At 58.3% G+C, this 56402-nt stretch carries 59 protein-coding genes and 1 tRNA gene (1 of these 60 running past the window's edge); 12 read left to right on the top strand and 48 right to left on the bottom strand.

Annotation, left to right across the window (positions count from 1 at the left end; genetic code table 11):
• The 6 genes from WCT10_00660 to WCT10_00685 form a co-directional block, all read right to left on the bottom strand.
• Positions 1 to 1128 (bottom strand): hypothetical protein (locus WCT10_00660; GenBank protein MFA6603333.1); only part of this gene is annotated, 1128 nt, incomplete at its 3' end.
• Positions 1129 to 1237: 109 nt separating this feature from the next.
• Positions 1238 to 1621, bottom strand: a complete 384-nt coding sequence (locus WCT10_00665; protein ID MFA6603334.1) for a response regulator — start codon at positions 1619 to 1621, stop codon at positions 1238 to 1240.
• A 98-nt stretch (positions 1622 to 1719) separates the two neighbouring features.
• Positions 1720 to 2277, bottom strand: coding sequence for a 3'-5' exonuclease (locus WCT10_00670; GenBank protein ID MFA6603335.1), 558 nt, complete (start codon positions 2275 to 2277; stop codon positions 1720 to 1722).
• 121 nt (positions 2278 to 2398) lie between these two features.
• Positions 2399 to 2626, bottom strand: coding sequence for a hypothetical protein (locus WCT10_00675; GenBank protein ID MFA6603336.1), 228 nt, complete (start codon positions 2624 to 2626; stop codon positions 2399 to 2401).
• Positions 2627 to 2726: 100 nt separating this feature from the next.
• Positions 2727 to 3065 carry a hypothetical protein gene (locus WCT10_00680; protein ID MFA6603337.1) on the bottom strand — a complete coding sequence of 113 codons (339 nt, stop codon included), beginning with the start codon at positions 3063 to 3065 and terminating at the stop codon, positions 2727 to 2729.
• Positions 3066 to 3077: 12 nt separating this feature from the next.
• Positions 3078 to 4277: a class I SAM-dependent rRNA methyltransferase gene (locus WCT10_00685; GenBank protein MFA6603338.1), complete on the bottom strand. Its 1200-nt coding sequence runs from the start codon at positions 4275 to 4277 to the stop codon at positions 3078 to 3080.
• Positions 4278 to 4453: 176 nt separating this feature from the next.
• Here WCT10_00685 and WCT10_00690 point away from each other — a divergent pair, with 176 nt between their 5' ends.
• On the top strand, positions 4454 to 5104 hold the full coding sequence (locus tag WCT10_00690) for a hypothetical protein (protein ID MFA6603339.1): 651 nt from the start codon (positions 4454 to 4456) through the stop codon (positions 5102 to 5104).
• Positions 5105 to 5172: 68 nt separating this feature from the next.
• Here WCT10_00690 and WCT10_00695 read toward each other — a convergent pair whose 3' ends face one another.
• Complete coding sequence (locus tag WCT10_00695; protein MFA6603340.1) at positions 5173 to 5391, bottom strand: hypothetical protein; 219 nt, start codon at positions 5389 to 5391, stop codon at positions 5173 to 5175.
• Positions 5392 to 5563: 172 nt separating this feature from the next.
• Here WCT10_00695 and WCT10_00700 point away from each other — a divergent pair, with 172 nt between their 5' ends.
• Positions 5564 to 7471: a M3 family oligoendopeptidase gene (locus tag WCT10_00700; GenBank protein MFA6603341.1), complete on the top strand. Its 1908-nt coding sequence runs from the start codon at positions 5564 to 5566 to the stop codon at positions 7469 to 7471.
• 147 nt (positions 7472 to 7618) lie between these two features.
• Positions 7619 to 9433 (top strand): M3 family metallopeptidase, encoded by a 1815-nt coding sequence (locus WCT10_00705; protein ID MFA6603342.1) that lies wholly within the window; start codon positions 7619 to 7621, stop codon positions 9431 to 9433.
• A gap of 53 nt (positions 9434 to 9486) precedes the next feature.
• Here WCT10_00705 and WCT10_00710 read toward each other — a convergent pair whose 3' ends face one another.
• The 10 genes from WCT10_00710 to WCT10_00755 form a co-directional block, all read right to left on the bottom strand.
• Positions 9487 to 10278 (bottom strand): ABC transporter permease, encoded by a 792-nt coding sequence (locus WCT10_00710; protein MFA6603343.1) that lies wholly within the window; start codon positions 10276 to 10278, stop codon positions 9487 to 9489.
• 8 nt (positions 10279 to 10286) lie between these two features.
• On the bottom strand, positions 10287 to 11264 hold the full coding sequence (locus WCT10_00715) for an ATP-binding cassette domain-containing protein (protein ID MFA6603344.1): 978 nt from the start codon (positions 11262 to 11264) through the stop codon (positions 10287 to 10289).
• A gap of 74 nt (positions 11265 to 11338) precedes the next feature.
• Positions 11339 to 12196 carry a hypothetical protein gene (locus WCT10_00720; GenBank protein ID MFA6603345.1) on the bottom strand — a complete coding sequence of 286 codons (858 nt, stop codon included), beginning with the start codon at positions 12194 to 12196 and terminating at the stop codon, positions 11339 to 11341.
• 411 nt (positions 12197 to 12607) lie between these two features.
• A complete protein-coding gene (locus WCT10_00725) occupies positions 12608 to 13240 on the bottom strand; it encodes a hypothetical protein (GenBank protein ID MFA6603346.1) in 633 nt (210 codons plus the stop codon).
• A gap of 158 nt (positions 13241 to 13398) precedes the next feature.
• Positions 13399 to 14205: a L,D-transpeptidase family protein gene (locus tag WCT10_00730; protein MFA6603347.1), complete on the bottom strand. Its 807-nt coding sequence runs from the start codon at positions 14203 to 14205 to the stop codon at positions 13399 to 13401.
• A 110-nt stretch (positions 14206 to 14315) separates the two neighbouring features.
• Entirely contained in the window at positions 14316 to 15275 is a 960-nt protein-coding gene (locus tag WCT10_00735; GenBank protein MFA6603348.1) for an NAD-dependent epimerase/dehydratase family protein, read from the bottom strand.
• Positions 15276 to 15408: 133 nt separating this feature from the next.
• Positions 15409 to 17103, bottom strand: coding sequence for an alpha-glucan family phosphorylase (glgP, locus tag WCT10_00740; GenBank protein MFA6603349.1), 1695 nt, complete (start codon positions 17101 to 17103; stop codon positions 15409 to 15411).
• 78 nt (positions 17104 to 17181) lie between these two features.
• Positions 17182 to 18513, bottom strand: coding sequence for a magnesium transporter (gene mgtE / locus WCT10_00745; protein MFA6603350.1), 1332 nt, complete (start codon positions 18511 to 18513; stop codon positions 17182 to 17184).
• A 16-nt stretch (positions 18514 to 18529) separates the two neighbouring features.
• Positions 18530 to 19090, bottom strand: coding sequence for an epoxyqueuosine reductase QueH (locus WCT10_00750; protein MFA6603351.1), 561 nt, complete (start codon positions 19088 to 19090; stop codon positions 18530 to 18532).
• Between the two features lie 24 nt (positions 19091 to 19114).
• Entirely contained in the window at positions 19115 to 19630 is a 516-nt protein-coding gene (locus tag WCT10_00755) for a prepilin-type N-terminal cleavage/methylation domain-containing protein (GenBank protein ID MFA6603352.1), read from the bottom strand.
• A 161-nt stretch (positions 19631 to 19791) separates the two neighbouring features.
• On the opposite strand from WCT10_00755, the gene WCT10_00760 reads away from it, so the two are divergent.
• Entirely contained in the window at positions 19792 to 20292 is a 501-nt protein-coding gene (locus tag WCT10_00760; GenBank protein ID MFA6603353.1) for a GreA/GreB family elongation factor, read from the top strand.
• Between the two features lie 7 nt (positions 20293 to 20299).
• Here WCT10_00760 and WCT10_00765 read toward each other — a convergent pair whose 3' ends face one another.
• A complete protein-coding gene (locus WCT10_00765) occupies positions 20300 to 21700 on the bottom strand; it encodes a 4-alpha-glucanotransferase (protein MFA6603354.1) in 1401 nt (466 codons plus the stop codon).
• 54 nt (positions 21701 to 21754) lie between these two features.
• On the opposite strand from WCT10_00765, the gene WCT10_00770 reads away from it, so the two are divergent.
• Positions 21755 to 23341: a glycogen/starch synthase gene (locus WCT10_00770; GenBank protein ID MFA6603355.1), complete on the top strand. Its 1587-nt coding sequence runs from the start codon at positions 21755 to 21757 to the stop codon at positions 23339 to 23341.
• An 85-nt stretch (positions 23342 to 23426) separates the two neighbouring features.
• Here the strand turns inward: WCT10_00770 and WCT10_00775 are convergent, their stop codons facing one another.
• The 11 genes from WCT10_00775 to WCT10_00825 form a co-directional block, all read right to left on the bottom strand.
• Entirely contained in the window at positions 23427 to 23960 is a 534-nt protein-coding gene (locus WCT10_00775; GenBank protein ID MFA6603356.1) for a hypothetical protein, read from the bottom strand.
• 38 nt (positions 23961 to 23998) lie between these two features.
• A complete protein-coding gene (locus WCT10_00780; protein ID MFA6603357.1) occupies positions 23999 to 25222 on the bottom strand; it encodes an ABC transporter permease in 1224 nt (407 codons plus the stop codon).
• Positions 25219 to 25941: an ABC transporter ATP-binding protein gene (locus WCT10_00785; GenBank protein MFA6603358.1), complete on the bottom strand. Its 723-nt coding sequence runs from the start codon at positions 25939 to 25941 to the stop codon at positions 25219 to 25221. Before WCT10_00785 ends, WCT10_00780 begins: the two co-directional genes overlap by 4 nt.
• A 3-nt stretch (positions 25942 to 25944) precedes the next feature.
• Positions 25945 to 27753 carry an HlyD family efflux transporter periplasmic adaptor subunit gene (locus WCT10_00790; protein MFA6603359.1) on the bottom strand — a complete coding sequence of 603 codons (1809 nt, stop codon included), beginning with the start codon at positions 27751 to 27753 and terminating at the stop codon, positions 25945 to 25947.
• A gap of 17 nt (positions 27754 to 27770) precedes the next feature.
• Complete coding sequence (locus WCT10_00795) at positions 27771 to 28268, bottom strand: hypothetical protein (GenBank protein MFA6603360.1); 498 nt, start codon at positions 28266 to 28268, stop codon at positions 27771 to 27773.
• Positions 28265 to 28699 (bottom strand): hypothetical protein, encoded by a 435-nt coding sequence (locus WCT10_00800; protein MFA6603361.1) that lies wholly within the window; start codon positions 28697 to 28699, stop codon positions 28265 to 28267. Before WCT10_00800 ends, WCT10_00795 begins: the two co-directional genes overlap by 4 nt.
• A gap of 59 nt (positions 28700 to 28758) precedes the next feature.
• A complete protein-coding gene (locus tag WCT10_00805; GenBank protein MFA6603362.1) occupies positions 28759 to 29322 on the bottom strand; it encodes a sigma-70 family RNA polymerase sigma factor in 564 nt (187 codons plus the stop codon).
• A gap of 106 nt (positions 29323 to 29428) precedes the next feature.
• Complete coding sequence (locus WCT10_00810) at positions 29429 to 31615, bottom strand: PAS domain-containing sensor histidine kinase (protein ID MFA6603363.1); 2187 nt, start codon at positions 31613 to 31615, stop codon at positions 29429 to 29431.
• A gap of 89 nt (positions 31616 to 31704) precedes the next feature.
• Positions 31705 to 31956 carry a hypothetical protein gene (locus WCT10_00815; GenBank protein ID MFA6603364.1) on the bottom strand — a complete coding sequence of 84 codons (252 nt, stop codon included), beginning with the start codon at positions 31954 to 31956 and terminating at the stop codon, positions 31705 to 31707.
• Positions 31957 to 32120: 164 nt separating this feature from the next.
• Positions 32121 to 33026, bottom strand: a complete 906-nt coding sequence (locus WCT10_00820; protein MFA6603365.1) for a DMT family transporter — start codon at positions 33024 to 33026, stop codon at positions 32121 to 32123.
• 90 nt (positions 33027 to 33116) lie between these two features.
• On the bottom strand, positions 33117 to 33797 hold the full coding sequence (locus WCT10_00825; protein MFA6603366.1) for a DUF6629 family protein: 681 nt from the start codon (positions 33795 to 33797) through the stop codon (positions 33117 to 33119).
• Between the two features lie 243 nt (positions 33798 to 34040).
• Here WCT10_00825 and WCT10_00830 point away from each other — a divergent pair, with 243 nt between their 5' ends.
• The 3 genes from WCT10_00830 (at position 34041) to WCT10_00840 (ending at position 36085) form a co-directional block, all read left to right on the top strand.
• Positions 34041 to 35207 carry a saccharopine dehydrogenase C-terminal domain-containing protein gene (locus WCT10_00830; GenBank protein MFA6603367.1) on the top strand — a complete coding sequence of 389 codons (1167 nt, stop codon included), beginning with the start codon at positions 34041 to 34043 and terminating at the stop codon, positions 35205 to 35207.
• A gap of 165 nt (positions 35208 to 35372) precedes the next feature.
• Positions 35373 to 35732, top strand: coding sequence for a YggT family protein (locus tag WCT10_00835; GenBank protein ID MFA6603368.1), 360 nt, complete (start codon positions 35373 to 35375; stop codon positions 35730 to 35732).
• 11 nt (positions 35733 to 35743) lie between these two features.
• Positions 35744 to 36085, top strand: coding sequence for a phage holin family protein (locus WCT10_00840; protein MFA6603369.1), 342 nt, complete (start codon positions 35744 to 35746; stop codon positions 36083 to 36085).
• Positions 36086 to 36186: 101 nt separating this feature from the next.
• Here WCT10_00840 and WCT10_00845 read toward each other — a convergent pair whose 3' ends face one another.
• The 5 genes from WCT10_00845 to WCT10_00865 all read right to left on the bottom strand — a co-directional run bounded on the left by WCT10_00845 (position 36187) and on the right by WCT10_00865 (position 41790).
• Positions 36187 to 37326: a hypothetical protein gene (locus tag WCT10_00845; protein MFA6603370.1), complete on the bottom strand. Its 1140-nt coding sequence runs from the start codon at positions 37324 to 37326 to the stop codon at positions 36187 to 36189.
• Positions 37327 to 37415: 89 nt separating this feature from the next.
• A complete protein-coding gene (locus tag WCT10_00850) occupies positions 37416 to 37811 on the bottom strand; it encodes a putative immunity protein (protein ID MFA6603371.1) in 396 nt (131 codons plus the stop codon).
• A gap of 11 nt (positions 37812 to 37822) precedes the next feature.
• Positions 37823 to 39376 carry a PIF1 family DEAD/DEAH box helicase gene (locus tag WCT10_00855; GenBank protein MFA6603372.1) on the bottom strand — a complete coding sequence of 518 codons (1554 nt, stop codon included), beginning with the start codon at positions 39374 to 39376 and terminating at the stop codon, positions 37823 to 37825.
• A 189-nt stretch (positions 39377 to 39565) separates the two neighbouring features.
• Entirely contained in the window at positions 39566 to 40771 is a 1206-nt protein-coding gene (locus WCT10_00860) for an MFS transporter (protein ID MFA6603373.1), read from the bottom strand.
• Positions 40772 to 40953: 182 nt separating this feature from the next.
• Positions 40954 to 41790 carry a hypothetical protein gene (locus WCT10_00865; GenBank protein ID MFA6603374.1) on the bottom strand — a complete coding sequence of 279 codons (837 nt, stop codon included), beginning with the start codon at positions 41788 to 41790 and terminating at the stop codon, positions 40954 to 40956.
• Positions 41791 to 42030: 240 nt separating this feature from the next.
• Between WCT10_00865 and rlmN the strand changes: the two genes are divergently transcribed.
• On the top strand, positions 42031 to 43104 hold the full coding sequence (gene rlmN, locus WCT10_00870) for a 23S rRNA (adenine(2503)-C(2))-methyltransferase RlmN (GenBank protein ID MFA6603375.1): 1074 nt from the start codon (positions 42031 to 42033) through the stop codon (positions 43102 to 43104).
• 17 nt (positions 43105 to 43121) lie between these two features.
• Positions 43122 to 43565: a hypothetical protein gene (locus tag WCT10_00875; protein ID MFA6603376.1), complete on the top strand. Its 444-nt coding sequence runs from the start codon at positions 43122 to 43124 to the stop codon at positions 43563 to 43565.
• Positions 43566 to 43639: 74 nt separating this feature from the next.
• Here the strand turns inward: WCT10_00875 and WCT10_00880 are convergent, their stop codons facing one another.
• Positions 43640 to 43981 (bottom strand): hypothetical protein, encoded by a 342-nt coding sequence (locus WCT10_00880; GenBank protein ID MFA6603377.1) that lies wholly within the window; start codon positions 43979 to 43981, stop codon positions 43640 to 43642.
• A gap of 209 nt (positions 43982 to 44190) precedes the next feature.
• Between WCT10_00880 and WCT10_00885 the strand changes: the two genes are divergently transcribed.
• Complete coding sequence (locus WCT10_00885; GenBank protein ID MFA6603378.1) at positions 44191 to 45246, top strand: Fic family protein; 1056 nt, start codon at positions 44191 to 44193, stop codon at positions 45244 to 45246.
• A gap of 122 nt (positions 45247 to 45368) precedes the next feature.
• Here the strand turns inward: WCT10_00885 and WCT10_00890 are convergent, their stop codons facing one another.
• The 4 genes from WCT10_00890 to WCT10_00905 form a co-directional block, all read right to left on the bottom strand.
• Positions 45369 to 45764: a hypothetical protein gene (locus WCT10_00890; protein MFA6603379.1), complete on the bottom strand. Its 396-nt coding sequence runs from the start codon at positions 45762 to 45764 to the stop codon at positions 45369 to 45371.
• A gap of 27 nt (positions 45765 to 45791) precedes the next feature.
• Positions 45792 to 46238, bottom strand: coding sequence for an SRPBCC family protein (locus WCT10_00895; GenBank protein MFA6603380.1), 447 nt, complete (start codon positions 46236 to 46238; stop codon positions 45792 to 45794).
• Positions 46239 to 46353: 115 nt separating this feature from the next.
• Positions 46354 to 46929: a HEPN domain-containing protein gene (locus tag WCT10_00900; protein ID MFA6603381.1), complete on the bottom strand. Its 576-nt coding sequence runs from the start codon at positions 46927 to 46929 to the stop codon at positions 46354 to 46356.
• A 104-nt stretch (positions 46930 to 47033) separates the two neighbouring features.
• Positions 47034 to 48401, bottom strand: a complete 1368-nt coding sequence (locus WCT10_00905; GenBank protein MFA6603382.1) for a Sau3AI family type II restriction endonuclease — start codon at positions 48399 to 48401, stop codon at positions 47034 to 47036.
• Positions 48402 to 48512: 111 nt separating this feature from the next.
• Here WCT10_00905 and dcm point away from each other — a divergent pair, with 111 nt between their 5' ends.
• Positions 48513 to 49928: a DNA (cytosine-5-)-methyltransferase gene (dcm, locus tag WCT10_00910; protein ID MFA6603383.1), complete on the top strand. Its 1416-nt coding sequence runs from the start codon at positions 48513 to 48515 to the stop codon at positions 49926 to 49928.
• On the opposite strand, the gene WCT10_00915 is transcribed toward dcm, so the two are convergent.
• The 9 genes from WCT10_00915 to WCT10_00955 all read right to left on the bottom strand — a co-directional run.
• On the bottom strand, positions 49911 to 50336 hold the full coding sequence (locus WCT10_00915; protein ID MFA6603384.1) for a very short patch repair endonuclease: 426 nt from the start codon (positions 50334 to 50336) through the stop codon (positions 49911 to 49913). The genes dcm and WCT10_00915 overlap by 18 nt on opposite strands.
• 187 nt (positions 50337 to 50523) lie before the next feature.
• Positions 50524 to 51255, bottom strand: coding sequence for an NYN domain-containing protein (locus WCT10_00920; GenBank protein ID MFA6603385.1), 732 nt, complete (start codon positions 51253 to 51255; stop codon positions 50524 to 50526).
• The gene (locus WCT10_00925) at positions 51252 to 51770 is read right to left on the bottom strand and encodes a hypothetical protein (GenBank protein MFA6603386.1); all 519 of its coding nucleotides are present in this window, start codon (positions 51768 to 51770) and stop codon (positions 51252 to 51254) included. The genes WCT10_00920 and WCT10_00925 overlap by 4 nt, the downstream gene beginning before the upstream one ends.
• Before the next feature lie 18 nt (positions 51771 to 51788).
• Positions 51789 to 52742: a hypothetical protein gene (locus WCT10_00930; GenBank protein MFA6603387.1), complete on the bottom strand. Its 954-nt coding sequence runs from the start codon at positions 52740 to 52742 to the stop codon at positions 51789 to 51791.
• Positions 52743 to 53060: 318 nt separating this feature from the next.
• On the bottom strand, positions 53061 to 53807 hold the full coding sequence (gene arsM / locus WCT10_00935; GenBank protein MFA6603388.1) for an arsenite methyltransferase: 747 nt from the start codon (positions 53805 to 53807) through the stop codon (positions 53061 to 53063).
• A gap of 476 nt (positions 53808 to 54283) precedes the next feature.
• A tRNA-Asn gene (locus WCT10_00940) sits at positions 54284 to 54358 on the bottom strand.
• Positions 54338 to 54607, bottom strand: a complete 270-nt coding sequence (locus WCT10_00945; GenBank protein ID MFA6603389.1) for a GIY-YIG nuclease family protein — start codon at positions 54605 to 54607, stop codon at positions 54338 to 54340. The genes WCT10_00940 and WCT10_00945 overlap by 21 nt, the downstream gene beginning before the upstream one ends.
• Before the next feature lie 426 nt (positions 54608 to 55033).
• Positions 55034 to 55558 (bottom strand): CPBP family glutamic-type intramembrane protease, encoded by a 525-nt coding sequence (locus tag WCT10_00950; GenBank protein MFA6603390.1) that lies wholly within the window; start codon positions 55556 to 55558, stop codon positions 55034 to 55036.
• A 363-nt stretch (positions 55559 to 55921) separates the two neighbouring features.
• On the bottom strand, positions 55922 to 56402 hold the 3' portion of the coding sequence (locus tag WCT10_00955; GenBank protein ID MFA6603391.1) for a CPBP family intramembrane glutamic endopeptidase. 32 nt of this gene lie beyond the right edge of the window; the window shows 481 of its 513 coding nt (coding positions 33–513); its start codon lies beyond the right edge, outside the window — the gene reads right to left on this strand; the stop codon is at positions 55922 to 55924.

The raw sequence follows: 56402 nt of genomic DNA on the forward strand, positions 1-56402 counted from the left end.
CAAAGCCTGGCGATCGGCGGCGACGAGCGTCTTGATCTCATCGACATCCTGGATGTTCGGGTCGGCTTTTTTCGCGGCGGCGAGATCGGCGCGGGAACCCTCGAGCTTGGTCATGACCTCGGCCAGATTCTTGTCGAGGTAGCCGAGGATGATCTTTTTGCGCAGAGCGACCGCTTCATCGCGATACTTGAAATAATCCGCTTTAGACGCCTGGATCTCCGCGGCCATTTTGGCGTTGATGTCTTTGGCCACCGCGCTGATGGCCTCGAACCGCGCTTTTTCCGGCGCCACGGCTTCCTGCGCCTGGGCGGAGATCTCCGTTTCCGCGGCAGTGATCAGCGGCGCGATGTAGGACTGCACGCCGCGATCGATCTCGGCGACCGCGGCCGCCAGTTCAGCTTCGCTCGGGGCCGTCGTCCGGCCTTCGAACCGGGATTGCATGGCCGCGACCAGCTGATCAGCCTTGGCTTCGGCGCTGGCGCGGATCTCCTTTTCTTTCTGCTCGATGGTCGGCTTGATCGCTTCCTCGGCCTTGACGCGGATGCTTTCAGAAGCCTTGTTCAGCTTGTCGGCCATCTGTTTTTTCGAGGCCTGCATCTCAGCGAAAACAGTCGTCTGGCCCCAGCTGATGAAATCCTTGGTCAGACGATCAGCCTCGTCAACGCTCGTCGCGCCGCAGATGGCCTCGACTTTTTTCTGGCCGGCTGCGATGAATCCGTCAACGTCCGGACGCTCGATGCTCGGTTCGATCTCGCGGCCTTTGTCGTAGATCGGCCAGACGTGTTTTTTCACCGCCTCCATGGAAGCGAAGAAATCCCCGCTCTTCCAGCGCGTCATGGCGCAATAGATCTGGATCAGCTCGGCGTCGGTGGCGTACTGCCGCGCTTCCGCCGGAATCTCGCCCGGCTGTTCGAATGCGGGCTGGAACGGCTCGGCTTCGGATTCCGGCGCTGTCGGCGCCTGGTTGTACCGGGCTTCGTATTGCGACCGATAGCTCTCGAGCTCTTCAGCGCTCGGACCGTGCGCCGGCGGCGCGGATTGGGCCAAAATTCCCCACGCGGGGATGAGCAGACCGGCGCCGATGGCGGCCAGCCAATACTGCGTTGTAACACGGCGTTCTTTAGGCATAATTTGGCGTGACGAACGATTGGTTAATGTTTTAATTATAGCACGACCGACCGCTGACGATAACCGGCCAAATCAAAGACCCGCCGGAAGGCGGGCCGTGTTTTGATCTTTATTCACCCAATATTTTTTTGACCTTGGCCAGCAGGATGTCCGGGGTCATGTCCTGTTTGGGCAGAAAATCGGTCGCTCCGGAACTGATGCCATGCTTGATATCTTCGGGATCGCCCAAAGCCGAGATCATGATGACCGGAGCCGTCTTGAAATCGCTCTCCGTACGGAGCTTTTTCAGGAAACCAAAGCCGTCGAAGAAACCCTCTTTTTCCGGCATCATGATATCGAGTGTGATGAGATCCGGTTTCGAGGTCGCTAATTTCGACCAGCCTTCCGCCGGATCCAGGGCGGAAACGACATTGTAGCCATGCGGCTCCAGCATCGCCTTGAAAAGATCCTTATAAAAGGGGTCGTCGTCGATGCAGAGAATGGTCTTGGGCATAAGATATATGTCTTCTTTTTAATTATAGCTCATCCGACCACCGGCGGCAATCGGCTGGCGGCGCATAAAAAGACGGGCTTGATGCCCGTCTGGAAGATCTACATGCCGTTCAGGATCCGGAAGACCTGGTAGGCCAGCATGGCGCCATTCAGGGCACGATGGACTTCGGGTTCCGGTTCTAGGCCGAGGAATTCGGCCACCTGATTCTGCTTGAAATTCGCGAGTCCCTTGTTGTGCAAAAGGAACCGGGCGCCGGACATGTTGCAGAGACGATGATAGCTCATCTCGTCCCTGACTCCGGTCTTCCGGAACGCCTTGGCTACGAAGGGCCAATCGAAACTGACGTTATGGGCGAGGAAGATCGCGTCGCGCGTGCGCCGGGCGTACTCTGCCATCGCTGCGGCGAGCGGCACGGCATTCTGCCAGTCGGCGGGATCGTAGCCATTGACCTTCAAAGCCTCGGGCTGCGCCGTTTCCAGATGCTCCGGACGCACCTTCACTTCGTAGGTGTCGAGGATCTCGAGCGTCTTCTGGTCCACGAGCACGAGACCGATCTCGATGATCTCGTGCGTGTCCGGATCGAGACCAGTCGTCTCGATATCGGTGATCGCGATCGGACGATCCGACATCGGCATCCTGTTCGTCTTCTGGCCCATGTTTTTCTCCTTGGCTAAAGAACCGGCGGCGACTCTGCGCGCCTGCCGTCAATTTAGATCAGCCGGCTTGGTTTGGCAAGAAAAAAACCGGACCTGCATGGTCCGGCGGCGCGATCGGGTTTCAGTTCGAAAGTTTGGCGAGCACTGACTCCAGATGCCGGCGCAGATCTTCGAGACCCTGGCGGTCAAGCTGGCTCACGTTAGTGAGACCGCGGGCGTTCAGAAAAACCTGGGTCTCGGCGAAGCCGGAGTTGGCGTTCTCCAGATCACGCTTGATCACCTGGAGTTTGCCGTGAAGACGATCGAGTTCTTCGGCCAAGGCTTTCTTCTTTTCGTCTGACAGGGACATGAGAACCTCCTGAGATTACGGTCAAAGAGCGGATCCGCGAAAAACCGCGGGCCTTGCGGCGCCGCGGCTTCAGATTCCCAAATACGGCCGATTCAGTCAATCATTTGGCCTGGTCGACATCAGCGGCCAGCAGAGCCTCGTATTCGTCGACATCGCCATTCTTCTTGATCTGCTTGTCCTCGTAGGGCGCCGCCAGCCGGCGGTAGAATTCGTCGGCGACATTGCGGAAAGTACCGCTGAGCAGCGCGATCAGCCAGTAACGGATCCGGTGGAACCGCAGGCGCACCACCTTCAATGCCAGCCGCGTGCAGGCGTAATTGAGATAGCCGGCGAAAGCCGCTTCGTGTTCGTCGGACCCCGCGGTCGCGGCGATCTCTTCGGCCAGGCGGTCGATCAGCGGATCGAAGCGTTCGCGCTTGGCGGCGTCGATATACGGCATAAGCGGCAGTCGTCAACCGGTCCGGCGGACCAGGCAGATGAACGATTTCAGATAATCATTCTCCGGGAAATAGACCGAGCGCGGATGATCGGCGCTCTGCCGGATCGAAGCCAAAACTGAAAGTTCGACGCCGGCCTGGATCGAAGCCCGGCGCAGGACGAACAACAGATCCTCCTCGGACAGGAAGTGCGAGCAGCTGGAAGTCGCGAGGATCCCGCCGTCGCGGACCAGGCGCAGGGCGGCGCGATTCAGGAAATGGTAAGCCTTCTTCCCCTCTTCGGCATCCTTGCGGCTCTTGATCAGGGCCGGCGGATCGAGCAGCACCATATCGAATTCGGGCTCGGTCTTGGTCGCGAGATACTGGAAGACATCGGCGGTCTCGGAAGAGATGTCAGCGGTCTTGAGGCCGTTCAGTTCCGCCTGGCGCGGACAAAGCTCGAGCGCCGCGGCCGAACCGTCGACGTTCAGGACCGAAGCCGCCCCGCCTTTCAGAGCGGCGATGCTGCCGGCACCGGTATAAGAAAAAAGATTCAGGGTCTTGCGGCCGGCCGCGAAACTGCTGACAGCCAGACGCAGGTCTTTCTGATCCAGGAAGTAGCCGGTCTTTTGTCCGTGAGCGACGTCGGCCAGGAAACGCCAGCCGTTCTCCTGGAATTCGACTAGCCCCGGATCCTCGCCCTGGAGCGGACCGGCGACATCGGGCAATTGCTCTTCCTTGCGGACCGCGAGGTCGCTGCGTTCGAAGATGCAGCGCGGCTGGAATTCCGCGGCCAGTGCATTCACGATCAGCGGTTTCAGGAGATCCATGCCCGCGGTCGAGATCTGCAGGACAAGGACGTCCTCGTAACGGTCGACCACGAGTCCGGGCAAACCGTCGGCTTCGCCGAAGACCAGACGGTAACCGCTGGTCGCGCCGCCGGGGGCGTAACCGTGGAGCGCGCGCACTTCCGCGGCGCGCCGGAGCCGGCCGCGCAGCCAGGCTTCATCGATCACCGCTTCGCCGAAAGACAGCAAGCGCACAGCGATCGACGAGTGCTTCGAATAAGTGCCGACGCCGAGCGGCTGGCCGGAAGCGGCAGCGACGGTGACGAGCGCGCCGTTCGCGAGGTCAGCCGGTTTTTCGGCCAAAGCCCCGGAGAAGATCCAGGGGTGGCGATGGCGGGCCGAAACCTCTTTGCCGGAGGCTAATTTGACGATAGGTAGTGTAGTCATAGTTCGCCCGGCATCATACCTTTTCCGGTTAAAAAATGACAGCGGCGCGGACTTTACGGCTCCGACCAGACGCCACGGACGTCCGGAGTTGACTTTCCGCCGGATTGCGGTTAAATGGCTTTGCCGAAGCTTTTTGCCGCCGGCTTTCCTGGCTCTTTACCAACGGGAGGTGCCCAATGCCCCAGAACGAATTACGAGCTATTTGGCAGCTATTGCACCCGGTCGCCAAAGACCCGAATCTGCTCCATCACGCGATCGACCGACTTGAGCGTTTCCGACAAGTGATACGTTCCAAGCGGCTTAATCTCGAGAGCGACTACTCCTGCAACAGGGACCTGGTCACAAAAATATTGGCCTCGTCGCTCAACCGCCAAGTGATCGGCTGCACCACTATTTCGACCAGTACCAAGACCAAGGACATCCGCCTGACCAGCGACGAAAAATTTCGCCTCGTGTCGGGACTGCTCATTGGCGAAGGTTTCTGGCAGGTGCTCTGGACCCGCTATCGCTATTGGTGGACCTCTGGTCTTGATCGGACGTTCGGCGATGATTTCAAGACCAAACTGCGCCAGGCCGTGATCCGATCCGCCGGCGACAGTCTGGAGATCGCAGTCGCTCAGGCTGTCAAAGGTACGATCTGGGAGCGCCATCGCGCCAGCCTGCAGAATGGCATGTGGGACGTGATCATCTACTACCTGGGCTTTGCCGTCCTGGGCGACCAGAAGCTTGTGTCCCAGCTCGAACCGCTCGTCAGGTACGTCCTGCTCACGCCGCCGCTGTGCGACCGCCGCGAGGCCCCGGGAAACTGGATCATCCTCGTCAGCTGAGACTCAACGCAAAACCCGATCGTCTGAACGACCGGGTTTTTCTTTGGTCTGAAGTTGCGAAAGCCGGATCACCACATGATCGCCAGGTTGATCAGCAGATGCGACAAAGCGATCAGGAGTCCCGTACCGGCCAGCCACAGATGAAGTTTGAAGTAGTTCCTGATCCCCAGCCTGGCACCGTACCGTCCGACCACCGCGGCGGCGCCGAAGAACAAGAAAGCCAGCAGACCATCAAGCATGATGAGCGGCATCCCCAAAACCCGATAGAATGCGATTTCCCTGAGCATAGATCCGGCTGTTGATTATTCGTCTAAACGCAGGCTATTTTAGCACGACTGGGTTCAGTTGGCCACGCGGCGGTTTGACCTCAACCGCCGCTTTTGATTAGGTATGGCCAGCGGGCCAGTTTCCCGCAACCGGTCTTTGACAATAGAGGCGAACAATGGAAGGAGTACCTCCATGCTTCGACAGCTCCGTTTTTGGCTAGCCGTCTGTTTGTTGGTTTGCAGCTGCACTCATGCCGAGTCGTCGGTCAAATCCTGCGCAATCAGCGACCGCAGCGGCAATGAGATGTGCTGGGATCTGAAGGTCTTCTATAAAGGGATCGACGATCCACAGATCGCCGCCGACCTTACTCGTATCGAAAAGTCGCTCCACAAATTCCGGACTGACTACCAGGGCCGGCTGAACACAAGCCTCGGCTCGGCCATCGCGGCCTATGACGAGATCGACCAGCTCATGAACAAAGTCCTGGCTTTCCTGATGCTCAAGACCAGCCAGAATCTGACCGATGAAAAAGTGCGGTCAAAGTATGTTGACGCCGAACAGCGTCTCAGTTTGGCGGTTTCGGAAAACCTCAACTTCTTCGAACACGAGGTGATCCAACTCAACCAGGAAACGCTTGATCGGCAGATCGCGGCTGATCCGAACCTGAAACGGCTCACGCCGTTCATCCGGTCCATCCGCGCCAAGAAGCAGCATCTGCTTTCGGAAAATATCGAAGCAGCTCTGGCCGCGCGCGCGCCTTACGGCGCCGAATCCTGGGTCAAATTCTACGAGGAGATCGAAGCCGAACTACGCTTCACCTTCAACGACAAGAACGTGACGCTGAAGGAACTCCTGAACATCATGTCCGCGGCGCCTGATCCCGAAGAGCGCGCGGCGGCCCAGAAGGCGCTGAACGACGGTTTCAGCGGTTTCTTCGCCCGCTACGCCGCCCAGACGCTGAACATGATCGCTGGAGCCAAAGCGGTCGAGGATCGGGAGCGCCGGTTCGCGCATCCGATGGACGAGCGCAACCGCAGCAATGCCGTTCCGGACCAAGTGGTCAACGCGCTCCATGACGCGGTCAAAGAGACCGCTGCGCCGCTCGCCCGGCGCTATTACCGCCTCAAAGGGGCGATCCTAGGATTGGAACGGATGCGCTGGAGCGACCGCAACGCCCGGTTGCCGTTCGATAACGCCGGCTCCGACATCCCGTTCGATCAAGCGATGCGGACGGTGGCCTCGGCCTACCAAAGCTTCAGTCCGACCATGGCCGCGTATGTCCGACAGATGTACGCCGAGCGGCGTATCGACGCGCCCGCTTCCGCGGGCAAAGCGAACGGGGCTTTCTGCCTCACGATCATGATCCCGAAAGACCGCGCCGTCTCGTTCGTGCTCCTTAATTATCAAGGTTCCGAACGGGACGTTATGACGCTCGCCCACGAACTCGGCCATGCCGTCCACGGGCAGCTGGCCGCCGAGGCTCAGGGATCGCTGATGAACGGAGCGCCGATGGCTTACGCCGAAACCGCTTCGGTCTTCGGCGAAATGATCGTCTTCGACTATCTGCGCGCTGAAGCGGCCAAAAAGGGCGACAAAGAAGCCCAGCTGGCCCTGCTCATGGAAAAGATCGACGACGTGATCAACACCAGTGTCCGGCAGATCAGCTTCTCGAACTTCGAGCGGCGGGTCCATGCCGCCGGACGCCGGCTCACGGTCGACGAACTCAACGCCATCTGGCTCGAGGTCACCAAGGAAATGTATGGCGCCGAGGGCGACGTATTCACTTACGAGAACATGGAGTACCTCTGGGTCTACGTCCCCCACTTCCATCGGCCGTTCTACGTCTACAGCTACGCCTTCGGCGAACTGCTGACGCACAGCCTCTACGGCCAGCGCGCCCGGCTCGGCGACAGATTCGAACCGCTCTACCTGGATCTGCTCCGGTCCGGCGGCACCAAGAATGCCGTCGATCTGGTGCGCCCCTTCGGCCTCGACCCGAACGATCCCAAATTCTGGTCCCAGGGCATCGAGCTCAGCTTGGGCGCGATGGTCCAGGAAGCCGAACGCCTGAGCCGCGAGCTCGGCTACGACGTTCCGTAAGAAGCTTTTTTCGACACCAGCCGCTCTCATCTGAGAGCGGCTTTTTTGCAGGCCGCGATCTTGCGGGATCTGCCGCGGCGATTGACCATAGCGCGGCATTTTGTTTAGCTGCTGGCAGTTCTTTGACAACCAACCCGGAGGATCAGAATGGTTGCATCCGCCATCAATCTGGGCGCTGAAAACTGGCGCTGGGACCTGTCTTGTTTCTATTCCGGACTCGACGACCCGCAGCTCGAAGCCGACATTCAAGCACTCGAACTTGCCGCTCCGACTTTCCACCAGAACTTCCAGGGCCGGCTCAAGGACAAACTGGGCGCCGCGCTCGCGGACCTGATCGGGATCGAACAGTTGTCCAGCAAAGTACTCACCTACCTGACGTTCAGGCATCATCTGGACCTCGGCGACGCCGTCATCCAGGCGAAACTCGCCGACGCCTCCAATCGTCTGAGCCTCGCCTGCGGCAAGTTTCTCAAGTTCATGGATCACGAGATCGTCGCGCTTGACCAGGCGGACATCGACCGCCAGGCGGCCGCTGACCCGCTCGTCGAAAAGCATCGGCCCTATCTGCAGGGCATCCGCGAAGAACAGCCCTACCTGCTCTCCGAACCGGTCGAACAGGCGCTCGCTATCCGCGAACCTTTCGGTCCGGACTCCTGGGCATCATTCCATGAGGAGCTCCAGGCCGACCTGCGTTTCGATCACGCGGGCCAGGAATTGACGCTCGAGGAGATGCTCGATCTGGCCTACGAAAATTCGAATCCGGAGATCCGCGCCGCCACCCTGAAGACCCTGAACGAAGGTCTGAAAGGCGTCTTCGCGAACTACGCGGCACAGACGCTCTATCAGCTCGCCGCCGCCAAGCGGCTGGAGGATAAAGAACGCGGCTACAAGCATCCGCTGGAGGCCCGCAACCGCGAGAATGCCGTATCGGACGCGATGGTCGAAGCGCTGCATCGGGCCGTGGCCGACGAAGGTCCGGCGCTTGTGAAGCGTTTCTACCGCCTCAAGGCCGCTCATCTCGGATTGCCGCGTCTCCGCTGGAGCGACCGCAACGTCAAGATCGGCCAGGCTGACGGAACCAAGATCCCCTTCGACGAGGCCGTGCGGATCGTCGTGGACGCCTACCAGGCTTTCTCGCCGACCCTCGCCGCGCTCGTGCGGCAGATACTCGTCGAGAGACACGTCGACGCGCCGGCAACGCCCGGCAAGATGGGCGGCGCTTACGAACAATCCGCGACCCTGCCCGGCGGCCGGACCGTCGCGTTCACGCTCTTGAACTACCTGGGCTCGACCCGCGACGTCATGACGCTCGCCCATGAGCTCGGCCACGGCGTGCACGACCTGCTCGTGAGCGCCAGCCAAGGCACGCTCATGGCGGAAGCGCCGACAGCCTACTGCGAGACCGCCTCGGTCTTCGGCGAAATGCTCGTCTTCGACGATCTCCGTCGCCAGTATGCCGGCGATCCGCGCCGCCTGCTGGCCCTGATCATGGGCAAGATCGACGATATCATGACCACCGTGGTCCGACAGATCGGCTTCTCGAACTTCGAACAGCGGCTTCACGGCACGGACCGGAAACTGTCGGTCGAGGAACTATGCGCGATCTGGATCGAAGAGACCAAGAAACTCTACGGCGAGGCTTTCACCTACGAGAACACGGATCACCTCTGGGCCTACCTGCCCCATTTCCACCAGCCGTTCTACGTCTACAGCTACGCCTTCGGCGAACTGCTGACGCACTCGCTGTTCGCAGTGCGCGGCAACTTCCCTCCCGGCGAATTCGAATCCAAATACTGCGACTTGCTCCGCAACAGCAGCGTCGAAGATGCGATCGGACTATTGAAGCCGTTCGGCCTCGACCCCGCGGACGCGAAATTCTGGTCCCAAGGACTGGAGCTCTCGCTCGGCAGCCTCATCGCCGAAGCCGAGAAGCTGTCTTACCTGCTCGGCGTCAGCTTCTAGACAGACCTGAAAACCACCCCGCTCCTCGGGGTGGTATTTTTTATCACTGTCGCTCAATTTCTCTTGTCGAAAGCCAGGACCGCGGCGAACAAGAAGACCGCTGTGAAGGCCACCAGAATCACCGCGTCCGCGGAGGCCGTGCGCAGGATCAGCGTATCCAGAACGCGCGCGGAGACCTGCGGCGCCAGCAGGATCTGCCGCATGGCGTCGACGCCGTAGGACAGCGGATTGATGAGTGCCACCGCCTTCATCCAGGCCGGTACGGCCGTGAGCGGAAAGAAAGCGCCAGACAGGAAGAACATCGGGAAGACGAAAAAATTCATGATCACGCCGAAATTCTCGACGGTCTTGACCAAGGAGGCGATGAACAAGCCGAGTCCGGCGATGACAAACGCCAACAGGATCATGAGCGGTAAAAGTTTGGGCATGACCGACCAATGCAGCCTGACGCCGATGAAAGGCGCCAGCGCCAGCAGGATCACGCCCTGGAGCGAAGCGATGGCGGCCGCGCCGGCCATCTTGCCGAGCGCGATGCTGACGCGGGAAACCGGAGCCACAAGGATCTCCTTGAGGAACCCGAACTCCCGATCCCAGACCGTGGAGATCGTCGAGAAGAACGCCAGGCTCATGATGCTCATGGCGATGATGCCGGGATACATGAACTGCAGGAAATCCACCCCAAAATTCCCCCGGGACAAGGTCTGCTGCAGGCCACTGCCGAAGACGAACAGGAACATCAGCGGCTGGAACAGCGTGGAGACGATACGGGGTTTGTCGCGCCAGTAACGGATGAGTTCGCGCTCGGCCACGACCATGATGGCGGCGGTGTTCTGTCGGACATTCATAGGCTTCTTCAATGATGCGCGGGGCGGCCGTGCAGATGGTTTCGGAGTTTGTCGGCGGCTCCGGCTTCCTGGTCGCGGATGACCCGGCCGGTCAGTTTCAGGAAAACGTCGTCGAGGGTCGGTTTACGCAAAGCGACGGAAGAGATCTTCAGCCCCGGTTCGGCCAAAAATTTCGGCAGGAATTTCTCCCCTTCAACCACGCCGAATTCGACCGCTCCGCCGAGCTCGCGCGATTCCAGACCGTAACGATCGCGCAGCGTCAGCTTGAGCGCGTCATGATCGGCCGCGATCACGGTCACAGTGTCGACGCCGACCTGTTTCTTCAGTTCCGCCGGAGTATCCAGAGCCACGATGCGGCCATGATCAATGACAGCGATGCGATCACAATATTCAGCCTCCTGCATATAATGCGTGGTCATGAAGATGGTCATCTTCTGGTCGCGCTTGAGTTTGAGGACATATTCCCACAGATGACTCCGAGTCTGCGGATCGAGTCCGAGAGTGGGTTCGTCAAGGAACAGCAGTTTCGGGTAGTGGATCAGGCCGCGGGCGATCTCCAGCCGACGTTTCATGCCGCCGGAAAAAGTCCTGACGATATGGTCTTTGCGGTCCCAGAGTTCGACGAGGCGCAGGACCTCCTCGAGCCGTCGGCGATATTCAGCCCCGCTCACGCCGTAAAGCCGGGCATGGAAGCGAAGATTCTCTTCGGCGGTCAGACGATCATCCAGGGAAGGGTCCTGAAAGACGATGCCGATGCTGCGGCGGACCTCGTCGCGGTCCCGGATCACGCTGAAACCGTTCACGCGGGCTTCGCCAGCGGTCGGTTGGAGCAGCGTCGTCAGCATGGCGATGGTCGTAGATTTGCCGGCGCCGTTCGGTCCGAGAAAACCGAAGATCTCGCCTTCGTTCACGTTGAAACTGACCGCCTCCACGGCCGTGAAATCGCCGAATTTCTTGGTCAGACCGTTCACTTCAACAATGCTCATAACAGCATGCATCATAACATCTTCGAAGACGTTTGTCTGATGAAAAAAGCCCCGTCCGAGGACGGGGCTTGAAGTCAGAATTCCCACCTGGCGCCGATGATCAAGTACGGCGATCGGAAAGCGCGTTTATATGCCTCGGTCACGATGTCCCAAGCATCACTAGGGGCATGGCGAGCCGCGGCGCGGCTGTCCGAGTCATAGATGTCAAATTCTTCGGCGGCTTGTTCGATGCGTTCCTTGGCCTTGTTATAGACAGGCTTGGGCGACGGTATGAACCAAGCAGCCTGCGCTCGGAGCTCCAACCCCTCCCAAACCCGCCAATCAAGACCGGAAGTCAGCATCAGATCGAACTTGCGTTCGAATTCCGGCACGGACAAGGCCCGATCGATACCGTAATTGCCGTAGTACATCAGACCGATGCCGAACCAACGGAGCCGGACGTTCCACAGGTGTAAATTTGTGGAAACCCCGCCGCAAACGCCATTCTGGGCGTAAAGACAGGCGTAGAAATACCGCAAATTAGCTTCGAGAACGAGCCGGTGTTCGCCCTGGGCATTCTTTAACCCGGAAGCGATGCCGATTCCGACGCCGACGGTTTCGTGGCTGGTTTTACTCTCCAGCCGCGTGATCTTTTCGTCGAGTTTTTCGATGCGCTCGATCAACTCCGCGTTCTGCGATTGCAGATCGTCCAGTTGTAGCTGGAGTCGGTTTTTTTCGGGCGCTGACGAAAACTCGGCTGAAGATTCCGACTCGGCGTCCGTCGATTCCGGACGCTGATCAGCCGCGACCGGCTCGGGTAGTTCAGCGCCGGTAATAGCATCCGGCTCGAAGGCGATCAGCGGCATCTCGATAGCCGTGATCTCGACCGTGATCGGGTCGATCCGCGGTTCGATGCTCGCGCCAGCGGCGGCAAGTTCGTCCACTGAGCGCAACCTAATCGTCGGCGGCCTGTGGCTGTCGCCAGCGCGTCGCTGAGCGCCATGCGCGCGGACAGTCCCCGGAAAAGGAGCGTTGACCCGTCGGTCAGGACTTTCCGGGTTCAAAGCCGCGTCAGTCGCGTCGTCAGGAACGTTGATTCGGCTGTTCTCGCGCTCCTCGGCGGGAGAACAAGCGGAAATTGGAAAGAACAGTCCAGCCACCATCACCAGAACTTCACAAAGGCCACGGTTCATGGGTTCACCCCCTATAACCAGCCGAAATAGGCTTAGCGGCAAGGCCATCTTACCGCTAACGGAACTGGTGTCAAAGGTGTGCGTCTTTTAAGCTTCTTTAGCCGCTCGCTAAATTTAAAAACAGGCCTTATCCGGCCCGTTCAAAACCACGGAGATGTGGCGCGATTGAAATTATAAATGCTCCTGGCTGATGATCTTGCCGGTGTCAGCCTCAAGTTCGACGACCCAGCGATCAGACGCCGAACACCCGCCGCCGTCTGGCGAATCCGCATCGCAATCTTTTCGGACGCGCCACAGCGGTTTGGCATCCGCGCGGCGGATATCGAGTTCGTAAACGTAGCGGCCAGAGTCGGCATCGGAGCTGCCCATCGCCGCATCAGCCAGACGCTGAGCCTCGGCAGCGGCCACTTTGATCAATTCCGGTTTCACCGCGCTGCCAATAAAAGAATCTTCCTTGCCCAAATTAAAACCGATCTCATAACCGTCGATATCCAGATTGGACATCACTGCTTGTCGCAACTTGCCAGAACATAGCTTAATCTTCGGAATCTTCTGATCGGCACCGACAATCTCTTCCTCGCGATCGCAGCGCACGATGTCGGCGATCCAGATCGGCGCGGCGCCACGCGATCGGCCGACAGTTCCGGCCGAACCGACGCTGATCCGTCCGATCCGCAATTTATCGCCGGCCCAGCTTCGCCCCTCCTCCAGCAACTGGCCATAAAAATCGTCGAACTCGATCCGCGGAGCGTCATTCAAACCGATGATCCCGCGAACCAGATCTTCCGGGGATCGGCCGTTCAAACCAATAGTCATCCCACAACCGGAAAACAGCGGCAACGCGAGTACCACTGTCAGTAACGCGATCACGCGGGATATCCTGAAATTTTTCGAGACGTCACGATTCATATCGAAAGTTTACCACAAATGCCGACGGTCTAGAAATAACGGCCGGCGCCGACTCAATTGATGACGACCTTAGTTCCGACCTGCGCCCACCAATAAAGCGCTTCCATGTCGTTATAGGAGACGTTCACACAGCCGTGGCTTTTCGGTCGGCCGAAATCATTGTGCCAATACGCGCCGTGGATGTAGTAACGCCAGCGTTGCGTGGTGAAATGCAGGTTCCATTTCGTATCCGGATAATAGAAACCGAAACCGCGACCGCCGTAATCCTTGCTCGGCTGCTTGTCCAGGATGCTGAACTCTCCCCTGGGCGTCGACATGCCGCTGATGCCACTGGAGATCGGAAAGGCGCCGAACTGCTTGCCGGCGAAAGAATATTCCAGGCGCTGCCGAGCGAGGTCCACCTTGATCAGTTTCTCCAATTTTTTGGACGACGGATCGAGCGGGTTATACGACGCCGCTACCTCGGTGCCGTCGAGGTAGAGATCGCCGTCCGAATCCGGATTCATGAGACCCGTGCCCAGGACCAGTTCCCAGGCGTCATTCAGGTAGTCGCTGTCCGAATCGACCTGAATCAGCCGGGCGCCGGCTCCATGCCGCGGCGAGTAGCCGTTCCGGATCTCGGCCAGATCGTCATAATCGTCGCCGTCGGTATCGGGCAACGTCGGATCGGTGAAATAAATGCTCGTTTCCTGAAGATCCGTCAGGCCGTCATGGTCCGTATCGGTCAGATCGGACTCGGCCGCCCAGAGCGGCGCGACCGGAATAAAAAAACCCCACGCCAATAATATGGCCAGGGCTGATGCCGACTGCCGGATACCCAACGCAAATGAACCGTTTTGCCGTTTTTTGACCGTGGTCATTTTTATTTCCTCTGCTTTAATTTTACCGCTTTTTTGGATCGATTTCAAGCCGCCGGCGGCGGCTGGCGCAGACAAATAAAAAATGCCCCCGGCCAGGAGGGCATTGTCCGCTAAAGCGTACCGTTCTCTTTCCTCCGATGATAGGCATCGAAGAAAGCCTCGCGCGTCGAATAGCGGAACGAATAGCCGTAGCGTTCCTGCAATTTCTTCGGCGACACGACGATCCCGTGAGCGATGAGGTTGACCGAGGTCGGCGAAACGCTGCTGAGCCGCAGTTTCCAGAGCAAGGCGATGACCGCCTTGAACAGGCGTTTCGGCAGGCTGAGGAAGATCTTCCGCGAATTCGGATTCATTTCCCGCTGGCACGAATACGAATCAGCCGCGAGATTGAAGACACCTTCGATCTCCGCGTCCGCGAGCACTAGGCCGACGAGCGCTTTGACGTCGTCCTCGTGGATGAATTGGATCTCGGCGTCAGAGCCGTCGAGCAGCAGGCCGACTGGCGACTTCGCCAGCACGGCTACGACGCCGCCCGGCTTGTAGTAGCTCGGACCGACCGCCGTACACATCCGGAAGTTGACCAATTTGAAGTCCGCCCGTTTGGCGAAGCGCAGATAATGATCTTCCACCCACACCTTGTTCTGGGCGTACACCCAGTCGCGCGGCCGCGGACGCCGCTCCTCGGTGATGCCGATGGTATTGTCCGGCCAGCCGCCGTAGACGCTCGCGGAACTGAAGTGGATGAACTGGACGACGCTGGATGTGTCGTGAGCGGCGATGAAGACGTTCATCGAACCGTAAACATCAACGTCCCATTCGAACAAGGCGTCGTGCTGCGGATCCATGAGGTAAGCGAGATGGATGACATGCGTCGGCAACTCGTCGGCGAAGATGCGGCGGACGAGCGGCTTGTCGCGGACATCGCATTTCACGAAGCGAAAATTCGGATAATCCCGCTGGCGCGGCATCGAAGCAATATCCAGGCCGACGACCGGGATCCCTTGCCGGGAAAAATGCTCGGCCAAAAAATTTCCGACGTAGCCGTTCGAACCGGTGATCAGGATCTTCATGGCTGACTCCTGTTGTGAAAGAACGGCTCTTTTTACCCCGCCCTGAACCGAAAGTCAATTACCGCTCACGACAATTCAGCCGCGGCGGATCTGCCGCGGCTTATGATGAGGCTCGATCGGCCGCCGCCCAGCTCTAGGAATATAACGTCTCGACGTACTCGCGGAACATCCTGGTCGCCGTGAACTGTTCGAGGATCATGGCGCGCGAATGGCGCATGCGCTCTTCCCAGAGTTCCGGCGTGCCGGCGGCGTTGCGCGCGTAATATAACGGTAGAATATCCTTCTCCAGGCGGTCGAAAATATCCTGATTCAGATGGTCGTTATGCAGGATCCAGCCGGCGTTGTCGAGCGGCGCCTCGTGGATCCAGCCGTCCTTGGTCGAAAGCTGGAGCACGCCGTTCAAAGCGGCTTTCATACCGCTCGTACCGCAAGCCTCGAAGCCGACGACCGGCGTGTTCAGCCAGACGTCGCAGCCCGCGACGAGAAGTCCCGCTGAACCGAGGCCATAACCCGGCAGATAAACTGCGATGTCGGCAAGTTCACCCTCGGTCAACTTCATGATCTCTTTCAATAATCCCTCGCCGTCGGTGTCATTCGGATGTGCGTATCCGGAAATGACGATCTTGAAAGGACGGCCGGCGGCGCGCGCCAGATCGGCCAAGCGTTTCAGGTCCTCGAAGATCGCGAGCGGACGCTTGTAACGGACGATGCGGCGCGCCCAGCCGATGAGCAGGGTGTCAGCGCTCCACTCCCGGCCCGTGGCGGCGCGGATATGATCCAACAATTCTTTTTTCTTTTCCTGATGCCGGGCCCAGAACGACCCCGCACCGGCATGATCGTCGCCGATGCGATCCCAAGTCGGGACATGGATGCCGTTCGTCACGGCCACCATCGGATGATCCGTCCAGATCTCTTTGGCCTTGGCGGCATGCAGCCGGCTCACCGCGTTGACGATGGTCGACATGCGCAGCGCCAGCATGGTGAGCGAGAATTCGCTCGACTGCTGGACGAGTCCGAGTTTCACGAGCTCATGGACGGGAACGGACAGGTCGATGGCGTAGCGCTGCAGCAGCATGGTGGCCAAGTCGTAGCTGTAGACCTCGTTGCCGGCCGGCACGAGCGTGTGGTTGGTCAGGACGATGCGGCGGCGCGCAAACTGTTTGGCTTCGTCGAAACCGATATGCCGCTCATGCATCTCGTGGTGGATGAGTTCGAGCGCCAACATGGCGGAATGCCCCTCGTTCAGATGATAGACGATCGGATGGATGCCCAAAGCCTCGATCAGGCGCAGACCGCCGATCCCCAGGACGATCTCCTGTTTGAAACGCGTCTCTTTGTCGTTGTCGTACAGCCGGTCGGTGATGCCGCGATCGGCCGGCAGGTTCTCCTCGCAGTTGGTATCGAGGACGTAGACCGGAACCTGGCCGATGGACTTGCGCCACGCCCGACATCTGATGTTGCGATCGTGGATCGGCACGATAACGTGCAGCCGCTCGCCTTTCTGATCATAGACGGGTTCGAAACCGGCGCGCGACGGCGGCGTCGCTTCACAAGCTTCCACGGATTGTCCGTCGCCAAGGCTTTTACGCGAACAGATGTACCCTTCGCGATAATACAAACCGATGGCGAGCAGCGGAAATTTCAGGTCGGCCGCTTCCCGGACCATGTCTCCGGCCAGGACGCCCAGGCCGCCGGCGTAGCGCCGCTGCGGTTCATTAAAAGCGTATTCGGCGCAAAAATAAGCCACCGGACGCCCATTGAACCGGGCGAACTCCGGCAAGGCTCGCAAAGCCTCGAATCGCGCTTTTTCTTCGATCAGCTGGGCCATAACCAGATTGGACTTGGCTTAATTATACCACGTCGGCTGTTACTGCAGCCGTATCAAAATTGTGATTGCACCTGTTGTTTAGAGAAGCAACCAAGTACCCAGACCCAAGAAAACCAAGAAACCGAATACGTCAGTCGCCGTGGTCACGAAAATCGAACTGGCGATAGCCGGATCGATACCGATCTTCTTCAAGAGAAACGGGACGGCGGCTCCGAAAAGTCCGGCCACGAACAGATTCACGATCATGGCGAGCGCCAGGACCAAAGCCAAGAGCAGCGGCGCGTGAAAGAGAACGGCCACGACAGCCGCGACTGCGCCGACGATCAGGCCATTCACGAAGCCCGCCAGCGCTTCGCGCTTGATAACCTTCAGGGCTTCTGGCCAAGTCAAGTCGCCGGCTGCGAGGCCGCGGACAACGACTGCCAAAGTCTGAGTCGCAGCATTACCGCCTTCGCCCGCCACCATGGGCATGAACACTGCCAGGAGCGACATCTGGCTGATGCTATTCTGAAAACGCGAGACCACGAAGGCGGCCAAGGTGGCCGTGAACAGATTGACGACCAGCCAGACCGAACGCCGCCTGATCTTGTAATGAGCCGGATCGCCGATCTCTTCGTCGTGGTGAACGCCGGCAAAACGGTAGACATCCTCGGTAGCCTCGGTCTCGACGATGCGCAGCAAGTCGCGAACGTGAACCGTGCCCAGGATCAGACCCTCATCGTCAACCACGCCAATGACGTCGGTCTGCTCATTACGCGCGATGCGCACAACATCTTCCTGGTCGCTATGATACGGAACCATCGGCATCAACCTGACTAACTTGGCTATCTGCGCCGTCTGCGGATTCAGAATCAAGTCCTTGTAGGACAGTTGTCCCAACAATCGGCCGCCTTCGTCGGCTACCAGAATGAGCGGCGCGCGCTGATCGCGATCAATATGCCTCTGGATCTTCTCTGCCACCTCGGCAAAGGTATAACCCGCCCTGACGATGATAAAATTCAGGTCCATGAGTCCGCCGGCAGTCTCCGGCGCGAACCGGAATAGATGCTCGATCTTGGCCTGTTTGTCGACCCGGACCTTACCCAAAATCTCCTCCTGCCGTTCCGGCGTCAGTTGTTGCAGTACGTCGACGGCGTCATCCTCATCCATTAATTGCAGCATCAAAGCAGCCGCGTCGTCATCCAGAAGAGCGATGACAGCGGCGCGAGCTTGATCCGTAAGTCTGACGAATACTGGTCCCTGCGCTTCAGGCGACAAGGCAGTAAATAACTTGACGCGTCGAGCAGTCTGTCGATTGATGCAATCCGCCACGAACATGAGATTCAGCCCGGCGGCCGCAGTCTTGCAGCGTTCGGCATCGCCTGACGACAGAGCAGCATCAACAGTCCGCAATAATTCTCCTTTGGGCATACGGATTGATTAACGATTATTTTCCGCGAGCCGAGATTTCTGCTGCTGCCAAAGAGTATCGGCAGCCGCAATAACGCTGGCGATAGATGCCGCGCTCGGCGACCAGCTGCCGCGCTTTCTCCGACCGGCCTTTCTTTTTCCAATCCTCGTCGAGAAAGATCAATCCGAATTCGCCGGCGATAGCGCGGCCGAGATCATTGATGACGGAAGAGTTTTTCTGGCGGCCGCTCGAGAGGCTGGTCGCGAAAACCGCTATGCCCAGATCGCGCGCCCGGGCCGCCGCGGCGGCGAGACGCAGGCGGCAGCAGGCCGCGCAGCGCGAGCCGCCTTCTGTGATCGCACCCAGGACGCCGACCGCCTCTTCCCAGACCTGCGGCTCGTGGTCAGCATCAATCATCCTGATCCCCCACTCCCGGCAGACCCGGACGACCTCTGCCTTCCTTTTGTCGTATTCCGCCGCGGGATAGATATTGGGATTATAGAAAAAGACGACGACTTCGCGGCTGGCGCGCAATTCATCGATGACGGCGATGCTGCAAGGAGCGCAGCAGGTGTGGAGCAGGATCTTTTCGGACATGATCGGTGGCGATGATCGTCGGACTCAATTCGAAACCTGAAAGTACCGGTCCGTGCCGTTCCAGCCGACGTTTGCGCCGCGCAGCACGCCGGTGCCGCCGCCGGCTTCGGGCGCCGTGATCCGGGTGTTAGTCACGACTTCCGCGGCATTCTCGAGATTGGCGTAGACCGCGCATTTCCGGCCGTCCGCGGAGACCAGGTAGCGATAGTAGGATTCGGTGTCGCTGCCGCGCCGCGGATCGCGCGGGATTCGGCCCACGAGCTGGGCGATCTGCGGATTCTTGGCCTTCAACTCCGAGACGATCACGGCGAAATCATGTTCGCCCGGACCAGCGTCGGGCATCGGACAACTGATCGCGAAGAAACGCCCGAACTGCGCCAGATCGCTCTTGCGTTTCGTATCGCGGGCTTTTTTCAGAGCGCCGCCGCCTGCGACCGCGCCCATGGTCGCCAAAAGACCGATGATGCCGATGACGATCAGGATCTCGATGAGAGTGAAAGCACCCCGACGACGGGAACGCGCTGTAAGATATCCGCTCATAATTGGCCAGCTCGCTCTGATTTATCCGGCTTGGTGCTATGATACCAGAATTCCAAGCGACAAGCTTATCCCCCGCTCGGATATCCGCGCATCAAGGAAGCGGTTTCCGCGCGCCCTCGTTGCAGCCAGACCGCGCAAGCGCTAACATCAAGAGATCAAATATGCAGATACCGCAACGCAAATCCGAACTTAACCGCAAATATGCCGGCGACGGCGATAATTTCCTCTCCGCCGAGGCCATCGCCGCTCTTCAGGATGAACTGCGCCGCCTCGAACGGTCGTTGCCGGCCGCGACCGAGGAACTGAATCGCACGCGCGACATGGGCGACCTGTCGGAGAATGCCGCTTATCAGGAAGCCAAACGGCGGCTCTTCGGCATGAACGGCCGGATGTTGGCGGTGAAGGAAAAATTGAAGAATGCCGTCGTGATCGAGCCCGGAACCGACGAACTCGGCCACGTCCGCATCGGCTCCACGGTCGAGGTGAGCTTCGGCGGCCGCGACAAAACTTACGTGATCACCGGTTCCCAAGAGACCGACCCGGCCGCTGGCCGGATCTCGCATCTCTCGCCGCTCGGTGCACTGTTGCTCGGCCGTCGCGCTGGCGACGAAGTGAAATTATCGGCGACCGGAACCGTTTATCTGATCCGTCAGGTCAGCTGACCGGCTTTCAGGAACGCGGCAATCCCAACCACTCCAGGCTGGGCATTTTTTTTATCGGCCGCTCCAGGCGATAACGCCAGTTGGGATCAGCGGTCGGTTTTTCGGTCCCGGGAATATTGATGCGTCTGGTCGAACCCAGCCAATCCTGAACCGGCACGATGACGCGGCGGGCCGGCGACGCGACCAGGGCTCCAATCAGCCGCCGGGCCATGATCCGGTGATCGGCACTGGACGGCACACCGACATGAGCGCAAAGCAACCGGCGCTCCGCGGCGGTCAGCAACCGCAGGTAGCCGACCAAGGTCTCGGTGTCATGGGTGCTGGTGTAGACCAGGCAGTTCTCGGGGTAAGCGGCGACGTCGGCGTAATTCCGTTCCAGGCGTCGGCGTTTTTCGTTATAAGCGAACCGCAGCTGCCGGATCCCGGGAATTTTCAGCTGCCGCAGGGTCCGGCGCAATCCTCGCAGACGATCGCCGGCGTCCTCCGCGAACAGTCCGAGTTTCAGGCCGCGGGCGCTGGCGATCACCCGGCGAAGCGCCGCCATGCCAGGTCCGGTGCGGATAGCGTCGCGGGACGGATCAATCGGATCCATGGCGCCGAAATTGAAGAACCCCTTGGCGTGATCCAGTCGCAACAGATCGTAAAAGCCGGCGTAAAAATCCAACCGCAGGCGCCAGAGTCGGAGAACGCGAGCCGGCCGCCGCCAATCATATAAAGGATGGCCCCAGACCTGCCGGCCGAAATGCGACCGCGGACCGTCGGGCACGCCGGACACGGCGCGCGACCGGCCATTCCGGTCGAGATCGAAACACTCCCGATGCGCCCAGACCAGCGGACTGCGGTTCGGCAGATAGAACGGCAGATCGCCGATGAGTTCGACGCCGGCGGCTGAAGCCGCGGCCCGCAACCCGAGGAAGGCCGTCCGCAGACGCCACTGGGTCAGGGCCTCGCGCCGCCAGCTCGCGTCCAGACGCCGCCGCCAGCGCCTCATGGCCTGCGGTTCGCGGTCGCGGATAGCCGCTTCCCAGACGGTCCAGTCATCGGTTCCGAAATGCGCAGCCAGCGCCGCGAACAACGAATAATCGTCGAGCCAGCCTCTGTTCTCGCGGACAAAAACGGACCACTGCCGACGCGTCGGCCGGAGGCGACGGCCCGCCGGCGGCAGATAACGCGTGCCGAAACCGATGCCATACCCCTGATACGGCGAAGACGCGCGTTTCACTCGCGATCCCGGCTCCAGATGGGTCTCCGAGAGCGGCAAAAGCTGCCAGGCTTTCTGCCCGGTCGCCTTGAGCCAGCCGAGAAAAACGATCCCGGCGGCCGTAGTGCCGGCCTCGGGCTTCTTTGACCGCCCGCCAGACTCCCACAGACAGGAAAGCGGTGCGGCGGTCCCGACGATCTTTGACATATTTTTCAGCATTCGAAGCTATGCCTGGAACGATATTTGTATTATAATGTTTTTATGGCGAAAAAAATACTCTTTCTCTCGGCTGAAGTGGCCCCGTTCGTCAAGGTCGGCGGCCTGTCCCAGGTGATGTATTTCCTGCCGCGGGCGCTGCGGCGCAACGGCCTGGACGTGCGGATCTTCACGCCGAAGTACGGCACGAGCAAACTGGCCGACGCGGCCGGCAAAAAACTGGAGCTCCAAAGCGACGTCCAAAATCTGGCCGTCCGCTCGGATGATGCCGAGTCGGAAAAGCCGCTGCTCTGCAACGTGCTGGCGCTCAGGGAACGCGGCGCCGACGCCCCGGTCTATTTTCTCGAGAATCGCGAATACTACGAACTTCGCGAGAACGTTTTCGGTTACATCGATGATCCGACGCGTTTTGCGCTGCTTTCGCGCAGCTGCCTGGAATGGCTGCGAATCCAGAAAGAACGGCTCGCGCGCGGCGACAAGAACGCCTGGTGGCCGGATATCGTCCATTGCCACGACTGGCACGCGAGCTACTTCATCGAAATGGCCCGGCGCCATCCGGATTATCGGGAACTGATGAAAAACACCTGCATCGTCCTAACGGTGCATAATTTCCGCTACCAGGGCGTCTACGATTTCCGCTTCATGCGCGAGGAAGAGAAGGACGACGGCGAAAAACCGCTCGCGCCGATCAGATCCAAGGAACTGGCCGGCCAGAACATCCTGCTGCGCGGCATCCGATACGCCGACGCGGTCACGACCGTGAGTCCGACTCACGCCCGCGAGATCCTGACGCCGGAGTACTCCGAAGGCCTGCTGGCGGTCCTCGCGCAGAACCAACAGAAGCTGCACGGCATCCTGAACGGCTTGGATACCGAAGAATTCGATCCGGCGGTCGACAAGCGCATCGCCAAGATCTACAGCAGCTACACGTATTTCCGCCGCAAAGAAGCCAACAAGACAGATCTGCAGAAAGCCTTCGGCCTGCCAATCGATCCGAACGTCCCAGTCATCGCTTTCAGCGGCCGCTTGACCTCGCAAAAAGGCATCGATCTGATCCTCGAAGCCGCGCCGCGCGTCTTTGAAGCCCGCCCCGACGCCCAACTCGTGGTGCTCGGCACCGGCGATGAACAGTTCCGGCAGGGTTTCACCGAACTCAAGAAACATTTCCCTAACAACCTCGGCCTGCACCTGTTCTCGAATTTCGAACTGCCGCGCAAGATCTTTGCCGGAGCCGACCTGATGCTCATCCCGAGCTCTTTCGAGCCCGGCGGTATCATCGCTCTTGAGGCGCTGCGCTACGGCTGCGTGCCGCTGGTGCGGCGGACCGGCGGACTGAACGACATCGTCACTGACTTCGATCCGAATTCCGGCGAGGGCAACGGCTTCTCTTTCCGCGAACGATCGGCCTGGGCGCTGTTCGGAGCCATCATCGAAGCGCTGGCCATCCATCGCCAGTCGACGCAGTGGCATCGCCTGGTCAGGAACGCCATGGCGAGCGTCGTGACCTGGGACGACGCGGCGGAAGAATACGAGAACTGGTATGAGCGCATTTGCACCGGCCGCCGGCCGCCACTGGCGCTGACCGACCGTTTCAGCAAGATACTCGGCAAGATCTTCAAGGCCGACAGCTGACCGCGCCGGCGCGAACTCCGTGATGATCAGGATAAGAAATCAAAGATCGCCAGCCTGAGCCGGCGATCTTTTTTGATCGGCTAATTTACTCGACTGGCTGAACCAATGGCGCGGCCGCCGGAGGCTGCGAAGCCTGGCCGAAACCCGCCGGCAGAATCTGGATGCTCTGAGCGGAAACACTGCCATCCTGATTCGAACTACCCATGATGCGGACGGAAACGCCAGCCGCCAGATCAGCGACTCCTGCCGGCTCAGTCTTCGTCACCTGCGTTTTTTCGGATAGGAACACCAACCTGGTTCCGCTGTTGGCGACCTTGACCGTGACGCTCTGTTCATCGAGTTTCAGGATCTCGCCGAGAATATTACCACCCAGCATCCGGCCGGTCGCGCGGGAGCCATTACCGCCGTCCATGCGGTCAAAAGTCATGTCGCCGCCAGCACCGCCTTGTAACCCGCTGCCGCGGACAAATAATCCGCCACGATCGCCGACGAAGCCAGCCAGTGATCTTTTGGCTGCTGTCCGCCCCAGAGCCCAACCTCCAGCAAAACTCCCGGCCGCCACGACGAGACAAACCGCTACCGCCGCTAACAGACACTTCCTATGATTTTTCAGGTCCATATCGGTCAGGGGCGCCGACGAGCGGAACCCGGTAAATATTATTCGTAGCGCAGGGCCACGATGGCGTTGAGTCCCGCCGCGCGGCGAGCCGGATAAAAACCGAAGATGATGCCGATGGCCGCCGAAACCCCGAAAGCCAACGCCACTGACTGGAAAGTGATCGTGGTGGTCAGGCCGCCGAACTTGGCGATCAGGATCGAGAGCAGCCAGCCGAAGAACACTCCGAACAAGCCGCCCAGGAACGTCAGGGTCACGGATTCGGCCAGGAATTGGGCGCTGATGGCCCCGCGCTTGGCGCCGATCGCTTTCCTGAGGCCGATCTCGCGGGTCCGTTCAGTGACGTTCGTGAGCATCATGTTCATGATGCCGATGCCGCCGACGAGGAGCGAGATTCCGGCGATGGCCGCGAGCAGTAACGTGAATGTGTTGGTCACCGAAGAGGCCGTGGCCACGATGTCCGCCTGGTTCATGATGCTGAAGTCGGCGAGCGTCGGGTCGGAAATATTGTGGCGCGCCAGCAGCAGGTCGGTAACCTGGGTCTGAAGGTCCGCCATCGACGCCTGGTCCGGAGCCTGGATGCTGATCTGGGTCACGTAATCTCCGCCGCCCAAGAAACGTTGCGCGGCGGAAAGCGGCACATAGATCATGTCATCCTGGCTGCCGAAGCCTGTGCCGCCCTTGGCCGCCGTCACGCCGATGACCTTGAACTCGACCTTGTTGATCCGGATCATCTTGCCGATGGACTCCCCGCCCTCGCCGAAGAGATCGTCCCTGGTCGTCGGGCCGATGACCGCCACTTTGGAGTAGCTCTGGACGTGCTGCTCGGTGATGAACGAACCGTCTTCGACCTCGATACTGCGGACGATCGCGTAATCCGGGACCGTGCCGACGACCTGGGTGTTGGTGTTCGTGCCCTTGGCCGCGATCTGATAGCGCTGCGAAACCTCCGGCGCCACCGCCTGAGCCTGGGCGATCTCACGTTTGATGGCGTCCGCGTCCGCCTGCGTGAGCGTCGTGGCCGAACCGCGGCCCGATCTCACTTCCATGCCGGCGCCGCGCTGGAAGCCCGGCGTCACCAGGATCAGATTGGAACCGATGGACTGGATGCGGCTTTCGATGGAACCTTGCACGCCCTGGCCGATCGAGACCATGGCGATGACCGACCCGATGCCGATGACGATGCCGAGGATCGTGAGCCCGGAACGGACCTTGTTGACGACGAGCGACGCGTAGATCTCCTGTAACAGATCAAGCGGGTTCATACGGCGCGGTGGATATGGCTTAAAGGTCCTTTGGGGTTGGCCGTATCCTTGATGATACGCCCGTCCTGGATAGTGATGATCCGGTCGGCATGTTCGGCAACGTAAGGTTCGTGGGTGATCAGGATGATGGTGTGATGGCCGTCGCGATTCAATTTCTGAAAAGTATCCAGGACGATGTCGCCGGTCTTGGTATCCAGATTCCCGGTGGGTTCATCGGCGAAAATGATGCTGGGATTGTTCACGAGCGCCCGCGCGATGGCGACGCGCTGCATCTGACCGCCGGACAACTGGTTCGACAGATGATGCCAGCGGTCTTCCGGCAGTCCGGCCGCACTCAGCGCCTTGGCTGCCCGCGTCCGGCGCTCGGACCGAGGCACGCCGGCATAAATGAGCGGCAAAATAACGTTCCTGAGCACCGTCGCCCGCGGCAACAGATTGAACGACTGGAAGACGAAGCCGATCTGATCGCGGCGGATCTCGGCCAGTTCATCGTCGGTCTGTTTCGAGACGTCGCGTCCGTTCAGTTTATAGGTCCCGGAAGTGGGGCTGTCGAGCGCACCCAGGATATGCATCAGGGTCGATTTGCCGGAACCGGAAGGACCCATGATGGCCACGAACTCGCCGGCCTCCACTTGGAAAGTGACGTTTTTCAGGACCTGAGTATCGACATCGCCGGAAACGTAGGCCTTACAGATCTTGTCGCATTCGATGAGGGCCATAGGTCAGTTTCCGAATCCGCCTACGCCCGGGATCCGCACGCCGCCGCGCGACTGGTTGCTCGCCGCACCCGCGGCGCCCGCAGCGGCGCTGGTCACGGTCCGCGTGACGATGATGTCGCCCTCTTTGAGGCCGCTCAAGATCTCGGTCGAGGTATCGTTGGCGAGGCCGATCTCAACGCTGCGGCGTTCCGGCGCCGCCGTCGAAGTGACGGTCCCGACCTCGGTCGCGCCGGGAAGGATCTCGACGTAGCGGCTGCCGTTGCTGCTCTTCACGGCCGCGTTCGGCGCTAACAGCACGTCCGGTCTCATGTCGATGACGATCGCTACGGAAACACTCATGCCCGGCTTGATCCGTTCGTCCTGATCGTCGAGCGCCACCTGCACGCCGTAATTGACGACGCCCTGGGTCGTGGTGCCGAGGGTGTCGATCTCCACCACCGCTCCGGTCATGGTGAGATCCTCGATGGCATCGAAGGTCACCGTCGCTTTCTGGCCGAGCTTGACCTTGGCGATGTCGATCTCATTGAGCGTGAGCGTGGCGATCTTCTGCGGCGTCACGAGCACGGCCAGGACCGCGCCCGACGAGACTGCGCTCCCTTTCTTGGCCGTGTCGCTGACCGAAGCGATGACGCCGTCGAACGGCGCCCGGATGCTGTAGTTGGCGACCTGTTCCCGCGCCGCACTCAAGGCATCTTCCTTCTGCGCCACGACATTGCGCTGTGACCTGATCTCCTGGGCGGTGTAACCGTCGCGCAGATCGGCCAGGGCGGCGCGCTTGGCCTCCAATGTTTCGGTAGCCACTCTGAAGGACCAATCGGCATCCGAGATGAGTTTGGGGGCGTTCTTCACAGCATCGTCGATCGCCGTCCTGCGGTCGCGCAATGCGCCCAGATCGGCATAAGCGGCCGTGATGTCAGCCTCAATCTTGGGCCGCATAGCATCGATGGTGGCGGCGATCTTCAGCGAGGCGTAATCATGCGCCACGATCGCGTCGTACATGCGCCGGGCGCTTTCCAGAGCCTGAGTGACGGAATCGGTCGTAGTCACCATCTGGCCGATGAGTCCGTAAATGGCGTCGCGCGGACTATCGCGCTTGATGCCGTTGAAATAAGCCGTGGTCTCGTCGAAAGCGTCGCGCGCGGCATAATAATCATCAACCGTATCCTGCACGAGCGTCGAATCGGATCCCAGGATCAGCCGATAAGAACGGACGTGTTCCTGTTCGCCCTGCGCATTTCCCAGGACATCCTTCAGATCCGCGAGGTAGTCGGCCAATTTGAACAAGGTCGTGGAAGTACCGTCGTAAGCGTTCTCATAAGCGGTCTGCAGCGCCTGGACGCCAATGGTCTCGGCATCGACCCGGTCGGACGCGGCCTGGCTCAGATCGCGTTCCGCCTGGGCGACGGCGGATTCGGCCGCGAGCAGCGTCTGGGCGTTCGGCGGAGCCAGCATGTCATCCAATTTGGCCTGGGCGTCGTCGAGCGAAACTTGGGCGTCGCGGATCGATTTCTGAGCGGTGCGGGAATCGAACGCGAACAGCAGATCACCGGTTCTCACCTGCTGATCCTTGACCGCGTACGTTCCAGTCAGGTCTCCGGAGACCTCGGCCTTGAGATCAACCTGATCTTTCGCCGCGATCTGGCCGGTGCCGGAAACGGAAATCACGAGCGTGCCGCGTTCCACGGCAGTGGTGGCGTACTTCACGCCGGCCGCCGACCCGCCGCCGAACCAGCGATAGCCGCCGTAGCCCAGAATAACTAGCACGACAGCGACCAAGGACGCGATTTTAAATTTACTGATCTTGAGCATCATAATGTTGGCGGTCCGCTTTAGCGCGGCGGCAGACGCCGTTCGAAGAACGGACCCGGCGGCGGTTCCTGCGGGAACACCCGGATGAATTTAGCAGCGATCTGGCCGGCCGTATCGGGCTCGCCGATGACCACGACCGAATCCTCGGTCGTCAGATCCTCCGCCCTGACCGTTTCGCGTCCGGCTCTGATGACGGTGGTGTCAGCGAGCAGCACGACCAGCTCCGCGCCGTCAACGCCGCGGATCACGAGCGTCCGGCCGTCGATCTTGATGATCGCGCCGGCGACGCCGTTCGCATTCATGAAATCACGCCCCTCGAAATCGCGGCGGAAATCCCCGGCGAAACCGCCCTGCGGACCGCCGAACATCTTGTGATAATTCTCGCCCCACTGATAAGAGAACCGCGCCTTACGGAATCCGACGGCCATGCCGGCCTGGAAGATAACGATCAGCAGGATCAGTCCGCCGATGGCGGCCGCGCCGATGCGGAACGACCGTTTTTTTAATAATTCATTCATAGGGTCAAAAATGATGAACGCTGCTTAAGACGCTCGATGGCGATCGCGCCGAGTCCGGCGACAAAAGCGAAGAGCGACAACATCGTCAAGGAAACGGCCGCCAAAGAACCGGCCAGACTCGTGACCGGCAGGGCTTCGAGCAAGGCGGACGAAAAGATCCCGAAATTATTCAGGACCATATCGGCATCAGTCGCGAGCAACGACAGGAACGACGTAACGCCGGCGGCAGCGGAATCGACCATGAGCTTGTTCATAGCTAAGACCGCGAGAGGCGCGGCTATCAAAAGACCGGCTGAACCCAGGATCAAGCGCCGCTGCACGGCCAAAAGCCGCTCTTCCCGGCGAATGCGGCTAATGATCCGATCGGCCAGAGCCGGCGGCGGCTCGACCGTTACATTGCGGCTGAATAAGGTCGCAAAGTCGTTCGACATAGGCTTATATCACTAATACGACCGGCGTCGTCTTTTTGGTGCGCCGATCCCGGCAAGAACTATTGATTTTGGTCCGCCAGCAGCTTTTTCAATCTGAGCAAGCCGCGCTGATAACGGCTTTTGACGGTATCCAGAGGCTCGGCCAGGATCTCGGCGATCTCGCGGAACGTCAATTCGCCGCGGTGGTGCAGGTCGATGACCTCCTGGAACGGCAGCGGCAGCCGACCCAGAGCCTCACGAAGCAGCCGCGCGTCGAGTGCCCGATCGAACAGCTCATCCGGCCAGGGCTCGGGATCTTCCGTAGTCTCGATCAAGACATTGCCGCCGTCTTCGGACTCGAACTCCGCGAAAGACACGGTACGCCTCTTCTTCAGCAGATCGAAGGTCGCGTTGCGGGCCACGCGATAAATCCAGGTCCTGAACGAGCGCTGCTGATCGAACCGGCGCAGCTGCCGCCACGCCTTGAGAAAAGTTTCCTGCACGGCGTCCTCGGCCTGTCCCTTGTCGCCGGCCAGACTCAGCGAATAATTGAACAACGGCCGCAGATAACGCCGGACCAATTCGTCAAAAGCTTCGGCACGGCCGGATAAATAGTCGGCAACGAGTTGTTCATCGGTTACCATGGGCGGAATTCTCGCATAAAAATCGGCCTTCAACAAGAAAAATCCGGATGACTCGCGCCGGCCGTGCATCAAAAACAGGGCCGCTAGCCCTGTTTTCTGACGCGTTTCAACTGAGGCGCACCATGCCTGACCGAGCTTTGCTGCCGACGAGCGGCAGACTGAAGTAGAAAGTCGTGCCCACATCCTCGGTGGATTCTAACCAGATGCGGCCGCCGGAGACCTCGACGATCTGTTTGGCGAAATATAATCCAAGACCAGTCCCCTCCTCGGACTTGCCGACGATGTTACTCGCACGGAAAAATTTGTCGTAGATGCGTTTTTGATCGCTCAACGGAATGCCGTAGCCATTATCCTTGATCAGCGAAATCAGTTCTTCGCCTTTTTTCTCCAGCCGCACTTCTATTTGCGCGCCCAGCGGCGAATATTTGATCGCGTTCGTCAACAGATTCTTATAGACCTCCCGAATCAACAGCGGATCGACGCTGATGACCGGCAAACCATCCTCGGATGTGAAAGCGATATGTTGCTTCTTTTTCGCAGCCGCCGCAGTATTTTCCCTGATCACGCCCACGGCCAGCGCGGCCAGATCAGTGGGTTTGGGATCGATCGTCAGCCGCCCGGATTCGATGCGCGTAATGTTCAGCAGTGACTTCACGAGCTCGGTCAGCCCCCGGGTCACGTCGGCGATATCGTTGATTGCCTGCGTTTCCTCCGGCTTCCGCGCAGACGACGCTTCGCTCAGCATTTCCACCGCCCATTTCAAAGCCGTGAGTGGCGTCTTCAGCTGGTGGACGGCGATATTGATGAAGTCCGTCTTCATCTGGTCGATCTTCACCTCCTGCGTGATATCGCGAACCGTCGCCTGCAAGACGTCCATGCCCTCATGGCGCATAGGCGTCAACAGCACGTTGGCGAAAAAATCAGTGCCGTCGGCTCGCTGGTGGATCCAGTTGAAAAAGTTGTGCCCCTCTTTGAGCGCCGTCGCGATCTTCTCATTGGCGGCGATGTGGGATTCGCGGCCATCGGCCTGATGAGGCGGCGAAACGTCGCCTGGATGTTTACCGAGGAATTCCTCCCGGGTCTTGTAGCCGAAGATCTTCAGGGTGGCGTTGTTGCAATCAACGAATTTCTCCGGCGTCAGCAGCATCATGGCATCCTCGGAATTCTCGAACAGGACGCGATATTTTTTCTCGCTCTCGACCAAGGCATCCTCGAATTTCACGCGCTCGGTGATATCACGGAAGACCATGAGAGCGACAAGTTCGCCAGTCTCCAGGTCCGTTTTAACGATCGATATTTCGACCGGAAATACCGCTCCGTCCGGCCGCTTGAGATAAGGGTGGTCATGTCCGGCATGCGAGGACGACTTGTGTTCGGATAGCACACCGGGCCCGAATACCGCGAGTGGCTGATGCTCCTCCGGCAAGGCGACGCCTTTCTGGTCAACGATCATCCAATGGATGCGGTAATCCTGACCGAGACATTCGGCCTCATTCCGACAGACCGAATCGACCGCGAATTTATTGGCGAAGAGGATCTTGCCCGATTCGTTGAAAGCGACCACTCCTTCGCCGATGTTCATGAGTAATTTTTCGCGTTCTTCGGCCCGGTGCAATTCATTGAGTTCACCGGTGCGTCGCAGCCTCCTGGCCGACAACAAGCGTTCGATCACGAAAAAAATCAGCGGATACAGCCCCAGTAGAATAATGCTGATTGTCCGGACCTCATCCAAATCGTTGCTATATAATTTCTTGAACGCGTTGATCTCGATGTCAGTGGCTATAAAAGCGACGATCTGGCCACTCTTGTCGTACTGCGACGCGAAAGCGGAATAGAACGATCCGAATTCGTCGGTATACGGGCCGTAAAGCTGCGGTGTGCCGTAGCGGATGGTGTCTAACAAGGCCTGAGGAGGCCGCTCATAGATGGTTCCAGGCTCGTGACGAGACGGATCAGTGGGCATCGAAGAATCAACAATGAATTTGATTTCGCCATCGACCACTTTCATGGCATAGATGTTCCGAATCCCATACTCTTTCTGCATCACGCCAACCAGCTTCATGTAATGCTGTTGCAACTTGTCGTAGTTGGAATTCTGACCCTCGACGACCGGCAGACCGGTAAAAAGTTCGGCATCAGTAGCGGCTACGACCAATTCGTTATTAGCCAGAAGCTCCTCTCCGGCGTATTCATTCAGCTCATTTCCGACGTTGAACATCCAAAAAAGACAGGCCGCGATCAACATGACCAGTCCTATCGTAAAGATTGCTGCCAGCTTGAATTTTCTATTCATATATATATAATAGCATTTTTTTCAACATCCGCACAACCTGCAGCAAAAACTAAAAACCCGGGCTCCAGGGCCCGGGTCAGATATTATTTTTAACGCTCTTTCAGCAGGCCGATGATCTCATCGAGTTTGAGTTCGATGGCGACGAGCCGATCCGGCTGCCCCGGAGCCATTACCGGTCCGGCCGCCGCCGCTTCGCCTTCGGCGCGGGCCGTGGCTCCGCAGCCGCCGTTGCGTTTGTCGCAGGACCAGAAAGCCGAATATGGCTTGTTCTTGGCCCGGCTGAATCCGGCGGGAATGAGCTTCATTTCGGAATCGCACTTTTCACAGATCTTCGTGATCATACACGGATAACCGATGATTTTGATTTAATCGTCGAACTTGCGGAGACGCCGTGGGCGCGCGCTCCGACAGGAACGGGCAAAAACATAAAGGAAGGCCTGGCTGCTGTCAAATGGCGTGGCTCTTCCGCCGAACGAAACTTTTTTTGCGCCGCCCGGCGGCCGATTCAGGAATTGATCAGCGCGACGCCGACGGCAACCAGAACCGCGCCGGCGCCTTTTTGCAACAGGTTCCGCCGCGAAAGATCCTCTCTTCCCAGCGACGGCCAAAACACGGTGATCAGCACGCCGAACAGGAAGACGAACAGCGTCGTCGTGCTGACGATGGCCTGGACCAGAGCGACCGGCGCCAGCATCAGCGCGTAGCGGGCGCCCAAGCCGCCGCCCAGGTTGATCAGTTCGTTCGTGCCGTTGACGGCCAGGAGCGCCGCCGGACTCGCGCGCAGCAGCCGAAACATCTGACGCGCATAGGCCGGGATCGCCATGATCGCCATGCCCAGCACCGCCTCGCCGGCGAAGGTCCAGAAGACCGTGCTCCAGAATTCGTCGTTCACGGCAAAATATTTGAAGATGACCGAGGAAAGCGCCAGTGCCAGCGTGCAGGCTCCCATGCGCAAAACGAGACCGATCTTGATGCGCCCGAACCTCATCGACTTATCGAGCGACAGGATCGCGCCGGCGACCAGGACGATGGCACCGCCGGCCAGTTGCGCGGGCGTCAATTTCTCGCCGAGCAAAAAATACGCCAGCGCGCCTCCCCACACCGCCGAAGCCTGGAACAGCGGTGCCACGACGGAAGCTTCCTCCGTCTGGATAGCCTGGAGATAGAGCAGCATGGCTCCCATGTACAGGATGCCGGACGCCATCATCACCGCGATCGCCGTCCGCGGCAGCGCCAGCACCTGAGGCTGATGCAGCCAGATGAACGGCAGCGCCACGAGGCCGATGAGCGACGTGAAGACCATGAGCACGGCCGTGCTTGAATTCTTGAAATATTTCTCAACCAGGTATTTGTCGATGTGCGTGGAGACCGCCCACAACACCGGACTGGAAAAAGCGAAAAGAAGCCACATAATCAGGAATGATCCTTTGCCTCAGTATAAGATTTTTCCGCAAAAACGTACACCGCGCCGGAGCGGATCCGGGATCGCTTGCTGCCGCGGTCAGGACCGATCCGTCAGACGGGCGACCCGGGCTTTCAAAGAGGCGGCAACCGGCCAGAGGCGCAGATCCTGCCGCAGATGGGCGTAGATGATGGCGCTCAAGATAGCGGAAAAGAAACACCACGTGGAATAGAACGCTTCCTGGTAAGCCCACAAGGCCAGCGACAGCGCCCCCATGGCCGCCCAACCGAGAACTCGGATGAATTTATGGCTGGAGATCAGGCAGGGAAAACAAGTGGCGAACACGTACGCCGCCAGGCCGTACGGGATCGGCGGCAAGGTCATGTCGTAAATGACGCAGCCGGTGGCCAGCGAAGCTGTGATCGGTCCGCGAACCACGTAAGCAGCCAGCCAGGAGCTGAGCGCGACCCCGAAGATCAGCAGGACCCGGAGCGCTGATTTTCTCCGCCCCGGAGGCTCCAGCGCGCCGACCGCCAGAGGAACATAGAACGGCCACAGCACGTGGGAGAACATGATGTACACGAAAGCCGCTCCCGTCTGCAACCAGGGTGATCCGGAAGACAACCAGACGACCCCTTCCACGGCTTGTTGAACGCCGAAAAGCAGCGGCATGGCCGCGAGCGGCAGCTGGGACGCGGACTTGGCTTCACGTATCGTCAGGACGCCGACGGCGCCGAGTCCGGCGGCGGCAGCGAAACTGGCCGTAGCTGAAAAACACATGGCGGAAGTATGACAGATTTTTGATACATCCGCTACTCTGAACCGATTCACTGACGATGACGCGCCAGCTAAAAACCAGCATCGCGCCAGCGATCCGAAAAACTGAAAATGACCGCCGCTAGAAATAACCCAGCCGGGAGCGGGCGTTAACACGGACTTGAAACTTCCGGGCGGCCCGATTAAGGTTGCGGATAGCGTTCTTTTCACGCGGCCGCCGAAGCGGCTGGAAAGGTTTGGCTGCCCATGACATCCAAGAAGCGCAGATACGCCCTCGTCGGCGCCGGTCTTCAGGGACAAGCGATCGCTTATGACCTGCTGCAGGATGCGAAAACGTCCGGTCTGACCATCGTCGACCGCGACCTCGCCGCTCTCAAAGAGATCGGCAAACATCTGCGATGCGGCTCCGATTGCGACCACCGCGTCGCCCTGATCGAGGCCGACTGCCGCGACCAGCAGGCCATGGCTGAGATCTTCCGCGGCCACGATGTGGTCATCGCCGCGGCGAGCTACGAGCTCAATCTCGGACTCATGCAGGCTGCTTTCGAAGCCGGCGCCCATTTCTGCGACCTGGGAGGCAACAACGACGTCGTCGAGCGGCAATTCGCCCTGGACGATGAAGCCAAACGGCGTGGCCTCAAGGCTGTGCCGGACTGCGGCGTGGCCCCCGGAGCGGTCAGCATCATCACGCGCCTCGGGATCGACCGCTTGGGACAGATGCCGGACACGGTCAAGATCCGCGTCGGCGGTTTGCCGGCCTCGCCCGAAGGGCTGCTCAAGTACGCGCTAGCCTTTTCGGTGCGCGGCCTGTTCAACGAATGCCTGGAGCCGACCGAGATCCTGCGCGGCGGCCAGCTCGTCAAAGTGCCGTCGCTCACCGGACTCGAGCGCCAGCGCTTCGAAGGCTTGGGCGCACTGGAAGCGGCTTTCACTTCCGGCGGTTCCTCGACGCTCGCCAAAACCTTCGCCGGCCTGATCGAGAACCTCGACTACAAGACCCTGAGGTATCCCGGCCACTGGCGGATCTGGACGATGCTGCGGGAACTGGGCTATCTCGGCGAACAAGAGATCCTGGTCGACGGCGCAGCGGTCAATCCGCGCCGGCTGTCCGAAGCTCTTTTCGAAAAGATCCTGCCGCACGCCGTCGAAGATCTGCTGGTGCTTCGGGTCATCCTGAAACACGGCCGACAAGAGGTCCGCTATGACATGATCGACCGCCGCAGCAGCGCGGCCCCCGGCCACTCGGCCATGCAGCGGACGACCGGCTACTCCGCGGCCATCATCGCCAAGATGCTGGCCACCGGCGAGATCGCCGACCTCGGCGTGCTGCGCCAGGAACTCAGCGTTCCGGCCGCGCGTTTCGCCGAAGAATGGCGAGCACGAGGCCTGATCCTGCAGGAGATCATCAAATAGATATCGCGCCGTCCTCACCACGGCGGCTAAAAACCAGACCCCCGGCTTCGGGGGTCTTTTTTTGTCGGCCGACCGATACCCCGCGCCCCCGATGACTTGGTCAACAGGACTTTAAGGTGTATACTCACTGCAGATTTATTATTGAAGAGGGAATCAATCAAATCTATGGATTCTTCTAATTCTCCGAGCACGAAACCTCTCTACCGCGGCATCCAGATCGTCTGGTACATCTTCGGGGCCATTGAAGTCCTGTTGGCGTTCCGTTTTGTCTTGAAGCTATTGGGGGCGAACCCTCTCGCCGGCTTCACCAGTTTTATTTATGGCGCGACCTACGTTTTTGCCGCTCCCTTCCTCAAGGTCTTCCGGATATCGACAGTGGCGGACAATATCTTTGAATGGACGACGCTTCTGGCGATGTTCGTCTACTGGGTGCTGGCCGTCGGCATCATCAAACTGCTCCTGATCGGCAAGACAGTATCGACGCCGGAAGCCGCGGCGAAACTTAACGAACAAGAGAAGAAATAAGATCAGGATCTATGCGATTACTCATTCGTTGGATCATCGCGGCTCTGGCCATTCTGGCGACAGCCTACGTGCTGCCTGGCGTGACCGTCAGCAGTTTCTTCGTCGCCATGGTCGTGGCGGCGATGCTCGGCGTCGTGAACGCTTTCATCCGGCCGGTACTGCTTCTACTGACGCTTCCGATCAACATCCTGACCCTGGGTCTCTTTACCTTCGTCATCAACGCGCTCATGGTCATGCTGGTGGCGAACATCGTCCCCGGATATAAGATCGCGAGTTTCTGGTGGGCGCTGGCGTTCAGCCTACTGCTCTCGCTGATCATGAACGTACTCGACGGAGTTCTGGAACGCAAGTGACACCGCCGGGCGGACAGAAACGGCAAAATTCAAGAAACGAAAAAGCCCCGCCAAGGGGCTTTTATCGTCGATGGCTCCATGACCGATCGTCCAGCCGTCGATCACTGGAACTGGATGAATGACGGCTGCGGCGTCAGCGTCAGGATCTCGGCCGGCGTGAGCAGCCGCGACCCCGGCCGCAAAATATCGTTCTTGTAGAAGAGTTTGAATCCCGTGAATTGCACCGGCTCAGGAGCGATACAGGTATTATAAGTGCCGAACTTTTTGGCTTGCGGTCCCCAACCGTCCATGTCCATCACGATCTGCACCTCCGGCAGCGGCGTGATCTTCCGGGCGTTCGTCACCATCTCCTTCGTATAACGATGCACCACCAGCACCTTGGGCGGCAAGCCGTTGGTCCGCACCAGTCCGGCCAGATACTCCGCGGCGGCATTCACGTCCGTGGCGTCCACCGTCCCCACCCGCGTGCCGGGCGGCGCGCCGGTCTTCATGGAAAATTCCGGATCAATGGCCAGATGCACCTGCGGCAGGCGGAGATACGGTTCTAGAGCCTTGATCTCCCCCATCAGGTCGGCCAAGCCCGGCTCAACCTCCAGAATGACGATGCCGTCGATCTTGGCGGCGATCGCCAGCGCTTTGTCGATCTGCGCGGGCGGCATGCGCAGCCGATATTTGCCGTCCTTGCCCGCGCTCTGCTGGGCGGTGACGGCGATATAGTCGATGCCCGGCTGCACCGGCGTGGTCGGATCAGCGGCCTCCCAGGCCCGTAACTCCTTGGTCAGTTTTTCGATCACCACGGCTTCGGGATACTCGCCGAGCACGCCCATGCCTTTGGAAAGAAAATTGCCGTAGTAGGCCACGATGCGTTTGAACGGCAGGATGGCGCCGTACTCGGGATAAGCGGCTTTGACCGGCCAGAGTCGGATCTTTTCCGGGGTCTCGGCGGCGGTATCGGTAGCGGCAGCGGTGACTGCGGTCCCGGCGAGATCAGACAAATGCGCCAACTGCAGCAGTTTGCGGTCATACGCCTCCCGGTCGAGCGTCGGCTTCGGAGGAACGGGCGCCACCGCAGGATCACCTGCCGCGCCCGGCTGGCCGCTGGCGCTCGAAGACAGATCTACACCCAATATCACCGATCCTAACAGGACGCCAAAAACCAAGACCGCTACGAGCGCGATGAATTTTCCGGTCCGCTCGCCCAGAACGCTTTTTATCCTGACCAAATATGATTCAAATGACATAACAATCGAACTGTACCTGATGTTCAGCGGCAAAACAATCTGGCCTGCGTCGATCTTGGAGCAGAGGCGCGATGAACGCCGCCGATCTTTCACTTCTTATCCGGATTTTTATTCGCAATGCTGACTTTGCGGACATAGTAAGGGACGACCAGAGCGTGCCCGGGCGCGTGCCAGACCGCAACCGCCTGGCCAGCCGCGCGGGCCGCGAATCTTGCAGCGTCCGTTCTGGCGGCACGAGCCGCCGCGTGGGCGGCGAGCGAGAGTTTACGCGTCTCGACCATACTGAGTTCCAGCTTGCCCCGCGCCCAAGCTTCGATCGCTGCCAGCGCCTGGCGCGGACGATCATCATCAGGATGTTCTTTTTCAAAAACAGGCAGGACCCGTCTGGCTTGGCCGGCGGCCTTGAGCGCCAACGCCCGATGCACGCGCGAATTCCGCGCCACGGAATGCTGGTCTTTCGGTTTCGGGATCATTCTAGATTTCATGAGAAGCTTCCTCAGGCCGCTTCTTCCTTGACGAGCCCGAGCTTCTTGAGGCGCGAGGCGATGCCGCCGCGCTGCCGCTCGAGACGTCGGGCGATCTCTTTCATCGCCACACCCTCGTTGAACAGCGCGACCAATTCTTTTTCTTCCCGCTCCGTCCAGCGCGCGTAGGCTTTCGGATGTTTGGCGCGCTGAGCGGCTGCTGAAAGATCTTTCTCTTCCACAAGCTTCGTTTTCGCCGCGTCCGGATTTCCGCCACACAAGACAATGAAGCTGCGCTCGGCCGCCGCCCGTTTCTCGGCGGAGACCTGCGTGTCAAATTCCTCCGCGCCCTGCGACACGGCGCGGAATTCGCCGTCCTGCTCCAGGATAGCAGGATGCACTTCAAGGGCGCGCGCGTTGCAGCCGAGGAGGAACAATCCGGCCAGCCGGCGGACGCGCGAGAGCGCCACGTAACCCTGGCCGAACTCGAAAGCCGCGCCGAGATCCATGAGAGCGGCGTCAAGGCTCATCCCCTGGCTTTTATGGACCGTCATCGCCCATGCGAGCCGCAGCGGCACTTGTTTGGTGGACGCGAGGACCCGGCCCTGATCCTCGATCTTCCATTCCATCGGTTCAGCGGCGATACGCGCGCCGGTGCTGGTCCGGACGAGCGGGAAGCCATTCTCACCGGCCGCGTCGATGACCGTGCCGAGCGTGCCGTTCACGAAGCCGGCCTGCGGATTATTCCGCGTGAACATGACGGCCGCCCCCGGCTTGAGCCGCAGCGTTTCCGGCGACAAGCAGCCGCGTTTCAGCGACGTCACGAGCTGCTCGGGCCCCTTCGTTTCCATCGCAAACACCCGCTCGACGCCAGGCAGCCGCAGCAGCTCCTGTTCGTTGATGCGATCGACGTCGGCATTGTGCGAAAAAAGTTTGACCGCGCCTTTCGCCGCGCCGACGCGCGCCGCCGCCCGCGATTCGAGGATGCGGAGATGATCCTCGCCTACCGCGTTCGAACGGATCGCCGACAGGACAGAGAGGAATTCGGGATCATCCTGCCGATACTGCCCGGACAGATAGCAGACGGCGGGCCGGAGTTCCGCCCAGGCGGAAGACCGGAACGCGAATTCCGCCGTCCGGCCGTCGCGCGCCACCGGCGGCAGCTGGAAAAAATCTCCGACCAGCACCGTCTGCAGGCCGCCGAACGGCATCGGGTTCCGCCTGGTCTCGCGGCATACGGCATCCACCATGGCCAGCGTCCGCGCATCCAGCATCGAGACCTCGTCGATGACGAGGATCTTCGCTTTCATGAGGCGCTTGTAGATGCGCTCGTTGCTGGCGATGCGGTCGAGGTCGTAGGGCGTCAATTCATCCGCGATCCCGATGCCGCACCACGAATGGATGGTCATGCCGCCGATGTGAGTCGCCGCGATGCCGGTCGAGGCGGTCAGCGCTGGTTCGATGCCGCGCGCCCGAAGATACGCCACGTACCGGTTGATGGTGTGGGTCTTGCCCGAACCCGGCTCGCCGGTCAGGAACACGTTCGCGCCAGTCTTCAATATCGCCAATGCCTGTTCTTGGGTCATGAGATTCCGGTTGTTAGATGATGAGACCGCGAACGAAATACCACGGAACGGGTTGCGGCGTCAACTGGGCCGCGGCCCGTGGACGCGAAGCGTCTTTACGGGCTTCACGGAGCGGCTCAAGCGTACACAAATCATGACCGTCTGACCACCGGCTAAAAAACAGGCACCGCTCGTAGCGCCCGCTTTTTGTCATTTTATTTCCGACGGAGCGTTCGCGGTCTTGCGCGCGTGCGCGAAAAACGCGGCGGCCAAGATCAAACAGGAAAGCAGCGATCCAGCGGACGAAAGCCGAAAAGCGAACTCCGGCGACACGGCGTCCCAAATATGGCCCAGGCCGTATCCGCCGGCGATCACGGCGAGACCGGTCAGCGTATAATAGGCGGCGTACGCGGTGCCGCGCGAACCATACGGAACCGCCTCGGCGATAAAAGCGCGGGCGGAGCCCTCGGTCAGGGCGTAAAAAACGCCGTAGAAACCGAAGAGGACGAGCGATGAGGCGAGCGGAATGCGGAAGGAAAAACCGAACTCCACGGCCGCGAGCGTCAGCCAGCCACCGACGATGAGCGGCATCTTGCCGATCCTGTCGCTCCAAATGCCGATGGGATAAGACAGCAGCGCATACAGCAGGGTGAAGCCGGCGAAAATGACGGGAACCCAGACCGGCGGCATGCCCAGATGCCCGGCGCGGACCAGGAATAACGAATCATTGATCTTCGTCAGCATCGCGACAGTGACGCCGCTGGTGAAGATCCAAAAACTCCAGGGCAGCGCCCGCTGCCCGGCCGCCGGCGCCTGGGCCGGGGCTGATTCACGAATGCCGAAAATGATCAGCGCGAGCGCTACGGCGCCCGGGATCACGGCCAGAAAGAAAATTAACCGGTACGACGCGAGCGATGGCGTCAGTATCAGCAGCACTCCGGCCGCGATGAGCGGGCCGATGACGGAGCCAGCCGTGTCGACGAGCCGGTGGAACCCGAACGCGCGGCCTTTCGTCCCCGCGGCCGCCGAATCCGCGACCAGCGCGTCCCGCGGCGCGTCTTTCGAACCCTTGCCAACGCCATCCACGAGCCGTAGTCCGGCGATCGCGCCGAACGACGAGGCGAACCCGAGCAGGGGCCGGGAGACCGATGACAGCGCATACCCCAAGAAAACTAGGCGCTTGCGGTTGCGGAACTTGTCCGAAAGGATGCCAGAGACCAGGCGGAAAACACTGGTCGAACCCTGCAACAAACCATCGATCAGGCCGATGCCGGCGGAAGTGAATCCGAGCAGCCCGAGATACGCCGGCAGCACCGGCGTGATGAGATCCTGTCCCAAACCTGAAGCCAGCGCGACGAACGCGATGACCAGGATATTGCGCGGGATCTTCGGTTTTTCGCCAGTGGCGTGGTCCATGTCTGAATTATAGCATTCCGGTGGCGCCGCCGCACCTGGTAATCGAAGTGAAAATGATCGTCTTGTCCGTCGAACCGCCATCATTTTCCTGACTGGACGCCGCGAAGCCGCCGCAGATAAAAAAGCCCCCGAGTCGCAACGCGACTCAGGGGCCAAAGACCCGACTTTCACCAGACCGTCTCTCATCCATTCCAAGAACTCGCGCTGACCTCCACCGGAGCGATTTCCAGGATCTCGTCCGGATCGACCTTCCAAAGGACATGACTCTCGACTCGCCTGTCCCAATCATATCGGACTTTCCGGCCGTCCACGGCGACAGCCAGCATCATCTGATGATTCCGAGAAAACACCGACGGCTTCCTGACCCCGTGGTCGGTGTAGTAGACGATGTCGATCTCAGGCACTCTCATCCGCAACAGATAGAAACGCGCGCCTTCTTGCCGCCGGCCGAAATGCCGTCCGACAGCGATCGCCACATCCCGATGATCCGTGACGGAGATGAACGGCGTCTTCTCATTCTCATGATGAAAATGCCTTTCCGCCAGATTGCGTATCTGCACCGACAAGTACCGGCGGTCGAATTCTCCAGCCCGGTCATCCTGGCTGCCCAGATGCGAGGCCAGGCCCGACAAGACGCCACTGCACTTCACTGTCTCCGCGCCCTCGTCCGTCAGCATCATCCCGCGCCAAACCTCTCGGCAACCCAGCTTCCGCTCTGCGATCTCTCTCGCGGCCAAGCAGCCGGAGCCGTCAGCCGAAAGTCCGAGAAGCTCGTCCGCTATTTCCGGCAGATGAGTGATGAACCCCGGGTCCAGACTCAGCTGATCCAGGTCGGGCCGCAGTTCCCGGAGCCGGCCATAAACAGTCGGGATCTCCGGCGTAGTCCAGCCGCCAGTGCTCTTCAGCCAATTCGCGTCGCCGTAGTCCGCGCCGCGGCAGTGTTCGAAGACCGCCATCAAGAACTGCCGGCGGGTTCCGGCCGTCGCCGAACCAAGGATCGTTGGGAATGTACTGGTCATCTTCGCAACCTCCCGGATGGTGACATCCGTCTGAAATATGAAAAGAACCGTTGAGGATACGGCGAAAACCGGCTTTTGTCAATATATCCGGAAAGGAACGGGGGTTGGCATTTGGACGAGGGATGTCGGATGCCGTGCCTCGCACCGCGCGCGCCGATTGCGACTGAAGCTTTCGAAATAGGCCGCTCTGCGCATGGTTCAGGCTTGTCACGGCTGCCGGCCTTTGATACGTTCCTGGTCATGAACACCGCCAAGATACAACAGGTACTCGCCGCCGCCGGGATCAACAAGCCCTACCGCCTGAAGCAGGCCGTGCGCGCCGCCTACCGCGACCTCGTCCCCTCCTGGGAAGCCGCCGCGGAGCTGCCGCCGGAACTGCGCACCCTGCTCGACCGCGAGGCACCGATCATGTCGCTCACGCTGGAACGCGAGGCGGTCTCCGCCGACGGCCGCACCGTGAAAGCCGCGCTCAGGACAACGGACGGCAAGACGATCGAAACCGTGCTGATGGCGCACGAAGACGGCCGGCGCACGGTCTGCGTCTCGTCGCAGGCCGGCTGCGCCATGCGCTGCGCTTTCTGTGCGACCGGCGCGGGCGGCTTCAGCCGCAACCTGACCGCCGAGGAGATCAGCGATCAGGTCCTGCACTTCGCCCGCCGTCACGTCGTTCGCGAACGACGTGACGCTGCCTCCGCTGTAGACAAGAAGACCGTCACCAATGTGGTCGTGATGGGCATGGGCGAACCGATGAACAATTACGACGCCGTGCTGGCCGCCATCCGCGAACTCAACCGCGCTGACGGGCTCGGCATCGGCATCCGGCATTTCACTGTTTCCACCTGCGGCGTGGTCCCGGGCATCGAGCGCTTCGCGACGGAGCCGGAGCCGCTGAACCTCGCCGTCTCGCTCCACGCGCCGAACCAGGCCCTGCGCGAACGGATCATGCCGGTCGCCGCCGCCTACCCGCTCGACCAGCTTCTGGCCGCCTGCCGCGCGTACGTCGAGCAGACCGGCCGCAAGATATTTTTCGAGTACCTGTTGCTCGATGGCGTGAACGACGGCGACGAACAGGCCGACGAGCTGGCGCGGATCATGGACCACGAGCTCTATCACGTGAACCTAATCAAATACCACGCGACCGGCGCTTTCCGCGCCTCGCCGCCGGAGCGCTGCCGCGCTTTCCAGCGCCGGCTCTGGGACCAGCACCGCGTGCCCGTGACTTTCCGCGTCGACTTCGGCGAAGACATCAGCGCCGCCTGCGGGCAATTGGCGGGACAGAAACCGAAAGACCAACCCCGAGGCGCAGCGGTGTGATACGATATGACGACCTTATGACCGCGACCTCTCGTCCCACGCCCGCTTTCGGACCACAAGGGATCTTCCTGATCTTCTTGTTCGCGCTCATCTTCAACGCGATCTGGGAAAACCTGCACGCTCCGCTGTATATCAGCTACCGGGGCCAGACCATCACCGAACTCATCCTGCTCCGGGCCGCGGTCGTGGACGCCGGCATGATCACGCTGCTCGCCCTGCCTTTCATCTATAATGCGGGCTTCAGGCGCCGTTCCTGGCTCATCATCCCCCTCGGCATCCTGATCGCGGTCTTCCTGGAACTTTACGCCCTGAACTCCGCGCGGTGGGCTTATACCTCCGATATGCCGCTCGTCCCGTTCCTGGCGGTCGGTCTGACGCCGACGCTCCAGCTCGGGCCTCTCGGTTATCTCGCTTTCTGGATCGTCGAAAATCTGATGAAGCGCGATGCTCGGATCGGCTGACTGCTCCCAAAACTGACGCCTACAAAAAAACTCCAGCTAGGCTGGAGTTTTGCGAAAGCTGGGAAAGACGCGGCTCAGTCTTTATGCAGCACCTTTTCCGCAGCGCGAAGACGAGGCACGCCGTTCACCGCGGTCACGATCGCATAGACCTGCCGGCGCGAGGTCCAGCCGTTCACGCGGCCGTGGTTATTGGCGATCTGCACCTTGTCGCCCTGAACGGCGCTCACCTTGTGGGTGAAAAAACGGCCGCGAACCTTGGCCAGCACGATATCGCCCCTCTCGAGTTTGGACGCGTCCACCGGAGCCAGGGTCACTGGCTCGCGATGCCTGATGAGAGGCGCCATCGAATTCCCCGGCTCCCGGTGATTCTCTATGGTCTCGCCGCGGGCAAGACGTTCAAGGATCAATGCGTTCATGCTGCTCTCCTTCTGTTGGCGCGAACGTAACAAGATTTTACGTCTTTGTCAATCATCGCGCCCGCGGATCCTCCGCCCAGTGCCCTTCAGGATACCGATCGCCCGCGATCTTCTCGCTCCACGCAAGTTGCGGCTGGGCCGCTGGCGACGAATTGACTTTTCTTATATTATCATATATAATCATACATAAGAGATATATCAGATGATCTATGCCTGATTTCAACAAGAGGATGGACAACCTGCCGCCGAGCCTCTGGGGCGTCATCGCCAAAATCGATGAGCTGAAGGGTCGCTGGATCCAGGGCGAGTCTCTGCACCCGTATCAGCTCGCCCAGCTCAAGAAATACGTGCTCGTCACCTCGACCGGCGCCTCGACGCGCATCGAGGGCGCGACCTTGAGCGACGCCGAAGTGGAAAGGCTGATCCGCGGCGTCAGATCCAAAAAGACCGCCGAACGCGACGAACAGGAAGTCCGCGGCTACTTCGAACTCCTGGAGCGGATCTTCGAGTCCCCTGCCGCCGTCCCCTTCACCGAATCGTCGATCCTGACCCTCCACCAAAAGATGCTCAGATACGTCGACAGCGCGGAGCCGCACCGTGGCAAGTACAAGACGGCGGAAAACGTGATTACGGCGATCGGCTCGACCGGCGGAGCGGCCGTGGTCATGAAGACGACGCCGCCGTACCTCGTCCGTAAAGAGATGGAGTCGCTTCTCGACTGGACCCGTGAGCGGCTGGCGGCCGGGGACATTCACCCGCTCGCGGTCATCGCCAACTTCGTCGTCGAGTTCCTGAAGATCCATCCGTTCCAGGACGGCAACGGCCGCCTGTCGCGCATCCTCACGAATCTCCTGCTCCTCCGGTCCGGCTACGCCTTCGCACCTTGTGTTTCACACGAGAAGATCATCGAGCGCCGGCGGCCGGACTATTATCTGGCCCTGCGCCGCAGTCAGGCCACCATCGGCACCGGCAAAGAGGACATCGTCCCCTGGGCAGAATTCTTCCTGTCTGTCATCCTGGAGCAGGCCGAGAAAGCCGCCGCGCTCATGGAAAAGACGGGCATCGAGGAAGTCCTTTCCACCAAGCAGCTCGAGGTCTACAACGCCGTACTCGGCGGCAAGGGAGTGAGCGCTGGCGAGATCGCGGCTTCGACAGGCGTCGCCAGGCCGACGGTGAACCAGGCGCTCAGCAAACTGATCCGGTTCAAGAAGATCAGCAAGATCGGCATCGGGCGCGGGACCAAGTACTGGCCGACGAGGAAATAAGCGGAGCACAAAAACACGGGTCGATCGCGACCCGTGTTTTGATTAATCAGATGAACCACCGGCTTGAGTCGGATAAGGTCAGACTATTCGGTCAACCGACGCGTCGATATCTCCCTCCGGTGTCAGGCACGGCTAACAGTCACAAAAAGTTTGCCGCCGAGCCAGACGAACAGCGGACCAGTGGCCGCCAACAGCACGGGATACCAGTGATTGCCCAGGTTCCATCCGGATACGGCTCCCGCGACGCCGCCGATGCCACCCAGCACCATCAGCCCCGCCACATGCCGCATGGGGCGGCTCTTGGCCAGCCGAGCGGTGAGGTAGCCGCCGGCGATCGTATAGATGCTGCGATAGCCGAGCGCAAGCGCGAGCATCCAGGCGGTATAGGCCTCGGGATGGACGGCTGGCGGAAACACGCCGGTCGCTTCCAAGGTGCGATCCGTGATCACGGACAAGGCTGCCACGGTGATGAACCCGGCCAGAACGACACCGATACTTCGGAAAATTGATCTGATCATACTGGATGCTGAATGGCGCTCGGGATCTTAGCTCTCGAGCCTTTTTCTCAGTTCGTCTATGACGGCTTTCTGCCAGTACTTCATGGAATACCGGCTGATCAGTGGCTGTGCGACTAGGCGGAGCCAGCGTTTATGGATGACGACCTGATAAGTGTAATCGATCAGGGTTCCTTCCGGGTGTTCGGAGAGCAGCACTTCTTCATGGCCGGAAGTCCCGAATTTCGGGCTTTCATTGTCCGAAACATACCCCTTGCCGGAGAGGATCTGGGTCTTCATTTTGACCGGGAACTTTTGGCCGAACGATCTGACGGTCGCCTCCATTTCCAGATGATCTCCCTCGCGCCTCACGACTCGTATGGATTCCGCGACTTTCGGAAAATACTCAGGAAATTTTTCAAAGTCAGTCATTATGCCAAACACCTCCGTCAAAGGAGCCTTGACGAGCCACTGGGCATGAAGAGCGAGGTCTTTCATGCAAGAACTATATCAAAAATATCTGTGTCGGGCACGGATAACGTCAGTCAGTCTAAGCCAAAAATGTGCAATTCTTAGGCAACCCGCGGGCAACCGAATACGTTATCTAATCAATTTACGAACCAAGAGTCTCTAAAGGATTGTCAGAAATCTCTTCTGCTGTAAAACGTTCATTTGATGCCAAAAAAAACATCTGCAAATTTTTGGGTACAAATATCTTTTGTTTCGGCAACTTAATGTGGTGTCTGTAGAGATTGAGGGTCTCAGAAAACAAGTCGTCGAGTATCCTCAAACTCCAGAGGCAATCAATGCTTAGTCCGCTCTCTCCAAAACGTGTTGAATCATAAATTTTTGTCAGTTCATTCAAAAAGTCTTTCTTTTGGGAGTCATCTAGTATCTTTTTGTACTCCGGAATATATGGAAGCGCCCTGCGCATCAACCCGACTAAATTATGTCCTCGCACAAAGTTATCGATATCCTTTCCCGTCGACTCTTTAATCTCCCTCCAATATATTCGAAGGGCTGCCTTAATACATGATTCCAAACATTGTTGTGCCAATAAACAACCTGTGTCGCAAAGACCCTCAATCAAACCTACTCGTGCCAAAATATATGCCTCGCGAGCATTCCTGACTGCGAGCAAAAAAGCAAATATTTTTGTGTCCGGCCCATTCTTCAGTGGTTTTTCCATAACCGCCCCTTTTCTTTTCTAAATCATTGCTGGTATTACTTGAGCAATTCTTGGTCAACCGATGGTCAACCGGACCGGGAAATAACGCGGCTAGGATTTATACGTCAATTCGATTGCGAGGCTGCTACGATATCTGCTATGAATTTCCTATTTAACCAGAAGCATTTCCTCACATACCTCTTCCCGTCTGGAGCGATGTCTGTGTCTGCCGCATTACGTGCATGTGGTCGGACATGACAGACCGGGCTCTCGGATTCACGGGGTAAATCATCTATTCTTCCCGCCTTGATCATCTTCACTGTTTTCTCCCAGACCTTTTTTACCTCGCCCTCAAGGGCGTCTGTCGGCATTGTCCAAAACAATACTTTTTTCAGGACCAATCGACCCGACTCATTCCTCTGGAAGACGACGAAAAAGAACCGCTGCTGAAATAAGCGTCTTAAATCTGAGTCATCCCAAGTCTGCGCGATGAGATCATTGTAGCGAAATGCGGGGAAAGACATGGATTCCTTTGGTGCCCCATGCCGCTCTAACCTGATGGTTTTCATCAGTACTCCTGCCTTTTCGAACTCTTCGATCTTCTTCTTCCGAACACCCAAAATAGCTCTCGTGAGGACTGCGATGTAATTTTTTGCGCTCGGATCAAGGATCAACTGCAATTCCGCGTTGATCTCATCAGTGGTCATCCCGATGAATGTCTTGAATCGTCTGGCGATATATTCCTCGAAGGTCTCGCCGCCCCTATAGGCATTAGAGGCCTTAACGGCTGGCTCCAGCTCTTTCCGTGCGAGCCTCGGGGCCAGTAGCCGTTCCAATATCGTTGTCACGTATGGCTGCTTGAGGGTCAGCGATCGCTGTTTGGCGTCAGGCCCACGAGGTTGTTTTCTCAACTTCGAGCCCTTCTGACCAGAGGTGGCGGCACCAAGATACAAGGTATCACCTTCTGATATCTCGTGTGCCCTTCCACCCCTCACCTTCTCGACGATCAGATTCCAATCATCCCGTATGATCTTCAGGTCGCCGTCGGGATAATCCCAGAGATGTGCGAGCCTGATGAGCGCATCACGATAATCAAAACCTGTCGGTCGGGAACCCCTGCGGTCTCGCAGGTAAGCGACCAGCAGGAGAAGGGCGTTCTTCTTCAAGAACGAGCTCGTCTCCCATTCTTCAGTGGCCATTTGCTCATAGTCTATGCTGCCCAACTTGATCCGCTCCCCCGCGACCAGTTTGTTGTTCTTTCGCTGGTCGATGGGAAAGGACTTCAGCTCCACCCCTGCTTCGGTGAAGTCCGGCGCTGAAATGTTTCCTGGCGATATCTTGAAGTAATATTCTTCAAGGTCCTGACCAAAACCACCCTTCCCGGCACGTTTCGTGTCAGGAAGGTCAACGGCAATCTTTTCCCTGAGGCTATGCCCGAGAAGTTCTTGCGCGTAAGCTTCTATTGATTTTGGATCGGTTTGATCGTAATTCATATGTCTGATACGATTATGACGGATGTGGATAAGTTCGTCCAATGGCGAAGTTGATCTTCTGTCGATGACCGTCTATAATGATATGGCTATGTTCACCAGTAATACTCTCTTATGATCAAGGGCAAGAAAAGCAACAAGATCCTCCGCGCAGCAGAATTATTCGCTGGTGTCGGCGGTTTCCGCATCGGACTCGACCGAGCGTCGTCCAGGAACAAACGGTTCGAGACTGTCTGGGCCAACCAGTGGGAGCCGTCGTCAGGCAAGATACAGCACGCGGCCTGGGTTTACGAACAAGCGTTCTTCAGGTCGCGAGACAAGACGGAGGCCGAGATGAAGAAAGGATTCTCTAACATCGACATCAACAAGGTCGTGAACAGCGATGTGAGCATCGCCGACGACATTCCCCCGTTCGACCTGTTGACCGGCGGCTTTCCCTGCCAAGACTATTCGGTGGCTCGTCCACTCAGCCAGGCCGCCGGACTCAAGGGCAAAAAAGGTGTCCTCTGGTGGAGCATCTATGAAATCCTGCGGCACAGGATAGACTCTTCGAAGGAAGGGCCTGTCCCCTACCTGTTCCTGGAGAATGTCGACCGTCTCCTGAAATCTCCGGCATCGAATCGGGGGCGCGATTTCGCCATCATGCTTTCGACATTGTCCGAACTCGGCTATGTGGTCGAGTGGCGTGTGATAAACGCTGGAGAGTACGGCCTGCCCCAACGCCGTCGTCGCACTTACATAGTCGGCTACCACAAGACGACCAGGTTGGCCCAGGAGGCCAGAGCGGCCAAAAATCATCTTGAGTGGGTGCTGCGGAGCGGTGTCGTCGCCAAAGCCTTCCCGGTGGAGAAGACGTTCGTGCGCGGCGGATTCTTTGGCCTGTCGACCAGACCAGAGGACATCACGAAGCGCTTCGTCCCGCTGGACCCGGAGGTAGACGTGGATTTCTCCGCTCCATTCCAGAATGCCGGTCTGATGATTGAGGGACGGGTCCATACCGCCAAGACCTCGCCCGTCTTCCATGGCAAACCCCAGACCTTGGGTGACATCCTGCAACCAGAGGATACGGTTCCGAAGCAATTCTATATCCCTGCGTCAGAGGTAAAGAAATGGGAGCAGCAGAAGGCGGCGCATCGATTCGAGAGGACTCACAAGGACGGGCATAAGTATCTGTACGTCGAAGGCAGGCTCCCCTTCCCTGATCCGTTGGATAAGCCCTCGCGCACGATCATAACCAGCGAAGGAGGCCGGTCATCATCGCGGTTCAAACATGTCATCGGCGTGCGACAGCGCCCTGGATATCCCAAGGGCCGCACTATCGACGGACAGACTTACCTGTACAGACGACTTACGCCGATAGAATTAGAGAGACTCTGCATGTTCGAAGATGACCACACCAGACTGATGTTCAATCCTCTCAAACAGGAGATCTCTGAGGTGCCGGATACGAAAAGAGCGTTCTTCATGGGGAACGCCCTCGTGGTCGGAGTCATCACCAAGATAGGCCGGGAACTACTTAAACGAGTCTGAACTGTCGCGCAGCAGATCCAAGACCCTGAGCACCGCCCGCTCGGGGTCTTTTTTGATGTCATGCTCCCAAATTCTCAGCACCCGCCATCCGTGGCGTCGCAGACCGGCCGTGTGACGCCGATCCCGTGCCCGATTCCGCTCGATCTTATCTCTCCAGAACTTCAGCCGAATCTTATGTTTCCATGCCGGGTAACGATACCCGTGCCAAAAATCTCCGTCGATGAATACTGCTATTTTATTTTTCGGCAAGGCGATGTCCGGAACCCCGAAAGCGGTGTGATAATGCCGCCGGAACCTGATACCGACTGCTGATAGTGCGCGAAACATGACCAGTTCCAACGAGGTATTTTTACCTCGAATCTTTGACATGATGATGCTCCGGACCTCTTTTGAAAACCTGTCTGGCATCGGAGTAATGGTTCGAGACTAGGGCTCGAACCCATGAATCCTTAATTCTTGATCTGACCTATCGTCAGCGGAAACTTCGTCCGTCAGCACTCGTCAGTGTCAGTCAGTCTAAGTCAGAAGTGTACAATTCTTGGGCAACCCGTGGGCAACCGAATATATTGACTAATTTAATATTCATTGATATCATTTAGTCGTGCTCCGCAAGGGGTGCCCTGCCTGTGGATACAGGTCCGATGTCAAGACCCTCCCCGCCTAACGGCGCGTTGGGTCTTTTGATAATAGTTATATATTTTTTGATTCTTTGAGCGTTGATTGTAATATCGGCTTTGCGTTTGAATTCGATTCTAGTACTACTGCCGTGAATAAGAATCACGTTCTTTTTAGCTCGCTTCTTTACGTGTTCGAGCAGCCCGCCGAAGTCATTATCGCTAGAAAATAAGCATAGAGTATCGAACTTGTCGGCCATCCTTGTAACATCGAGACAAAGTTCGACATCGAAATTGCATTTTTGAATCACGATAAATCTATGTCCTTGATCATCGACTTCCGTCGTTCGTGATGTGGCTTTATCATCAGTTTGAATGTAATGGCGTATCAGCTGGATGGGTTTTGTTATTGTCGACGAAAACTGATTCCTTGCCTTTTTAATGAGGTGGAGCGACGACGGCCTACTTTCGTCCAGGCCGTAATAGAATAAACTTCGGGTCGAAAACCGATTTACGAATTCGCCCAGTCGATTGATGCTTACGACAATTTTTTCTTCCTCTCGTAAAGCTGCACCGGAATCATCGCGCCTATCTTTTTCGTACCAATAATTTACATTACCAAAATCAATGTACGTATAAATTCGACCCAGTTGGGTTAAATCAATGCGCAAGTCGTCTAAAATAATTTTAGTTTTTGCTTCATCAAGATTCATAACATCGGGCCCGACTTTTGGCTGATATGCTCGCTGCACCTAAATTCACCAAGTAATTTTAGATATTCCGACTGGCGACTAGTTTCTACCCACCCATCGGTTAATTTTCCGATGCGTTGCTCGCCGGCAATTACGCTGCACGGTGAGCAATAGAAAGCTTCGGGTGTTGCAACAAATAACCAGGAGGGGTTCCAGCGATCGAGCAATTTGGATGCATGCGCGACTATTTGCTCAATATCAAATCGAGTCTGATATTTTACCTCGACAAGATACACTTCCTTTTTGTTACTCGAAATGAGGACAAAATCTGGGGCGTCCGAAATATTGTTTATTACTTGTTCAATCTCCACAAAATGCCGATACTGCGCCAACGTGGGCAGGGTGTGTTCGTACCCAAAAGGAATCACGGTATACCGGCCTTCCTTACGAATCATTTGCTCGAACAACACCTCGGCTATGCGACCCCGAATTAATTTGCGGGCGTAGGATATTTCGTCTGAAAATTTTTCGTCCATAAATAGCTGTCAGCGCCCCTACATCGCTGGAGGCTCAATTTGTTTGGTCTCTGGCGTTTCAGCGGTATTTAGCGCATGAATCTTTTTGTAGTCAATCTGCAATTGCCCGCCCTGCTCTGTGGCATATGACGGTGGGTTTAGCGACAGGTGAAATTCGGCTCCGTCACCAAGTATTGCTACGAGGTCTTTGGTGGCGATAACAAGCTGAGTGTGCAGCTCGGCGTTTGCTCTCCCGTTTAGTTCCTTGATATCATTGATGATATTTTTAATGCGTTCTTTAAGTTCGAGATCTAACAGATTATCGATATATTTAATCAGCCCTTTTTCAGTGAATTCTTTTTCTTTTTCAAGTGCTGCCAGACTGGCCTTATAATTTAACTCCGCACTTTTTGATTCATAATACGCCTTCTTTGTCTCCAAATACTTTATTGCGCCATCCAAACAGCCAAGAAAGTACTGATAAGTTAAAGTACCGGCTGCTAATATTGCGTACCAATTGGTTCCTCGGTCAAAACCCGCAAATGTAAATTCGCCGTCGACGTTAAATTTTTTGAGAGTAGCGCCCAATTTAGTATTAAACGCGGTCAACTCGTCTAAGTTTGCTGTAGTTTTTGGTAAAAGTACGTTGATGATTTGCGCCGCTTGATCTTCAACAGCATCCGTAAGCATCGCATAAAATAGCGGGGCCGTTTTATTGAGCTGATCGACGTAGGATTTAAGGAACGAGAATTCGTCTTGCGGCAACAAAACTGGATTAGCGGCGGTTTTGTGAGCTTCAAGAACCTTCGCCACTGATTCACTTGGCAACTTATTCCATGACATTGATATAAACTTTTCGAGCGCAGTTGATATCTCAACAAAATTTTCTACTTCAGAGGCTTGTCCGCCATATACGGCACGTGATTTGAGAGTAATCACGCCGACATCACTAACTACCTCTTTGATAATTTTTCGTAGTTCTCCTAATCGCATACAAGTTGCATTTATTTAATATTTTATGTAAGTTTAGCGCCATGAAGCTCATAATTCAAGAGCTAGAGCGCCGCTTTGACGCGATTAAATTCAAACCGCGCGATTTTGAATTTTGATGGACTGAACGACTCCCCTCGCTCCGACTCGGGCCGGGGTTGGCGCGAGTCAATGAGCGCCAACGGGCGACATGGGTCGCCCGGGGTCAGCCGAGGCCTTCATTACTTTGCCGAGGCTGACTGCGCACCGCCCCGCAATGTTGCGGGGCTCTCGCGTCCTTCTCGCCCCAGTTCCGCAGCTAAACAAAATTCGCCACGCCTCCTATTTCCGAGCCTCAACCTTCAGACTCTCCAACGGAATACCCTGATATTGCCGCTTACTGATGTCCTTGTCCTCGGATAAGATCTTCACTTTGAAACCTGCGCGAGCAATCTTCTTCAGATATTCGTCCCGGAGGACGGCCCCGCCGACGCAGCCCGCGATCAATTCTTCGTCCCCCCTCTGCTCAGCGGTCAAGTCCTCCAGAAGCACGATATCTGACAAATACATCCGGCCGCCGTCTTTCAGCACCCGCCAGGCCTCTTCAAACACTTTTGACTTGTCCGGGGCCAGATTGATGACGCAGTTGCTGATGATGACGTCGACCGAGCCGCTATCGACGGGTAGGTCCTCGATGTCGCCCAGCCTGAATTCGACGTTTTTGTAACCTTGCCTGTCGGCATTCATCCTGGCCTTGTCGATCATCTCCTGGGTCATGTCGACGCCTATGACCCGGCCGGTCCGGCCGACCTTCCTGGCGGCCAAAAAACAGTCGAAGCCGGCACCTGACCCAAGATCCAGAACAGTGTCGCCTTCCTTGATCTCGGCCATCCCCGTCGGGTTGCCGCAGCCCAGACCCAGATTGGACCCCGCCGCCGATCTGATCTCCGCAGCCGAATAACCGATGCTTTCGGCTATCCGTTCGTTTTCCCCGTCACCGCCACAACTACAGCTGCAACAACAGCCTTTACCGGCGATCTTGCTGTAGTGTTTTTTTACGATCTGCTTGACTGACTTGCCTGCGGTCATGTGAGTTGGGTCAAACATTAATACGAATATGGTATCACAATGGGGTCGCTCCGTGGCAGGAATTACAGAGAAGCGGAACCAACGCTCGGCGAACTGTCGATTCTACTCAAAAGCCAGCCAAGAAATTGGCTGGCTTTTGACTCTGAACGCATGTTGATCTCCATATATGTTCACTAAAACCGCAGACGAGCTGCGGTTTTTACATGGCTCCGAGGCTGGGGCTCCTCTTCCCCCGCCGCTCGGGTCTTGGGGCCCCTCGACCTCGGCAAAATATTGAAAGCCTCGGTCGAGCCGCGGTCGCCGTTGCGACCGTTCGCTGCTTCGCTGGCTTGCGGCTCACCCCAAGCCTCGTGGCTCCTCCAGAGCCCGGGTCATCCGGCGAGTGCCATTCAAGGCACTCGCCGGATGTACCCTTCTCGCCCCAGCCTCGGTACAATAAAGAAGAGGCGGTGCCGTATGGGCACCGCCTCTTCTTATGGCTCCGAGGCTGGGGCTCGAACCCAGAACAAATGGATTAACAGTCCATTGCTCTACCATTGAGCTACCTCGGAATAATGATTTCCAATGAACGCTTTAACAAATTCGCGGCCGCATCCTGACTTCAACCATTTTTCCCGTTTTCTCGCTGTTGGCCGATCTGGTGTTTCCTCGCTATAGACCATGACATATGGCCTATGGTTCTTAGTCCACCTGACGTATCCGGAATTATGTTCCTTGAGACGCCGTGCGAGATCAGAAGTTAAACCAATATATAACGTCCGATCAACCAGACTCCGTAAGACATAAACCTTGTATTCCATAAGCAGTCCATTGCTCCCTGCCTACCGGCAGGCAGGTACCATTGAGCTACCTCGGAATATAAACGTATTCCTTGACGGGAATAAGGCTGGCCAAAGAACTGACCGAAATAGTTTAGCACAAGAAATAAATTTGGCAACACCGGGAGCTGAAAGATCCATTAAAAAGAGAGTGCGGGAGCCACGTCGTTCGCGAACGACGTGGCGGAGTGTGGGAGAGGCTGGATTCCCGCTGGAGTGAAACCCCGCACTTGCTGCGGGGCGGGAATGACAATAAAAAGAGGGTGGATTATAAAACCACGAGCTGATCCCCCTTCGCTAAAGCTTCGGGGGACAAGTCGGAGGATTCGCGAATTATAAAACCCCGAGCTGGCGCTCGGGGTTACATATTGGAGGCGAAGAAGCCGGCCTCATGATCCGATCTCGATCTCAGATGATCCCCGCGGTCATCGCCACGGTGAAATTGCACAACGCGTGAACGAAAACGCAGGAAAAATACGCTGCGAACTGATTCTGGCTGTTCCGGAGATAAAGACCGCCCAGGATCATGCCGCCGACACCCTGGATAAGCATGCCCTGCGGCACGGCTTGAGCCAAACCGAAGAGGACGCCGCAGACAATGATCACGACCACACCTGCCGCTTCCGGCCGCTTGTTCCGGACGATCTCCAGAGGCAGCATCCGGAAAAGCGCCTCCTCGACGATCGGCGCGCAGAACAGGACGAAGAAGAGGACCAGTGATGGGCGTCCGACTAGGAAATCGTCGCCGCAGAATCTGACGAGCAGCCAGAAGCTCGCCGAAAAATACGGCAAGGAGTACGGCAACAGCGACTGGCCGGCCACGGCTCCCAAAAGACAGAACACCACCATGACCCAGATCCAGTTGGCGCCGTAAGCGGCCAAAAGATCAAGCGCCATCCGGCGCCAAGACAACACCTGTCTGCTTCCGTCCATCACAGACCTCCATTCGGCGCTAAGCCGACGATCTGAACCGTTTGAATGAGCTGAACGAAAATTAACAAGCAAGACGCGGGAAGTCAACTGGGCGAGATAGATGAGAGAAACGAAGTCATGGAGTGCGGGAGAGACGGAGTCACGTCGTTCGCGAACGACGTGGCGGAGAGTGCAGGAGTGCGGGAGTGCGGGAGTAAAGAGGATGGATTATAAAACCCCTGGCTCAATCCCCCTCCGCTGAAGCTGCGGGGGATTCACGAGTCATAAAACCCCGAGCTGACGCTCGGGGTAAAATTAAGGTGGCGAAAAAAAATCGGGCCTGCCAGCTGAGTGGCAAAACCCGATCAAGATGCTGCTGGACGATCATCCGCCCATCGCGACGATGGTGAAGTTGTACAGCGCATGAACGATCACGCAAGAAATATAGGCGGCTTTCTGCGACGTGTTGTTCTTCACGTAGAGCCAGCCGAGCATGAGGCCGACGAAGCCCTGGATGAAGACGTTCAACGGCGAGCCGTGCGCCCAGCCGAAGATGATGCCGCAGATGACGATGACGACCGCGCGCACCCGCTCAGGATGCTGGCCGATGACGAAGGTCAGCGGCAGCATCCGGAAGATAGCTTCCTCGATCACGGGAGCGAAGACGAGCGTCATGAAGAGGCTCAGACCCACGCTGGCCTTGATCGCGGTAGCCATATCCGGGAAGTGGTCGATCCAGGCGCCGAAAACGGACAGTACCGGCAGTTCGGAACTGATGACGGCTTTCGGCAGCAAAGCCTGAAGGATATTCGAGACAATGACCACCCAAACCCAGGACAGCCCGTAGGCAGTCAGGATGTTGCGC

The sequence above is a fragment of the Patescibacteria group bacterium genome (assembly GCA_041667185.1).
Classification (GTDB): Bacteria; Patescibacteriota; Patescibacteriia; order SG8-24; family SG8-24; genus JBAYFM01.

Bases quoted from the DNA above. Each gene is read 5' to 3' on its own strand.
- WCT10_00905 (MFA6603382.1), bottom strand. From the start codon at position 48,401: ATGAATTACGATCAAACCGATCCAAAATCAATAGAAGCTTACGCGCAA.
- WCT10_00895 (MFA6603380.1), bottom strand. From the start codon at position 46,238: ATGAAAGACCTCGCTCTTCATGCCCAGTGGCTCGTCAAGGCTCCTTTG.
- glgP (MFA6603349.1), bottom strand. From the start codon at position 17,103: ATGGCCCAGCTGATCGAAGAAAAAGCGCGATTCGAGGCTTTGCGAGCC.
- WCT10_00680 (MFA6603337.1), bottom strand. From the start codon at position 3,065: ATGCCGTATATCGACGCCGCCAAGCGCGAACGCTTCGATCCGCTGATC.
- WCT10_00885 (MFA6603378.1), top strand. From the start codon at position 44,191: ATGCCTGATTTCAACAAGAGGATGGACAACCTGCCGCCGAGCCTCTGG.
- WCT10_00795 (MFA6603360.1), bottom strand. From the start codon at position 28,268: ATGAATGAATTATTAAAAAAACGGTCGTTCCGCATCGGCGCGGCCGCC.
- WCT10_00770 (MFA6603355.1), top strand. From the start codon at position 21,755: ATGGCGAAAAAAATACTCTTTCTCTCGGCTGAAGTGGCCCCGTTCGTC.
- WCT10_00820 (MFA6603365.1), bottom strand. From the start codon at position 33,026: ATGTGGCTTCTTTTCGCTTTTTCCAGTCCGGTGTTGTGGGCGGTCTCC.
- WCT10_00775 (MFA6603356.1), bottom strand. From the start codon at position 23,960: ATGGACCTGAAAAATCATAGGAAGTGTCTGTTAGCGGCGGTAGCGGTT.
- rlmN (MFA6603375.1), top strand. From the start codon at position 42,031: ATGAACACCGCCAAGATACAACAGGTACTCGCCGCCGCCGGGATCAAC.
- WCT10_00735 (MFA6603348.1), bottom strand. From the start codon at position 15,275: ATGAAGATCCTGATCACCGGTTCGAACGGCTACGTCGGAAATTTTTTG.
- WCT10_00865 (MFA6603374.1), bottom strand. From the start codon at position 41,790: ATGACCAGTACATTCCCAACGATCCTTGGTTCGGCGACGGCCGGAACC.
- WCT10_00730 (MFA6603347.1), bottom strand. From the start codon at position 14,205: ATGACCACGGTCAAAAAACGGCAAAACGGTTCATTTGCGTTGGGTATC.
- WCT10_00880 (MFA6603377.1), bottom strand. From the start codon at position 43,981: ATGAACGCATTGATCCTTGAACGTCTTGCCCGCGGCGAGACCATAGAG.
- dcm (MFA6603383.1), top strand. From the start codon at position 48,513: ATGATCAAGGGCAAGAAAAGCAACAAGATCCTCCGCGCAGCAGAATTA.
- WCT10_00950 (MFA6603390.1), bottom strand. From the start codon at position 55,558: ATGGACGGAAGCAGACAGGTGTTGTCTTGGCGCCGGATGGCGCTTGAT.
- WCT10_00755 (MFA6603352.1), bottom strand. From the start codon at position 19,630: ATGAGCGGATATCTTACAGCGCGTTCCCGTCGTCGGGGTGCTTTCACT.
- WCT10_00705 (MFA6603342.1), top strand. From the start codon at position 7,619: ATGGTTGCATCCGCCATCAATCTGGGCGCTGAAAACTGGCGCTGGGAC.
- WCT10_00790 (MFA6603359.1), bottom strand. From the start codon at position 27,753: ATGATGCTCAAGATCAGTAAATTTAAAATCGCGTCCTTGGTCGCTGTC.
- WCT10_00915 (MFA6603384.1), bottom strand. From the start codon at position 50,336: ATGCCAGACAGGTTTTCAAAAGAGGTCCGGAGCATCATCATGTCAAAG.
- WCT10_00785 (MFA6603358.1), bottom strand. From the start codon at position 25,941: ATGGCCCTCATCGAATGCGACAAGATCTGTAAGGCCTACGTTTCCGGC.
- WCT10_00700 (MFA6603341.1), top strand. From the start codon at position 5,564: ATGCTTCGACAGCTCCGTTTTTGGCTAGCCGTCTGTTTGTTGGTTTGC.
- WCT10_00750 (MFA6603351.1), bottom strand. From the start codon at position 19,090: ATGTCCGAAAAGATCCTGCTCCACACCTGCTGCGCTCCTTGCAGCATC.
- WCT10_00715 (MFA6603344.1), bottom strand. From the start codon at position 11,264: ATGAGCATTGTTGAAGTGAACGGTCTGACCAAGAAATTCGGCGATTTC.
- WCT10_00780 (MFA6603357.1), bottom strand. From the start codon at position 25,222: ATGAACCCGCTTGATCTGTTACAGGAGATCTACGCGTCGCTCGTCGTC.
- WCT10_00890 (MFA6603379.1), bottom strand. From the start codon at position 45,764: ATGATCAGATCAATTTTCCGAAGTATCGGTGTCGTTCTGGCCGGGTTC.
- WCT10_00825 (MFA6603366.1), bottom strand. From the start codon at position 33,797: ATGTGTTTTTCAGCTACGGCCAGTTTCGCTGCCGCCGCCGGACTCGGC.
- WCT10_00850 (MFA6603371.1), bottom strand. From the start codon at position 37,811: ATGAAATCTAGAATGATCCCGAAACCGAAAGACCAGCATTCCGTGGCG.
- arsM (MFA6603388.1), bottom strand. From the start codon at position 53,807: ATGACCGCAGGCAAGTCAGTCAAGCAGATCGTAAAAAAACACTACAGC.
- WCT10_00685 (MFA6603338.1), bottom strand. From the start codon at position 4,277: ATGACTACACTACCTATCGTCAAATTAGCCTCCGGCAAAGAGGTTTCG.
- WCT10_00925 (MFA6603386.1), bottom strand. From the start codon at position 51,770: ATGGACGAAAAATTTTCAGACGAAATATCCTACGCCCGCAAATTAATT.
- WCT10_00765 (MFA6603354.1), bottom strand. From the start codon at position 21,700: ATGTCAAAGATCGTCGGGACCGCCGCACCGCTTTCCTGTCTGTGGGAG.
- WCT10_00695 (MFA6603340.1), bottom strand. From the start codon at position 5,391: ATGCTCAGGGAAATCGCATTCTATCGGGTTTTGGGGATGCCGCTCATC.
- WCT10_00945 (MFA6603389.1), bottom strand. From the start codon at position 54,607: ATGGAATACAAGGTTTATGTCTTACGGAGTCTGGTTGATCGGACGTTA.
- WCT10_00670 (MFA6603335.1), bottom strand. From the start codon at position 2,277: ATGGGCCAGAAGACGAACAGGATGCCGATGTCGGATCGTCCGATCGCG.
- WCT10_00930 (MFA6603387.1), bottom strand. From the start codon at position 52,742: ATGCGATTAGGAGAACTACGAAAAATTATCAAAGAGGTAGTTAGTGAT.
- WCT10_00690 (MFA6603339.1), top strand. From the start codon at position 4,454: ATGCCCCAGAACGAATTACGAGCTATTTGGCAGCTATTGCACCCGGTC.
- WCT10_00860 (MFA6603373.1), bottom strand. From the start codon at position 40,771: ATGGACCACGCCACTGGCGAAAAACCGAAGATCCCGCGCAATATCCTG.
- WCT10_00665 (MFA6603334.1), bottom strand. From the start codon at position 1,621: ATGCCCAAGACCATTCTCTGCATCGACGACGACCCCTTTTATAAGGAT.
- WCT10_00760 (MFA6603353.1), top strand. From the start codon at position 19,792: ATGCAGATACCGCAACGCAAATCCGAACTTAACCGCAAATATGCCGGC.
- WCT10_00840 (MFA6603369.1), top strand. From the start codon at position 35,744: ATGCGATTACTCATTCGTTGGATCATCGCGGCTCTGGCCATTCTGGCG.
- WCT10_00900 (MFA6603381.1), bottom strand. From the start codon at position 46,929: ATGGAAAAACCACTGAAGAATGGGCCGGACACAAAAATATTTGCTTTT.
- WCT10_00805 (MFA6603362.1), bottom strand. From the start codon at position 29,322: ATGGTAACCGATGAACAACTCGTTGCCGACTATTTATCCGGCCGTGCC.
- WCT10_00815 (MFA6603364.1), bottom strand. From the start codon at position 31,956: ATGATCACGAAGATCTGTGAAAAGTGCGATTCCGAAATGAAGCTCATT.
- WCT10_00800 (MFA6603361.1), bottom strand. From the start codon at position 28,699: ATGTCGAACGACTTTGCGACCTTATTCAGCCGCAATGTAACGGTCGAG.
- WCT10_00845 (MFA6603370.1), bottom strand. From the start codon at position 37,326: ATGTCATTTGAATCATATTTGGTCAGGATAAAAAGCGTTCTGGGCGAG.
- WCT10_00710 (MFA6603343.1), bottom strand. From the start codon at position 10,278: ATGAATGTCCGACAGAACACCGCCGCCATCATGGTCGTGGCCGAGCGC.
- WCT10_00855 (MFA6603372.1), bottom strand. From the start codon at position 39,376: ATGACCCAAGAACAGGCATTGGCGATATTGAAGACTGGCGCGAACGTG.
- WCT10_00875 (MFA6603376.1), top strand. From the start codon at position 43,122: ATGACCGCGACCTCTCGTCCCACGCCCGCTTTCGGACCACAAGGGATC.
- WCT10_00920 (MFA6603385.1), bottom strand. From the start codon at position 51,255: ATGAATCTTGATGAAGCAAAAACTAAAATTATTTTAGACGACTTGCGC.
- WCT10_00830 (MFA6603367.1), top strand. From the start codon at position 34,041: ATGACATCCAAGAAGCGCAGATACGCCCTCGTCGGCGCCGGTCTTCAG.
- WCT10_00675 (MFA6603336.1), bottom strand. From the start codon at position 2,626: ATGTCCCTGTCAGACGAAAAGAAGAAAGCCTTGGCCGAAGAACTCGAT.
- mgtE (MFA6603350.1), bottom strand. From the start codon at position 18,513: ATGCCCAAAGGAGAATTATTGCGGACTGTTGATGCTGCTCTGTCGTCA.
- WCT10_00810 (MFA6603363.1), bottom strand. From the start codon at position 31,615: ATGAATAGAAAATTCAAGCTGGCAGCAATCTTTACGATAGGACTGGTC.
- WCT10_00835 (MFA6603368.1), top strand. From the start codon at position 35,373: ATGGATTCTTCTAATTCTCCGAGCACGAAACCTCTCTACCGCGGCATC.